We start from the raw sequence: 57,671 nt of genomic DNA, 5'->3' as shown, positions 1-57,671 counted from the left end.
AGGGACGGGTGGGTGGGGCGCCGGGCGCCCCCGCGTACGAGGGTGCCCGGCGCCGGCGCCTCACCGGGCGTAGCGCATCAGGGCTCGGACCATGTGGCACGTCGTGTCCGACGGGGGGTGGACACCGATCGTCTCCGCCGTGGTGCGTATCTTCTCGTTGCGGGCCTGGTTCGGCAGGTACACGCCCGAGTCGAGCAGGGCGATGGCGAGCCGCATCGCCTTGAGGCGGCGGTTGTGCGTGATGTACCACTCGCGTGGCTGGCCCGGCGGCAGCGGGCGCTTCTCCACGGGGGTGTACGGCAGGTCGAGCAGCACCGGGTGCTGGGCGGTCGACTGGGTGGGCAACGGCTTCAGAGCGGCAGCGGGCACAGGCATCCTCCTGTCGCGGTGAGGGTGTCGGAACGGGGGATTCGGCAGCCCCCCAACACCCTCGAACACGTCTTCTAGTGTACCGCCAGGCACTGACAAAAGGCCCTGGCCACAGGGGCTTTGAGGGGACCTCAGGGGTACCTTGGACCCCATGGAGATCTGGATCAACCCGGCCTGTTCCAAGTGCCGCAGCGCGCTCACCCTGCTGGACGCCGAGGGTGCCGACTACACCGTCCGCCGCTACCTGGAGGACGTACCGAGCGAGGACGAGATCAGGGCCGTACTCGACCGTCTGGGCCTCGAACCGTGGGACATCACCCGCACCCAGGAGGCCGTCGCGAAGGAGCTGGGGCTCAAGGAGTGGGCGCGGGACGAGAGTTCACGCGACCGATGGGTCAAGGCGCTCGCCGAGCACCCGAAGCTGATCCAGCGACCGATCATCACCGCGGACGACGGCACGGCCGTGGTCGGCCGCAGCGAGGAGGCCGTTCGGGACGCTCTGTCCCGTTAAGCAACTGGATGTCGGGCGACGGGAGTTCGGGGGCCACGCGCTGTTACCCTCCGCCGCCATGACCTTCGGTGATCAAGGAATGCCGTACGGGACCGTGGACCCGTACGCCCAGTGGGTGGCGGAGCAGGAGCGGATACGCAGGCGTCGGCGCACCCGGCGAGTGGTGGCCGCGGGGACGGGTGTGCTGCTCGTCGCGGCGATCACCGCGGGGGCCGTGCTCTACACGGACGGGGGCGACCGGGGCGCCGCCGCCGCGGCCTCGTCCCCGGCGGTCCCGTCCGTCTCCGTCACGCTCCCCTCCGACGCCCCGTCCGCCCTGCCCTCGCTGCTCTCCCGGCCGGTCGTCCGTCCGGAACAGGCCTTCCCGGCGCGGAGCGTGCGGCTGGACGACGGTTCCCGGTACGAGCGCGTCGACCTGGCCACCACCTCCGACTGCACCGAGGGCATGGCACCGGAGCTGGCCGCGCTGATCGCCCAGGGCCAGGGATGCGAGCGGCTGACCGCCGCGCTGTTCACGGACGCCGAGCGGCGCTCGCAGGTGACGGTGACCGTGCTGAGCTTCCGGCGCGTCGAGGACGCCTCGTCCGTGTTCGCCATGGCCTCCATGGACCCGGTGACGTATCAGGTCGTGTCGCTCGATCCGCCGCCCTCGGCCGGGCTGCCGACGGTGCCTCCCGGGTCGGCTGGAGTGTTCCGGCGGGTGATGACCGTGCGGTCCGTGGTGTTCGCCAACGGGCAGTGGGGCGACGGCTCGGAGACGGACGAGGACGCGATCACGGGTCAGACCGAGGGCCTCCTCCGGTATGTCAACGACAACGTCGTCGCCTACGAGGACCCGGACTCCGTGTGACGCACGTTACTTCAGCGGCTCCTGCGACCGCTGAGTAACCTCGTTCGGTATCTCGTACATAGCGGCGTACGCTCCCCTACCTCTTCAGGAGGCGCGCATGTCGCGTAGGAGAACTCTCAGCACAGGCAAGAAGATCGCCCTGTTCGTGGGCGCGGCGTCGGTGGCGGGCGGTGGTGCCTTCGTCATGGCGAGCACGTCGAACGCCTCCCCGTCGCAGCAGCCGCAGACCAAGGCGGCGGACTCGGGCGTCTGCCAGGGACTGGCCACCGCCCTCGGCAACAACCAGAAGTTCATCGACGGCCAACGGGCCGCTCCGGACGCGCAGTCCGCGGCCCGGATCGCCAACCGTGAAGCGGTCATCGAGCAGATCAAGGTGCAGCAGAAGGCGTCCGGGTGCGCCGTTGGGGAGTCGGCTCAGGGCTCCCAGGCGGCACAGCCGGCGACTCCGGCGGCACCGAGCACTCCGGCCGCCTCGGCGCCGGCCGCGCAGGCGAGTCAGCCCGCCGCCGCCTCCGGGCAGCAGGTATGCAACGGCTCCACCGTCACGCTCTCCGGCGAGGGCGGGGCACCCGCCGCGTCCAGCAACCAGTTCCCGGCGGGGACGAAGCTGAAGGTCACCAACCTGGACAACAACAAGTCCACGACGGTGGAGGTCACCTCCGTCTCGGGCAGCTGTGTGCTGCTGAACAACGCCGCCTTCGAACAGGTCCGCGAACCCGGCAAGTTCCTCATCCGCCGGGCCGTGATCGAGAAGGTGGGGTGAGGTTCAACGGCGCAGGAACTCCGTGAGGCGGCGGCCCAGTTCGGCGGGTGCCGAGTGCGGTAGCGCGTGATGTGAGACACCGGGGACCACCACCGTCTCGACGCGCGGCAGCAGTTCACCCGCCCTGGCCGTCACCTTGCCCGTGTCATGAGTCCTGCTGTTCGCGGCCACGAGCAGCAGGACCGGCACATCGAGCCCGCGCAGTGCGTCAGGGGACGGGCGCGGGCCGGTCACCGGCTTCGCTACGGAGGGGAAGCCGGCGGCCGCCTCCTGGAGGCGGAGCCAGTCGGGGTCGAGGGGTGCTCCCCCGGTCTCCCACTCCAGGAAGGTCCGGACGCGGTGGGGCGCGGGCCGCAGCAGCATCGGCAGGGCGTGCAGCAGATACGCCGGGCGGTATCCGTCGAAGCACTGGGTGGGGTCCAGCAGGAACAGGCTGCGTACGCGCCCGGTCACGCGCGCGTGCAGGGCGTGGTGCAGGGCGACGAAGGCCCCGTACGAGTGCCCGCCCAGGTCCGTCTCCTCGATGTCGAGGCCGTCGAGAACCGCGTCCAGCCATGCCGCCAGGTCGGCGACCGTACGGGGGTGACGGTCGGCGGCCGGGACACCGCGGCCCGCGTCGCCGATCAGGTCGACGGCGTGGACCCGGTGGGTGCGGGCCAGGTCGGCGACCTGGGCGTACCAGGACGCCGAGGTCGTGCCCCCGCCCGGCAGCAGGACGAGCGGGGGCGCGCCGGCCGGCCCGCACACGATGACGTGGGTCGCGCCGAAGGGCGTGGGGACATGGACCGCCTCCCGCTTCGCGGGCCACTTGGCCAGGACCCTGTCGTAGGCCGCCTGGAAAGCGTCGTCGTCGTACGTGCTCATCGAGCCCTCCCCTATTATCTCGTTGAGCGAGATGTTCGATGAGCGAGACAATAGCCGAGGAGCGACATGACACCCCAGGGTTCCGGCATGGAGATCGTCCATCTCCTGCGCGCGGTCACCGTCGAGCTCGGTCTGCACAGCGCCCGGTTCGCGCAGCGCAACGACATGCATCCGACGGATGTGCGCGCCCTGATCGCCCTCATGGACGCCGCACGCGCGCGTGAGGAGATGACGGCAGGGCGGCTCGGGGCCGCGCTCGGGCTGAACTCGGCGGGCACGACCGCGCTGGTCGATCGGCTGGAGCGGGCCGGGCATGTTCGGCGGGTGCGCGGGGAGCGGGACCGGCGCAAGGTCGTGATCGAGGTGAGCGAGGAGGCCGTCGAGCTCGGGCGGGCCTTCTTCGGGCCGCTGATCGACCGGACCATGGGGCTGCTGCGGGCGTACGACGAGCGCGAGACGGCCGCGATCCTCGGCTTTCTCACCGGAGTGCGGGACGCGGCGGCCGAGCGGGACTGAACCGCCAACCCCATCGCATACGAGCCGTCGCGCCGGCCCGTCCGCCGGCTCCGCGTGCCGCTCCCCCGGCGCCGCCGGCCCTCACAGCGTGAGACGCGCCACAGAACCACCAGGTAACACGGGGTTCACATTCGAGCAATGACCGGGAAATCGCCTGTTGACAGGCTCGCGCACATCAAGCGCGGCGTTTCAGTGCCGCAGCGCCGCAGCACCCAGCAGCACCCGCAAGTGCGCCTAGAGACCCACCCCCGAAGGATGTGGCCCGTGACCTTCAAGGCTGAGTACATCTGGATCGACGGCACCGAGCCGACGGCCAAGCTCCGTTCCAAGACGAAGATCCTGGCGGACGACGCCAAGGGTGCCGAGCTGCCGATCTGGGGCTTCGACGGGTCCTCCACCAACCAGGCCGAGGGGCACTCCTCGGACCGTGTGCTCAAGCCGGTCTTCACCTGCCCGGACCCGATCCGCGGCGGCGACGACATCCTGGTCCTGTGTGAGGTCCTGAACATCGACTTCACGCCCCACTCCTCCAACACCCGCGCCGCGCTGGCCGAGGTCGAGGAGAAGTTCGGCGCGCAGGAGCCGATCTTCGGCATCGAGCAGGAGTACACCTTCTTCAAGGACGGCTACCCGCTCGGCTTCCCCAAGGGCGGCTTCCCGGCCCCCCAGGGCGGCTACTACTGCGGTGTCGGCGCCGACGAGATCTTCGGCCGTGACGTCGTCGAGGCCCACCTGGACAACTGCCTGAAGGCGGGTCTGGCGATCTCCGGCATCAACGCCGAGGTCATGCCCGGCCAGTGGGAGTTCCAGGTCGGCCCGGTCTCCCCGCTCGAGGTCTCGGACCACATGTGGGTGGCCCGCTGGCTGCTCTACCGCACCGCCGAGGACTTCGGCATCTCCGCCACCCTGGACCCCAAGCCGGTCAAGGGCGACTGGAACGGCGCCGGCGCGCACACCAACTTCTCCACCAAGGCGATGCGCGAGGGCTACGACGCCATCATCACCGCGTGCGAGTCGCTCGGTGAGGGCTCCAAGCCGCTCGACCACGTCAAGAACTACGGCGCCGGCATCGACGACCGTCTGACCGGTCTGCACGAGACCGCCCCGTGGAACGAGTACTCCTACGGTGTCTCCAACCGCGGCGCCTCGGTCCGTATCCCGTGGCAGGTCGAGAAGGACGGCAAGGGCTACATCGAGGACCGCCGTCCCAACGCCAACGTCGACCCGTACGTCGTGACGCGGCTGATCGTCGACACCTGCTGCTCCGCGCTGGAGAAGGCCGGCCAGGTCTGAGCAGCACCCTTGTAGCTTCCTGAGGGGCGTCCACCGTCGCGGTGGGCGCCCCTCGGCGCGTTGTCAGTGGGGTCTGCCATGGTGGGGGCATGGAGATCGACAAGGGCCTGCTCGCCATCAGGGTCGAGACGGAGAACCGGCAGACGCACACCCGGATCTCGGCGCCGCGGCTGCGGGAGTTGGTGCGCCGGATCGGGGGCGCCGGCGACCACTTCCTGATCGTGCAGCGGATACCGGACCGGCCGGCGGTCTTCATCCAGGTCGCCCACGAGCCGGGTGGGGTCTACGAGTTCCAGCACCGCACCGGCCCCGTCCCGTACATGTGGGTCACCGAGGTGACGGACCCTGACCTGGTCGCGGACGTGATGGCGCGCTGGGCCCGCCAGGAGGACGGCTGGGACACCGGGATCGTCTGGCAGCGCGACGAGCTCGGGGCGCCGCGGGTGGTGCCCGCGCCGGACCCGGAGGTCGCCGCCGAGGCCGAGGGGCAGGTGCGCGTGATGCTCGCCGACGGCTACCTCGGCATCGAGGAGATCATCCGCGAAACCGCCTATCTGCTGGAGGACCGGCTGTCCGCCGCGCAGGCCCGGCCGATCGTGGAGCGGCTGTGGCTGGCGCGCGTCGAGGAGCAGGAGTCCTGGGCGGAACCGACCGACCCGGACCGGCTGGAGCGGGCGTTCGCGGCGCTGGAGCGGGCCGGCATCGTGGCCCGCGAGCACTTCACCTGCTGCCGCAACTGCGGAATGGGCGAGATCGGCGCCGAGATGGCGGACCGTGAGGGAGGCGCGCGGGGCTTCGTCTTCTTCCACCACCAGTGCACCCGTAGCGCGGCCGAGGGCCATGGACTGTCCGTCCACTACGGCGACTTCGACAACACTCCGCAGGGCAAGGCCGCCGTCGGACACGAGGTCGTCGCGGCGCTCGACGCCGCCGGGCTGTCCACCCAGTGGGACGGCAATCCGGACACCGCGATCGCCATCACGCCCCTGAACTGGCGCAAACGCCTGGTGGGGTGACGTACGCAACGTCAGTTTCCCGTCAAGGAAGCGTCCAAGCAGTGAGAGGAGGGTCCTGTTGCGGGCTTGTGTCTGCTTCAATGTGGGCATGGCCAGCTTCCAGAACCCCACCGCGACAGGTCGCCATGACCTCGAGCCGTTCTGGCCTTCCCGTCAGCACCACGACTTCGACCGGGTGTGTTGCCGCGCGATGAACGCGCGGGCCCTCTAAAGCCGACACACCCCGTCCGGCCTTCGGCCAGCGCGCAGTCGATCCACGTCTCCGGACGACCCGTCCCCGGGACGACCTTCTCGCGCGAAAGAGCTGACCCTCATGGCGACCACTCGTTCTCTGTCCCCCGCCCCTCTCGCCCCCGCCCCGGCCGAGCACGGCCCCCGGCACCGGCTCCGGGCCGTCGGCCCCGACGACGTGCTGGACGTGGCGGACTTCCTGCCGCCGGGCGCCACCTGGCTGCCCGCCCCGCAGCACGCGCTGCCGACGCTGCCGGGCCAGCCGCCGATGATCGGCTACCTGGTACTGGTCCCGGCCGACCAGCAGCCGCCCCTGCTGCCCACCGAGTCGGGCCCGGCCGGTGCCGGGAGCGGCGACGACCCGCTCGTCCGCATCGACACGGTGCAGCGCACCGCCGAGGTGAACGGCGTCGAACTCGACCTCACCTACCTGGAGTTCGAGCTCCTCGCCCACCTGGTCGCCAACCCGCACCGGGTGCACACCCGCGACCAGCTGGTCACCACCGTGTGGGGCTACGGCCACGTGGGCGACGGCCGCACCGTCGACGTCCACATCGCCCGCCTCCGCCGCAAGCTGGGCACCCAGCACCGGCAGGCGATCCAGACGATCCGCCGGGTGGGCTACAAGTACACGCCGCCGACGGGGCGTTGATGTCGCGCAAGCCCGTCCGCTGACGGCGGGGGCCCGTTCCGCGGGGCGAGTTCGTGGGGCGGGCCGTCGTCGGCACCTGGTCGGCGGCGCGAGACGCTGCGCGGCTGACGCGGGTCCCGCCGTGGTGGCGTCCGCCGGGTGCCGGACCGTCGTGGCCGTTCGCGCAGTTCCCCGTGCCCCTTGGGGCGTTGCGACGGCGGGGGTGTACCTGGCACCACCCCCTGCGCGGGTGGTCAGGCCCCGTGACCCGGTCGCGGCGGGCGGGACAGACTGCTGCCATGAGCATCGAGACACAGAGCGGCAGTGGGCGCACCTGGGCGCGGACCTCGGGTCGGGCGGCGGTGCGGGGGTTCGGACTCGCGCTGGTGGTGCTGCCGGGGGCGGTGCTGTGCCTCGTGCTGTCGCTGGTGTCGATCGCGCTCATCCCGATCGGCGTCGGGATCGTCACCACGCCGTGGGTGCTCACCGGGGTTCGGGCGTTCGCCGACTGGCGGCGGGTGCTCGGCGCCGAATGGGCCGGGGTGCGGATCCCGGCGGCGTACCGGCCGCTCCCCGCGAACGCCAACCCGTGGGGGCGCACCTTCGGCATGCTGGGCGACCCGGCGACCTGGCGGGACCTCAGGTGGCTGCCGGTCGACATGACGGCGGGGTTCCTCACCGCGCTGCTGCCGGCCGCGCTGGTGCTGTACCCGGTGGAGGGGCTGGCGCTGGCGGCCGGGCTGTGGCGGGCCTTCCCGGACGGGTACTGGTACGCCTTCGTGCCGGTCACCGGGCAGGCCTCCGCGTTCGGCGCCGGTGCGCTCGCGCTCGTCCTCCTGCTGCTGTTCCGGCTGCTCCCCGTGCCCGTGCTGCGCGCCCACTTCCGGCTCACCGGCGCCCTGCTCTCCCCCGGCCAGGCCGAACTCGCCGAGCGGGTCCGGGTGCTGACCGAGACGCGGCAGGACGCCGTCGACACCTCCGCCGCCGAACTGCGGCGCATCGAGCGGGACCTGCACGACGGGGCGCAGGCCCGGCTGGTCGCGATGGGCATGGACCTCGGCACCATCGAGCTGCTCCTCGACAAGGACCCGGAGAAGGCGAAGGAGTTGCTCGCGCAGGCCCGCAAGTCCTCCGTGGACGCCCTCGCCGAGCTGCGGGACCTGGTGCGCGGCATCCATCCGCCGGTGCTCGCCGAGCGCGGACTGGGCGACGCGGTGAGGGCGTTGGCGCTGCGGCTGCCGCTGCCCGCCGAGGTGACGGTGGAGCTGCCCGGGCGGGCCGACGCGCCGGTGGAGTCGGCAGCGTACTTCGCGGTGAGCGAGGTGCTCACCAACGCCGTGAAGCACGCGGACGCCGAGCGCCTCTGGATCGACCTGCACCACAAGGAGGGCAGGCTGCGGATCAGCGTCACCGACGACGGCAAGGGCGGCGCGGTGATCGGGGCGGGCTCGGGGCTGGCCGGGGTCGAGCGGCGGCTCGGTACATTCGACGGCGTCCTGGCCGTCAGCAGTCCCGCGGGCGGTCCCACCATGGTCACCATGGAGATCCCTTGCGTGTTGTCCTAGCCGAAGACCTGTTCCTCCTGCGGGACGGGCTGGTCCGGCTGCTGGAAGCCCATGACTTCGAGATCGCCGCGGCCGTCGAGTCCGGCCCCGAGCTCACCCGTGCGCTGGCCGAGCTGGAGCCGGACGTCGCCGTGGTCGACGTCCGGCTGCCGCCCACGCACACCGACGAGGGACTCCAGTGCGCGCTGGCGGCCCGGCGGGCGAGACCGGGGCTGCCCGTGCTGGTGCTCTCGCAGCACGTGGAGCAGCTGTACGCGCGCGAGCTGCTCGCCGACGGTACGGGCGGGGTCGGCTATCTGCTGAAGGACCGGGTGTTCGACGCGGCGCAGTTCGTGGACGCCGTGCACCGGGTGGCGGCGGGCGGTACGGCCATGGACCCGCAGGTGATCCAGCAGCTGCTGACCCGGCGGGCGGCCGCCGACCAGCCGCTGGGGCGGCTGACCCCACGGGAGCTGGAGGTGCTGGACCTGATGGCGCAGGGGCGGTCCAACGCGGCGATCGCGGGACAGCTCGTCGTCACGGAACGGGCCATTGCCAAGCACACCTCCAACATCTTCACCAAACTGGACCTGGAGGTGTCGGACGACGACAATCGACGCGTTCTGGCAGTCCTCGCCTATCTGGACCAGGGCCGGTGAGCGGCCGCTGATTTTCCGTAACTTCTGCTGCTCAAGCGAGTGTTGGGGCGGCACTGCCGAGTAATCCTCTGATTTTTATGAGAGACGCGTGAACACCCGTGGGACCGCGTCCGTATGGAACTGCGCCGCTTCACTCCTGTCGGGCGCCTCGATAGCCCCGCAAGGAAGTCAGAGGAGTTCCATGGGACGCAACAATCGCAAACGCCGTACGCCGCTGGCCAACAAGGCCATAGCCGCTTCGGCTGCCCTAGCGCTCGGTGGGGGCGGGCTTGTCTGGGCGAACTTCTACGCATCGGCTCATGAGTCGAACTCGGGACAGAACCAGACGAAGGCCGCCGCGGCGCAGATCGCCACGATCCAGTGCCCGGACGTCGGCCAGAAGCTGACGAACGTCCCGAACGGCGCCCGGAACGGCGTGAATACGGAGCTGGCGAACCTCGACAAGCAGGTCACCGAGGCCTACGCCCGGCTCGCGTCCACGCGCCAGGCGCAGGCGGGTGACTCCGGGTTCGTGCAGAACGCGATCCTCGGCCCGCTGAAGGAAAAGCGGTCCGCCGCTCTGGACCGCATCCGGATCAACATCCAGCGGGCCGGCGGACAGGTCGCGAATCTGTCGCAGCTCGCCGCCTGCACCGGGGTCCAGGCCCAGCAGCCGGCGACCAACGCCGGTCAGGGCGGTCAGCAGCAGAACGGCGGCCAACAGCAGAACGGCGGCCAACAGCAGAACGGCGGTCAGCAGAACGGCGGCCAGCAGCAGGGCGGTCAGCAGCAGAACGGCCAGGGCGGCAACGGCCCGACGGCCGCCGACTTCGTGGACATCACGAAGGTGCAGGCCAACGCCCAGCTCGGTGTGGGTCAGAACGGCCTGCCCGCGAACGGCCGTTCCGGCTCCCGGGGCACGTTCACCACGAAGTGCGGCACCAACGGGAACGACAACCACAACACGGACAACGTGATCGTCGCCCCCGGTGTCAGCAACGGCGCCCACCACCTGCACGACTACGTCGGCAACCAGAGCAACGACGCCTTCGCGAGCGACCAGGAGCTGGCGGGGGCCCAGACCACCTGCCAGAACCAGGGCGACAAGTCCTCGTACTTCTGGCCGGTGCTGCGCCTCCAGGACGGTACGCAGGACTTCGACCAGAACGCCGCCGGCGGTGGCACCGAGGGCAACGTCGGCAAGATCCTGCAGCCCGCCCAGGCCCAGCTGAAGTTCGTCGGCAACAAGAAGGGCAACGTCGTCGCGATGCCGACCGCCCTGCGCATCATCACCGGTGACGCCAAGGCCTTCGTCAACGGCAACGCCAACGCGAACGTCAACTGGAGCTGCACCGGCTTCGAGAACAAGGTGCAGCTGCACGACAAGTACCCGATCTGCCCGCAGGGCAGCCAGGTGGTGCGCACGACCAACTTCCAGAGCTGCTGGGACGGCAAGAACATCGACAGCGCCAACCACCGTACGCACGTGGCGTTCGTCCAGGCCGACGGCACCTGCGCCAACGGCTTCAAGGCGATCCCGCAGCTCCAGGTCCGGCTGGTCTACAACGTTCCCGCCCCGACCATCCAGAACGGTCAGGTCGTGAAGCCGTACGCGGTGGACACCTTCCCGGAGAACATTCACAAGCCGGTGACCGACCACAACGACTTCATCAACTTCTTCTCCACGAACACGATGAACAAGCTGGTCAAGTGCATCAACACCGGCCAGAAGTGCCAGTGAGCTAGCGCATGGGAGAGCCGGCGGTGGGAATTCCCACCGCCGGCTCTTTCGTGTGTTCAGTGGCTGCCGGAGTGCGCGGAGTGGTCCTGGCCCTCCTCGACGTCACCGCCGAGCGTGGCGCGCAGCGCGGACACGGTCTTCGTGGTCTCCCCGACGGCCACCCACTTGCGGCCGACCAGGTAGTGACCGCCGTAGTCCTTGGCCCCGTTGATCCACTCGCGCTGGCCGCGGTCGGTGGCGAAGGTGGCCAGGATGAACTTGCCGTCGGCCTTGCTCTTGCGGCACGAGGCCTGGCGGAGTTCGTCGGCGTCGATCTGGATGGTCGGCGTGCAGCCCACCTCGGCGGCGAGGTGTTCGAGGCTGCCGCTCGCGGTCTCCGGTACGGCGGCGGCCTTGTCGTCACCGCCGCCGGAACCGCAGCCGGCCAGCAGGAGAGCCGCCGCCGCGGCCGCGAGCATCGGTCGGGTCAACCTCATCTGTTCCTCCGGAACCTTCCCGTGGGCCTGGGTGCCCGTCCCCTTCCATACGGCCGGGGAGCACGCTGCGCTCAAATCAGGTACCCGGATGGGCACGCCCGTGCGAAAGTGTGCCGGTGAACGAGAACTGGGAACAGCGTGTGACGGCCGCCTGGGCCACCTTCGACGACTATCCCGAGGAGCGGGCCGCCGACTTCCGCGCGGTGATCGACGCCCTCGTCGCCGAACTCCCCGACGACAGTCCGCTCGGCCCCTTCGAGCAGGCCTGCGCCTGGGACTCGACCGGCCACTCGGACCGGGCCGCGCCGCTGTACCGGGAGGCGCTGGCCCGCGGACTGTCCGGCTACAAGGGCCGTCGTACGAAGATCCAGCTGTCCAGCTCGCTGCGGAACATCGGGCAGGCCGAGGAGGGCGTCAAGCTGCTGACTCCCGAACTGGACGCCCCCTCCGACGAGTTGGACGACGCCGTACGCGCCTGTCTCGCCCTGTGTCTGTCCAGCCTCGGCCGCGACCGCGAGGGCCTGTCCCTCGTCCTGGGCGCGCTGGCTCCCCATCTGCCGCGCTACCAGCGCTCGATGGCCAACTACGCCCGGGCATTGGTCCAGCCGGACACCGACGGCTGAGCAACGCCCCCAGGGGCGCGGGGAACTGCGCGACCAGCCACAACGGAGCCGCACACGAAGAACAACCCGTCGCGGCGCTTCCAGCGGAGCGTTCGGGTGGCGGTGACCAACGCACGATTCGCTCGTTCTGCTGAACGTGCAGTCACAGGATGTCGCCCCGCGCCCCGCACCGTCCGCCTCCGCCGAGCCGTTCGTCGACGTCGAACAGGCCGAGGCCGCGCTCGTCGAGCACTACCCACGCCTCGTCCGGCTGGCCTACCTGGTGCTGCCGCCGAGCCTCGGCCGCAACCGGCGCGTCCTGACCGCGCACGCCCTCGTCCAGCGTGCCCTGCCGCGCGGCCGTGCCTCGACACCGGCCATCCCGGCCCAGTCGACCGGCCGCGACGGCGACCCGGGGTACGCCTTCGTCCGCCTCCAGGTGCTGCGTACGGCGCTGGAGGCGGGCCTGCCGCTGACCCGCGGTGCATGGCCCAAGCGCTCCCAACTGCCGCCGCTGCTCCCTCAGGTGTGGGGCCTCAGGCTCTTCCCGCGGTCGGGCGGCGCCGATGAACTCGCCCTGGACCAGCGGCTGTCGGCCCTGTCCGGCGAGGCCCGCGCCGCCTATGTGCTGCGTGGCCTGGAGCGCCTCCCGGACGGCGATGTCCGCCGGGTGCTGACCGAGGCGGGCGCGACGGACGCGGAGGCGGCGCTGGAAGAGGCCGCCGAGGTGCCCGCGGAGTACGCCCTGCTCGACTCCCCCGAGTTCGACCCCTGCTCGCTCCAGGCCCGCCCCACCGATCTGATGCGCCGCAGGCAGCATCAGAGGGCCGCGCTCGCCGCCGCGGCGGCGGTCGCCGTGTGCGGGGCGCTGCTCGCCCTGCCGGGCGACGGCTGGGGTCCCGACGGTGCCGCGGCGCCCGTGTACGCACAGAACCCGTCGGCGCGGGCCGCGCTCGACCCCGCCCAGCTGACCCGGGTCCCGGCCACCGCCTGGGAGGCCGCCTCCCGCAACGACTTCTCCGTCTGGCCCGCCCGTGGCGGCCTCGCCCACGACACCGCGCTGCTGCGCCGCGCCCTGGCCGTCTGGGCCCGCCCCGGCGAGACCGTCCGCGTCTCCGCGACCCCCGGCACCCCGTCCGGCGGCCCCTCGGGACCGCCGCAGCTCCTGTACGCCGGGCTCGTCGACAACGCGCGCGTGGTGATCCTCTACGACGGTCTGCGCATCGCCCGCTACGCCGAGCCGAAGGACGGCACCGAGGGCGCCGCCCTCGACTTCGCGCGGGTCGACGGGGCGACCCCGGGTGAGGCGAGCGCGATCGTGCTGGGCCGGGCCGACGGCAACGTCCGCTATCTGCTGGCGCCCTGGGTGACGAAGGCGGCCGAGCGTGATCTCCTCAAGCCCGGCTCCGGCGCGATGGACCTCACGCTGACGAGCGGGGTCACCTCGCCGCTGGCCGGTTCGGCGCAGCAGAACGGCAGCTGCACGTCCTGGAACGTGCTGGAGCTGACGGACCGCTCCGGCATCCGGCTGCTGAGCGACCTCGGTGAACTGGTCCCGGCCCGCCTCACCACCGGCCGCCCCGGCGCGCCGCACGAGGCGTCCGGTGCGGAGGCGCTGCGTACCTGGGCGCCGTACGCCTGCTCGCTGGGCGTGATGCGCTCGGCCGGCGTACGGACCGTGAACGCGTGGGCGTACGCCGACCAGCGGCTGCCCGACGCGGGCGGGGCGGCGCAGTGGGTGTGCACGCGCGCGGAGACCTGGCGGGGCGGCGGGACGCGCGTGCTGGCGCAGTTCCGCACGCCGGGCGGGACGTACGGAGCGGTCGCGGCGCAGGCCGAGAACGTCCCGGCGTGCGGTCCGCGCGATCCGAACGTGCTGGCCGGTGTGCTGTGGAAGTCGGGGACGGGGTCCTGGTACCTGCTGGCGGCCGGCGGCAGGAACACCGCGTCGATCAGCGCGACCGGGGCCGTCAGCGGTTCGACCCAGGGGAACCTGCTGGCCGTGAAGGCGAAGGACGGCGCCCGGGCCGAGCTGAGGGGGACCTTGAACAGCGGGCGGGCGATCAACGGACTGCGCTAGCTGACAGTGGCGTCAACAAGTCACCGCACGAGACTTCCTCTCGGTCCTACTCGTCAGTACATTGACGCCATGTCTAACACGCAGGACCGGGTGCACCTCAAGGCCCGCAAGGTGTCCTTCTCCTGGGACGACACCCCGCTGCACTGGGTGCCCGGCGACCCCTTCACCACGCACACCATCAATGTGCTGCATCTGCTCCTGCCCGCCGGTGAGCGGTGGTTCGTGCACGTCTACCGGCAGGTGCTGCCGTACATCCGCGACGAGCGGCTGCGCGAGGACGTCATCGGGTTCATCGGGCAGGAGGCCATGCACTCCCAGGCCCATGACGAGGTGCTGCCGCACCTGCGGGAGCAGGGCCTCGATCCGACGCCGTACACCGCCCAGATCGACTGGTTCTTCGGGAAGCTGCTCGGCGACCGGACGCTGCCGCCGGGCCGGGCGCGCAAGTGGTGGCTCATGGAGCGGGTGGCCACCATCGCGGCCATCGAGCACTACACGGCCTTTCTCGGCAACTGGGTCCTGAACGCCGACGAGTTGGACCGGCGGGGCGCCGATCCGACCATGCTGGACCTGCTGCGCTGGCACGGCGCCGAGGAGGTCGAGCACCGGTCGGTCGCCTTCGAGCTCTTCCAGCACGTGGACGGCGGCTACCGGCGCCGGGTGCGGACCTGGGCGCTGGCCTTCGCGGCACTGGTGTTCCTGTGGCAGCGCGGGGCGCGGTTCTTCATGGCGAACGACCCGACGCTCATCGACGGCAGAGCGAGCTTCAAGGACTTCTACGTCCGGGGCCGGCGGGGCGTACTGCCGGGCACCGGCGACCTGCTCCGGTCGATACCGCGCTATCTGAGCCGCGACTACCACCCCTCCCAGGAGGGCTGCACCGAGCAGGCCGTCGCCTATCTCGACCGGTCCCCCGCGGCGCTGGCCGCCGAGAAGGCCGCCGAGAAGGGTGCCGAGAAGGGTGCCGCGTGATGCCGAAGCCGCTGACCGTGGCGGTCGTCGCGGGGGCCGCGCTGCTCGCCCGCCGGGCCATGCGCCGCCGTGTCCAGGCCTCTCCGCTGTGGCCGATGCCCGCCCTGGAGGAGCCGGTCTCCGGGCGGCCCCGGTCGCGGGCGCTCAGGCTGCTGGTGACCTCGCGCGAGACGGTCGCCGAGGGGGTCGTACAACTGCGCCTGGAAGGGCACGACCTGCCGCGCTGGGAGCCCGGCGCGCATCTCGACCTGGTGCTGCCGTCGGGCCTCGTACGGCAGTACTCGCTGTGCGGGGACCCGGCGGACACCTCCTCGTACACCGTGGCGACCCGACTGGTCGAGGACGGCCGGGGCGGTTCCCGCGAGGTGCACGAGCGGTTGGCCGAGGGCACGGAGGTCGAGGTGCGCGGGCCGCGCAACCGTTTCCCGCTGGTCGCGGCCGAGTCGTACGTCTTCGTCGCGGGCGGCATCGGGATCACTCCCGTCCTGTCGATGCTGCGGGCCCTGCCCGAGGGCGTCGAGTGGCGGCTGCTGTACTGCGGGCGGTCGCGGGAGTCGATGCCGTTCGTGGCCGAACTGGAGCGGCTCGACGGCCGGGTCACCGTCGTCACCGGGGTGCCCGATCTCGACGCGCTGGAGGTGCCCGAGGGTGCAGCCCTGTACTGCTGCGGGCCCGAGGGGCTGATGGCGGCGGTCGAAGAGCGGTATCCGCAGGTGCGCGTGGAGCGGTTCACGCCGCGCGCCTCGGCACCCGGCACCGCCTTCGAACTCGAACTCCGGCGCAGTGGGCGGACGTTGAAGGTCCCCGCCGACTCGACGGTCCTCGCGGCCGTGCGTGCGGAGCTACCGAACACCCTCTACTCCTGCGAGCAGGGTTTCTGCGGGACCTGCCAACAGCGGGTGCTGGAGGGCGAGGTGGACCACCGCGACGAGCTGCTGACGGACGGGGAGCGCGGCGACTCGATGCTCATCTGCGTTTCGCGGGCACGAAGTGAGCGACTTGTGCTGGACATGTGAACGCCGTTGGTCGGACCGGCCCGTTCCGGGCCGGATCCGATCGGTAAGGTGTTCGCATGACTACCGGGGTACGGCGAAGAATGGGAGTCGAGGAACGGCGGCAGCAGTTGATCGGCGTCGCCCTCGAACTGTTCAGCCAGCGCTCGCCCGATGATGTGTCCATCGACGAGATAGCGTCCGCGGCGGGCATCTCGCGTCCGCTGGTGTACCACTACTTCCCCGGCAAACTCAGCCTGTACGAGGCCGCGTTGAAGCGGGCGGCGGACGACCTGGCGGGCCGGTTCGTCGAACCGCGGGAAGGGCCGCTCGGGGTCCGGCTGCTGCGGGTGATGCGGCGCTTCTTCGACTTCGTGGACGAGCACGGGCCCGGTTTCGCGGCCCTGATGCGCGGCGGCCCGGCCGTCGGCTCCTCGGCCACCAACGCGCTCATCGACTCGGTACGGCAGGCCGCGTACGAACAGATCCTGTCGCATCTGGGCGTCACGAACCCACCCGCGCGGCTGGAACTGGTCGTCCGCTCCTGGATCTCGCTCGCCGAGTCGACGGCCCTGATCTGGCTGGACGGCCGGCGCGTCCCGCGCGGCGAGCTGGAGGCGCAGCTCGTGCACGACTTCGCGGCGCTCGCCGCGGTGAGCGCCGCCTACGACGAGGAGATGGGCGCGCTGATGCGTGTCGTGCTCCGCGACGAGCCGACCGACGGGCCGTTCGCCGACCTGGTGGGCCGGCTGATCGCGCTGGCGTCCTAGAACTTCCGGTAGGAGGCGTCCAGGTCGCGCACCTCCGCGGAGGCGTGCAGCACGACGCCCTGGTCCTCGATGTGCTTGCGCAGCAGCTCCAGGACCGCTTCCGTGAGCTTCGCCTTGGTCTCGTCGGTGCGCCCGGCGAGCAGACCGAGGGTGACATGGACCACGGCGTGGCCGTCCTCCTCGTATCCGAAGGCCGTGAACTCGCTCGCCCGGAACTGCGTCTTGCACGCCTCCGGCTTCGCCGCCGCGATCTCCACCGTCGCCTCGTGCAACGCCCGGGCGAAACCGGCCCGGTCGAAGGCGGGGGTGATCGTCTGGGAGTAGTCGACGGTGATCTGCGGCATGGGTACTCCTGTTCTAGGTCAACCAGGTCACCCTAACCGTCTCACTCCAGGCGCAGGGCCAGCATCGCGATGTCGTCCTCGCGGTCGTGGCCGAAGCAGCCGAGCAGGGTGTCGCACAGGGCGTGCAGGCCGGGCGGGGCGTCGGCGGCGGCCGTGCGGAGCTGGTCGAGGGAGACGGCGAGGTCGGTGCCGCGGGTCTCGATGAGACCGTCGGTGACCATGAGGAGGCGGTCGCCGGGCGTGAGGCGGAGCTCGCTGGGCTCGGGCCGGTCGAGGCCCAGGCCGAGCAGCGGGCCGCACACGCGGGCGTACTCGGCACCACCCGCGGCCCGCACCACGAGCGGCGGCAGATGGCCGGCGTTGGCGATCAGCGTGCGGCCGGTGGCCGGGTCGACGAGGGCCAGGCAGACCGTGGCGGTGGCGTCGGGGTGGAAGTGCTGGAGCATCCGGTCGAGCCGCTCGGCGAGCACGCCCGGGTCGCTCTCCTCGACGCTGTAGGCGCGCAACGCGTGCCGCATCTCGACCATGACGGTGGCCGCCTCCAGCGAGTGCCCGACGACGTCACCGACCGCGGTGAGCGCGCCCTCGGGGGTGCGCAGGGCGGCGTAGAAGTCCCCGCCGATCTCGGCCTGCCGGGAGGCCGGCACATAGCGGGCGACGAGGTCGAGGCCCGGCAGGCGGGGCAGCCGGTGCGGCCGGGGCAGAAAGCTGTGCTGGAGGGTGAGGGCGACATGGCGCTCGGCCTGGTACATGAGCAGCGGTTCGGCGGCGAGCGCGGTGGCCTCGGCGAGCCGGGCGACGAGGCCGTCGTCGGCGGGGACGCCGGTCGCGGTCCGGCGGGCGGGGGTGGCGACGCACACCGGTGTCCGTCCGTGCCGGGTCACGGCCACCGCGAGCCGGGCGTCCTCCTCGACGCCGGGCCGGAAGAACCCGGCGGGCCACAGCGGCGCCGGCACGACGAGGCTGTGCACTCCGGAGCGGCCCTCGCTGATCCGGGCGACGAGCCGCGCCACCGTGTCGTGCGCACCGGCGTCGGGCAGGGCGCGGGCGGGGCGGCCGTGGGAGGTGCCCCGGTGCAGTTCGCCCTCCGGTCCGATCACGAAGACGACGGCGGGCGCCCGGGTGAGCCGGGAGGCGCCCTCGCCGGCCGCGTCCGCCAGCTCCTCGGGGCAGCGCGCCGCCTGCACCGTGAGGATGGCCTCGGACAGCAGGGTCAGCCGCTGCACCAGCGTCTCCGCGCCGGACCTCCGCCGTGCCCCGCGCAGCGCGGCGCCCACGACGGCCTGGATCTCCTGCGGTTCGGCGGGCACGGTCAGATAGGCCTCGCCGCCCGCGTCCAGCCCCCGGCACCGGTCCCGGGGCGCGACCGCGGCGGCGGAGAAGTGGACGACGGGCAGGGTGGCCATGAGCGGCTGGGCCTTGACCCGGCGGCACAGCTCGAAGCCGTTCATGTCCGGCAGCCCGACGTCGACCAGCGCCACATCGGGCAGGGTGCCCGCCCGCAGCCGTACGTCGAGCTCGATCAGCGCCTCACCGGCACTGGCGACCGGCACCACCCGGTGCCCGGCGCGCCGCAGTACCGCGCCCATGGCGTAGCGGCTGGCCGCGACGTCGTCGACGACCAGCACGGTGGTGTCCGTCTGCTCGGCGAACCCGCTCATGACCGTCAGCCTCTCGGGACACGAAGGGGTGGGACGACCCCGAGAGCCGGGGCCGCCCCACCCAAGGTAGTGCGCCGTCAGGCGGTGCGGGAGAACACGGCGACAGTGCGACCCGGAACGGCGAACGTGCCCGATTCCGGCTCGTACGACGAGGACTTGACGGTAGAGTCCGCGCCCGTGGCCTGCACCTTGTGCAACGCGTAGTCCCGGCCCGCGAGAGAAACGATCCGCTGCTCCTGCTTCTCGGGCGTCGCGTTGAACACCACGACGAGGTCACCGAGTTCCATGGTGATCACGCCGGGCGTCTCCGCCTTCCCGGACAGCGGGAAGGACAGCTTCGACTGCACCTGCGCGGCGGAGCCGAGGGAGAAGACACCCTCCGACGACCGGATCCGCAACAGGTCCTGATAGGCCGCCGAGGCCCCGCCGATCTGTGTGCAGCCGACCTTGACCTGTGCCAACAGGGGCTTGGCGTAAGACCACTTGGACTCGTTGTCGGCCGCCATCGGCAGGCCCTGGCCGAAGCCGTTGCCGTCCGCGCAGTTCCAGTGGATGGCGTTGAACCAGTCGCCGCTGTCGTAGGAGTTGCGGTCCAGGGACTTGGAGCGCAGCAGGTCGGTACCCGCCTGGGAGAGGGACGGGCCCTGCGAGAGGGTGGCCGTCGCCATGGCGAGGACCTGCATCCGGGCGCGGTCGTCCGCGCTGGTCGTGGCGGGCAGCTTGTACGTCAGCGCGTCGAACAGCGACTCGTTGTCGTGCGCGTCGGCGTAGGCGAGGGCGTCGCCGGGGGCGTCCGCGTAGCCGGCGGGCTGGCCGTTGTAGTCGACCTCGGCGCCGGTGACCTCCTTGCCGTCGGTGTCGGTGAAGGTGAACTTCGCGAGGTTGCCGCTCAGTCCGACCTTGATGAGGTCCTGGTAGTGCAGCAGCCGGGCCTTCTGCTCGGCCGAGGTGCCGTTGTTCTTCGAGGAGTTGGGGTCGGTGTAGAGACCGGACGCGAAGCCCTGGACGCCCGGGTCCTCGTCGAAGGGCCCGCCACCGCGCACCGCGTCACGGGCACGGTCGGAGAAGGTGGCGATGCCGGTGCCGGCCATGTTCTTCTGGGTGGCCTGGACGAAGCGGGCGTCGTCGGCGACCTCGCCGAAGTTCCAGCCCTCGCCGTACAGGATGATCTTCTTGCCGTCGACGCCGTCCTTGGCGGGCGTCAGCTGGTCCAGGGCCTTCCTGACCGCCAGGATGTTGGCCTTCGGGTGGTGGCCCATGAGGTCGAAGCGGAAGCCGTCGACCTTGTACTCCTTGGCCCAGGTGACGATCGAGTCGACGACCAGCTTGCCCATCATCGCGTTCTCGGTCGCCGTGTTGGCACAGCAGGTGCTGTTGGCGACCGAGCCGTCGGCGAGCAGCCGCTGGTAGTAGCCCGGCACGATCCGGTCGAGGACGCTGGTGTCGGCCTGGCCGCCGGCCGCGGTGTGGTTGTAGACGACGTCCATGACGACCCGCAGACCGTCGTCGTTCAGTGCCTTGACCATCTTGCGGAACTCGACCGTGCGCCCGGTGCCGTCCGGGTCGGTGGCGTACGAGCCCTCGGGGACCGTGTAGTGGTACGGGTCGTAGCCCCAGTTGAAGGCGTCCTTCGCGGCGATCTTCGCGACGCACTCCTGCTGCTTGTCGGAGTCGGCCGCGTAGGAGGCGAGATCGCAGTCGGTCGTCGCCTGGTCGGACTTCTTCTCGGGGATGGTGGCGATGTCGAACGCGGGCAGCAGGTGCACGTACGAGGTGCCCGACTTCGCCAGCTCCTTCAGGTGCCGGGAGCCGTCGCTGCCCTTGTCGGTGAAGGCGAGGTAGGTGCCCTGGTCCTTCGCGGGGACCGTCTTGTCGGCCACCGAGAAGTCCCGGATGTGCAGCTCCTGGATCTGCGCGTCCTTGAGCGGGGTGGCCTTGGGCTTGGTGTACGACGTCCAGCCCGACGGGGCCAGCGACCTGTCGTCGAGGTCGACGACGAGGCTGCGCTCGGAGTCGGTGGTCAGGGCGACCGAGTAGGGGTCGGTGACCTTGTTGGTGACGACCTTCTGGACGCTGGGCGCCCAGACCCTGACGACGTACCGGTACTCCTTGCCCTTCCAGGACTTCGGGCCGGTGACGGACCAGACGCCGGTTCTGGCCTCGCGCTTCATCCTGACCGTGGAGCCGTCGAGCTCCAACGAGACGCTCTGCGCGGTCGGCGCCCACACGGACAGCGTGGGTCGGCCGCTCTTGTCGAAGGTCGGGCCGAGGTCGGCCTTGGTCGCACTCGCGTACACGTCGTCGAGGACGCCGGCGATCTGGACGCCGGTCGCCGCGAGGACGGCGCCGTTCGCGGCCCGCTGGGAGGCGACGACCTGGCCGCTGAGCGCCTCGCGGACCCGGTCGCGGTCCCGGGGGTCGACGGTCCAGGCGGTGTAAGCCTTCAGATGCGGGAACTTCTCCTTCTGGGCGTCGGTGAGCGCCGTTCTGGTCAGCCGCAGCCAGCGCTCGTCGTCACTGGTCAGCGCCCCGTCCTTGACGGCGATCGAGCCGTCGCGGCTGTAGAGGAGCTGGGTGGAGGCGGCGGCGTCGGAGCCGTTCCAGGCGACCGTGTTCCGGTCGATCCAGACCGCCTTGGCGGCGGTCAGGTCGAGGGCGGCCGCGGAGCCCGCGGGCTGCGGCAGCAGGTACTTCTCCTGGCCGTTCAACAGCCACACCTCATGGCCGTCGGCCGTGAGGTCCAGCGACTGGTCGGACGGCAGATCCTTGTCGTCGCCCTTGTGGATGATGTAACTGAGGCTGGTGGCACCCTCGGTGAGCGGTACCTCGTAGACCGCGCCATAGGCGTCAGTCTTCACCGGCTTCAGCGGGTTCGACCAGTCGGTGGGGTTCGCGGCGCCCGTCCAGACGTGCAGGCCCCAGCCGTCGTAGTTCCCGTCGGCGCGGTGGTAGTGGACGACGGCCTTAGTCTTGTCCTGCGCCGGGTAGTCCGGCTTCTCCGTCAGGACGTCCGCCTTGCCCTGCTCGATCCAGACCTCGCCGGTCTTGGTGACGTCGATCGAGCGGTCGGCGGAGACGTCCTTGTCGCCGTCCTTGTCGATGACGAGGAAGCCGACGTCGGAGGCGCCGGTCTTCAACTTGACGTAGGCGAAGGCGCCGTAGGCGTCCCGGCCGGTGAAGGGGTGGCTGTTCGGCCAGTCGGTGGCCTCACCGTCGGCGAGGTCGCCCCAGGCGTACAGGCCCCAGTCGTCGTAGTCGCCGTCCGCGCGCTTGTAGTGGACGATCGCGTAGTCGCGGGAGGTGGCGGTGGGCACCTCCTCGGCGGGCGGGGTGCCGGTGGTGGACGCGGCGAGGGCACTCGCGGTGCGGCCCTGGGAGTCGACGACAACCGCCTTGTAACGCAAGGCCGTTCCGGCCGGTACGTCCTCGCCGACGACCTGCGTGACCTTGTAGGGGGCGTGGTCGGCGGAGCCGAGCGTCCGCCACTTGCCGTTGCCGACCTGGGCGGCGAAGACGACCCGGTTGAGCTGACCGCCGTCGACGTCGGCCGACAGCGTGACCGTGCCGGTGGCGCCGGCGGCCGGGGCCTTGAGGGTGATCGTCGGCGCGGTGGCCGCCTTGGCGGGCTTGGCCGCCGCCTTGAGGACGATCGCCGAACCGGCCGGGACGGTGACGGTGAGCTTCTTGTCGGCGTCGGACCTCACCGAGTCGTCGGTGCCGTAGACGCCCTTGTACGCCGTGGCCGCCGAACCGGCCCCGAACGTCGCCGACTTGGCCTCGGCCGCGTTGTTGAACGCGACGACGTACTCCTGGCCGGTCCTCGCGTCGGTGCGGGAGAAGGCGTAGATCCCCGCGCCGTCGGCCGCGTAGCGCTCGGTCTGGATGCCGTCGGTGAGGGCCGGGTTGGCCTTGCGGAGCTTGGCGAGGGCGCTGATCTGCCGGTAGAGCGGCGCGCCGGTGTCGTAGGCGTCGCTCGCGTGCGTGCGGTCGGTGCCGATCTCGTCGTCGTCGAGATAGTCGGCGGTCTTCGACGCGAACATCGTCTGGCGGGCGTCCTTGTCGCCGCCGGAGCCGGTGAAGCCCTGCTCGTCGCCGTAGTAGACGACCGGGTTGCCACGGCTGAGGAACATCAGCTCGTTGGCGAGCTCGTCCTTGGCGAGCAACTCCGCGTCCGTGGCCTTCGGGTTGTCCTGGTTCAGGAAGTACCCGAAGCGGCCCATGTCGTGGTTGCCGAGGAAGGAGACCTGCTCGTACGCGTTGGCCTTGTCGGTCGTGTACTTGTAGTCGTCACCGAAGAGCGCCGCCAGCTTCTGCGCGCTGCCGCCCTGGGAGACGTACTGCCGTGCCGCCTCCTGGAAGGGAAAGTCGAGCGTGGCGTCGAGGCGGCCCTGGGTGACGTACGACGAGGTGATCGACGTGTCGGAGGAGTAGACCTCGCCGAACATGAAGAAGTCGTCGCGGCCGTGCCGGGCGGCGTAGGCGTCGAGGGCCGTGGCCCACTGGGTCCAGAACTCCATGTCGACGTGTTTCACGGTGTCGATCCGGAAGCCGTCGATGTCGAAGTCCCTGACCCACTTCTCGTAGATCTTCTCCATGCCGCTGACGACCTCGGGACGCTCGGTCCACAGGTCGTCGAGGCCGGAGAAGTCGCCGTAGGTGGTGGACTCGCCCGCGTAGGTGGAATCGCCCCGGTTGTGGTACATCGTCGGGTCGTTGAGCCACGAGGGGACCTTGGCGTCCTTCTGCGCGGCGCTCACGGTCGGAGTGCGCGGGAAGGAGTCCGCGTCGACGTCCGGGAAGTCCTCGGTGCCGTCCGCGTGGTCGGCGTCGTCGAAGGGCTCGCCGTCCTTCGTCAGATACGGGAAGGCGCCCTTGGAGAGGTAGTCGTAGGACTTCTCCTCGTAGTCGACGACGTCGGCCGTGTGGTTGGTGATGACGTCGAAGTAGACCTTCATGCCCTTGGCGTGCGCCTTGGCGATGAGGTTCTCCAGGTCCTGGTTGGTCCCGAAGTGCGGGTCGACCTGGGTGAAGTCCGTGATCCAGTAACCGTGATAGCCGGCCGAGGCGTTGGCGCCGGTGCCCTGCACGGGCCGGTTCTTGAAGATCGGCGCCATCCAGATGGAGGTGGTGCCGAGGCCCTTGATGTAGTCGAGCTTCTTGGTCAGACCCTTGAGGTCGCCGCCCTGGAAGAAGCCCTTGTCGGTGGGGTCGTAGCCGGTGGCGAGGCGCGAACCGGTGAGGCCGCCCTCGTCGTTGCCGGTGTCACCGTTGGCGAAACGGTCCGGGAGCACGAAGTAGAACTGCTCGCGGGTGGAGTCGTGCCGGGCGGGTTCGGCCGCGAGCTTCGCGTCCGAGGGCGGCGGGGGCGGTGTGTCCGCCCGCGCCGCGAGGGGTTGGACGAGCGCTGCGGCCAGCGCGGTGACGGTGACCGCGGCGACCCGTCCGACGTGGGCGGTGCGGCGCCCAGGGCCTGCCCTGAACGGCGTCAGCCATCTCGGTATCACAGATGGACTCCTTGCGATTACGGCTCTACGTGGGTCCGACCCCGCGCGACCGTATCGCCGCCGTAAGGCTTACAGCAAGAGTCTTGAAAGTAACGGAAAGACCTTTCAGGGGACTTGTTCCGGTCGCCCGCCCGCCGGACCCCGTCATCGCCTGATGGTGTAGGTGACGAGGGACCGGGCCGGCACCGTCGCGGTCAGCGCTCCCCCGCGCACGGGCACGGCCGTCTGCCGGCCCATGCTGCGGGAGCCGTCGGTGAGGTACGGGGTGGCGGTCCCGGTCGCGATCCCGGTGTTCCGCAGGCTGTACGAAACCTGCTGGTCGCTCGTGCCCGCGTTCAGGGCGACGACGGTGAGCGTGCCGTCGGTGTTGCGGAACGCCGACAGCCTGAGGTCGGCGTCAGCGGCCGTGGCGCCGATACGGACGGCACCCGGCCGGACGAACCGGCTGTACCCGGCGAGCGCCCACAGCCGCTTCGATGCGTGGAAGGTCTCGCCGTCCATCTGGATCAGCCCGCGCGTGGCCCCGACCGAGGCGCCGTACCAGTACACGTATCCACTGGCGTTGCCCTTGGTGAGCGCGTCATGGACGGCGGAGGCCACGGTGAAGCCGTCGTAGCCGCTGCCGTCGTCCCAGTTCTCGTTCCAGGTGGTGCCGTTGGGCGACCACTCCGACATCCAGGTCCGCTTCCGCGTGGGCAGCGGACCGTCGACGGGGCTGGCGTAGGTGTGCCCGGTGTGGGTGGAGACGTGGTTCCGGGCCGCCGGGTCGGCCTCGATGGCGCTCGTGTAAGCCTTCTGCTGGGTCCAGCCGAAGGAGTCGCAGCAGGCCACCTTGTACCCGGCCGCGTTCGCGACCGGCCCGAGCACTTTCACGAACTCCGTCGCCTGCGCGGGGGTGAGCCGCATGGAGTCGTACGTCGCCGTCCAGTCGGGTTCGTTGGTGAAGCCGAGGTCGGTGATCCGGACGCCCTCCTGGCCGTAGAACCGCGCCCACTGGACGAGGAAGTCCGCGTACGCCTTCCGCCAGTCCCCGCTCGCGCAGTCGGCGCCCGAAAGGCCGCACAGGGTGCCGCCGTTGGCGTCGGTGCCGTTGGTCTTCATATAGCCGGGGGCGGTCCAGGCATCGGCGTAGAAGCGGTTGACGCCGTACGCCTTGGCCTCCTTGGCGAGCCACACCTGGCCCTTGTCGACGCCGTCCCAGACGTACTGAGGAGTCGCGTTCGGCCCGCCGGGGTCGGTCGGCTGAATGCCGGAGTCGATGCCGAGGCGCAGGATGCTGAGCCCCGCGCCGGTGCTGCGGCTGAGGAGCAGGTCGAGGAGTTCGCGCTGTTTCGCGGCCGGTAAGCCCTGCGAGCCGTGCATGATCTCGGCCCGCCCGAAGTGCTCGGAGAAGCCGAACCCGTCGATGGGCTGATAGGTGGCCGAGCCGTCGACGGTGGCCGTGCCGGTGACGGTCGCCGCCCGCGGGTGAGCCGCGCCCGTGCTGCCGACCGCCAGTAGGGCCGCCAGCGACGTCACCGTCCAGGTGCTGAATCTGCCGCGCATCTCGCCATCCCTCCATGGGAGCGCTCCCATTGACACCGGAGAACGTAGGACGACACTCCATGAGCGTCAATCCCACGTTCCCCAGGGGAGGTTCAGCAGCTCGACTTGCCGCTGTAGATCGCGAGCGCGGTGTTGGCGCCCAGGGTGGCGGTGAACTGTCCGCTGGAGTTCACGGTCACCGTCGTGTTGTTCTGCACGTTGCAGTACGTACCCGCGGCCAGCGACGTCTGGTAGGTGCGGCTCAGGCTGCTCGACTCGTGGTTGATGGCCACATACCCCTTGCTGCCGCGCCCGAAGGCGATCGCGTCGCCCCCGTTGTCCCACCAGTTGGTGACGGACTCACCGCGCACGGCGTTGCGGAAGGCGACCATGCGGATGATCTCGGGCCAGGCGTGCTGGCACTTCCAGCCGTCCTGCCAACAGGCCGTCACCGAGCCGTTGTTGGGCGGTCCCGCGTCCGTGTCCGACCACTCGTAGCCGGAGTTGATGTCCGGGGCGCCGTACGGGTAGGCGAGCATGAAGACGTTGGCGAGGGTGTAGTTCGCCCCGTCCTTGTAGTTCAGCGTGGAGCCGTTGCGCTCGGTGTCGTGGTTGTCGACGAAGACGCCGGCGACCGAGCTGCTCATGTAGCCCCAGCCCTCGCCGTAGTTCTTCAGATAGGCGAGGTTCTCGTTGTTGAAGACGCGCTTGAGGTCGTAGGCGTAACGGAACTCCTGCACATCCCCGTTGCCCGTGTACTCGGTGGGCTGGACGGCCTCGCCGCTGCCGTAGATGACCTCCTGCTTCCAGTACACGGAGGTGCTGGACAGGCGCGACTTGATGTTGGCGAGGTCGGCCGCCGGGATGTGCTTGGCCGCGTCGATCCGGAAGCCGTCGACGCCGTAGCCGAGCAGGGTGTTCATATAGCCGGCGATGGTGGCGCGGACGTACTCCTCACCCGTGTCCAGGTCGGCGAGGCCGACGAGTTCGCAGTTCTGGACGTTGGTGCGGTTGGTGTAGTCGCTGATGGTCGACGTGCAGTCGTCCATGTCGGCGGACGAGTACAGGCCGGGGTAGTTGTACTTGGTGTACGACGACCCACCGGTGCCGGTGCCGCTGCCCGCCGACATGTGGTTGACGACCGTGTCGGCGACGACCTTCACGCCGGCCGCGTGACACGTGTCCACCATGCTCTTGAAGGCGGTGGCGTCGCCGAGGCGACCGGCGATCCGGTAGCTGACGGGCTGGTACGACGTCCACCACTGCGAGCCCTGGATGTGCTCGGCGGGCGGGGAGACCTGGACATAGCCGTAACCGGCGGGGCCGAGGGTGTTGGTGCACTCCTTGGCGACCGAGGCGAAGTTCCACTCGAACAGGACGGCGGTCACGTCCTTGGTGCCGGGCGGGGAGGCGGCGGCGGGGGTGGCGGGGGCGATGAGGGCCGCGGCTGCGGCGAGCGCGGTGACAGACGCGCCAGCTGACCATCTCGATATCACGTGGGGGCTCCTTGCGTGACGGCCGGGCTCCCTTGCCCGGCGCCGGCGTGAACGTACCGCTGACGAAAGCTTTACAGCAAGAGGCTTGAAACTCACAGCAAGAACTTTCACCAACTCTCTTGACGTGCCCTTCTCAACTGCCGCACTCTCACGACTTGTTGAATCCCCGACCTCTGATCGACTTCAGCCGCTTCCCCCTCTCCTCCCCCTCCCGGAGCCGCACATGACCTTCCGACCGGGTGCGCTGAGCCGCACCACGAGAGCCATGGCGGTCGGCGCCCTGGCCCTCGCCGGTGTGACCGCATTGCCCGCCGCGACCGCCCACGCCGACGCCACCACCAGCGGCGATGTCATCGCCAACCTGTGGGAGTGGAACTGGGACTCGGTCGCCGCCGAGTGCACCGACGTCCTCGGCCCGAACGGCTACGGAGCCGTCCAGGTGGCCCCGCCCGCCGAGTCCCTCAAGCAGTCCTCGTACTACTGGTGGGACGTCTACCAGCCGTACTCCTACAACCTCAACAGCCGCTTCGGTACGGCGGCCGAGTTCGCGTCGATGGTCTCCGCCTGCCACACCGCCGGCGTCAAGGTGTATACGGACGCGGTGATCAACCACACCGCCGCGCAGACCGGCACCGGCTACAACGGCACGACGATCACCAACAAGTACGACACCCCCGACTGGGACGCGGGTGACTACCACCAGTCGGACGACTGCTCCGACTCCGACCTCATCATCGACGACTGGTCGAACCTCACCGAGGTCCAGAACTGTGAACTCCTGGGCCTGCCCGACCTGGAGACCGAGAACGACAGCGTCCGCAGCGGGATCGCGAGCTTCCTCAACAAGCAGCTCGCCCTCGGCGTCGACGGCTTCCGCGTGGACGCGGCCAAGCACATCCCGACCGCCGACCTCCAGGCGATCGAGGCCAAGCTGACCGACACGACGTCGGGCACGGACCCGTACGTCTTCCAGGAGATCTACCCGGGTTCCACCCCGGCGGCCTCCGACTACTACTCCTCCGGTGACGTCCTCGACTTCACCTACGCGAGCAAGCTGAAGTCGGCGTTCCAGGGCAATATCAGCGACCTGGAGTCGCTGTCCTCCTCCGGCATCCTGACCCCCGCCAACTCGGTGTCCTTCGTGACGAACCACGACACCGAGCGCAACGGCCTGCACATGTCCTACAAGGACGGTGACAGCTACAAGCTGGCCAACATCTTCCAGCTCGCATACAAGTGGTCGACCCCGACCATCTACGCCGGCTGGGAGTTCACCCAGAGCGACCAGGCCCCGCCGAACTCCTCCGGTTTCGTCACCGACACCGACTGCTCCAACGGCTGGTACTGCCTCGACCGGGACACCGCCGTCACCGGCATGGTGAAGTGGCACAACGCGGTGGGCACGGAGTCGGTGTCCAACTGGTCGACCAAGTCGTCGAGCGTGATCGGCTTCAGCCGCGGCACGGCCGGCTACATCGCCATCAACAACGGCTCCTCGGCCGCGACCTACACCTTCACCACCGGCATGGCCGACGGCACGTACGCGAACGTCATCGACAACGGCGCGACGACGGTCACGGTCTCCGGCGGCAGCGCCTCCCTCACCATCCCGGCGAAGAGCGCGATCGCCTTCTACGACGGCGAGTTCACGCCGTGCACGACGTCCTGCGACGACAGCGGCGATGACGACGACTCGACGTCGACGGTGACGGCGACGTTCAACGAGTACGCGGCGACGACGTCCGGGCAGAACGTGTACGTGGTCGGTTCGATCTCGGCACTCGGCAGCTGGGACACCTCGAAGGCGATCCAGCTGTCGTCGACCGGGTACCCGATCTGGTCGGGCGCGGTGAGCGTGCCGATCAATACGTCGTTCGAGTTTAAATTTATCAAAAAGGACAGTTCGGGCAATGTGACCTGGGAGTCCAACGCCAACCGGACGGCAGCCACCACCACTTCCGCCCTCTCCATCAACAGCTCCTGGAACGTGGCCACCGCCAACTCCACCGACGTCACCTTCAACGTCACGGCCACGACCGACTGGGGCACCAACGTCTACGTCGTCGGCTCCATCGCCTCCCTCGGCTCCTGGGACACGAGCGCGGCGATCCCGCTGTCGTCGGCGTCGTACCCGACGTGGAGCAAGCTGGCGATCGTGCCGAAGAGCACGACGTTCACTTATAAATATGTCAAAAAGGATAGTTCCGGCAACGTGACTTGGGAGTCGGGCACGAACCGCTCCTACACGACCGGCAGTTCGTCCGGCTACACCAGCAGCGACACCTGGAAGTAGTTGAGCAGGCTCAGCTCCCTTGAGCGGGTTGCCGCCGAGTTCTCCTTGGCGGCAACCCGTTCTTTTGTGTGCAGCCCGAAACCGTGACCGATCGCCATGCAGGTCGTTGATCCGCTCGTATGAAAGCCGACATGGGACGCAAGTACCGCCTGTAATCGAGTGGCTCTTCGAACTGCCCGCGGCGGCTGGTCAGCAGGTTCTGCGCCACCTGGATCTGGCGTACGACAACTTCTTCAATCCCTCCCATCCTGCGGGATATCCGCAGTTCAAGAAGCGCGGGCAACGACTGCGGGTGTCCTTCCCAGGTCAGACGGTCGAGGTGCGCAAGCTCAATCGTCATTGGGCGGAGGTGCGGCTACCCAAGATTGGCTGGGTGCGTTTCCGTCTCTCTCGATCCTTGGGTGGGACTCTTCGTAACGCCACGATCAGCAGGAGCGGCACTGGTTGGCACGTTTCTTTCGGCGTGGCCACCGGGAGAAAACCTGGCCCGCGGCTCGACAAGCCCGGGTGCGGGGTGGATTTCGGAGTTGCCGCATCTGCCTTTGTCTCCACGGAAGATGGGCCCAGGAAGATGCCGGAGACGCTCACGAAGGCGGAGAGAGCCCGGCTCAAGTGTCTGGAGCAGAAGAAGGCTCGGCAACTGGCCTACGCCAAGAAGCATCAAGGGGGCCGCTACAGCAGCCGGCTGCGTCGCACCATCGCGCAGATCGCAAAGATCAAGGCCCGACAGGCCAATCGGCGAAGGGATTTCACGCACAAGCTGACCACCGACCTTGCCAAGAACCACGGCTATGTCGGTATTGAGGACTTGCGTGTGATCAACATGACCAAGAGCGCCAAGGGGACCGTTGAAAGTCCGGGCGCACGGGTCAAGGCCAAGGCTGCGCTGAATCGGTCGGTCCTGGATAACTGTCCTGGGGAACGGCGGCGGCAGCTTGATTACAAATGTCGCATGTACGGGTCTGAGCTGCGAGTGGTTCCGGCCTTTCACACCTCCAACACCTGCGGAAATCCGGCCTGCAGCAAGGTGGATCCGGCTTCGCGGCCGGGATGTGGCCGGCTCTTCGTCTGCGTGCAGTGCGGATTTGAGGACGACGCCGACCATAATGCCGCTGTCGAGATTGACGCCCGAGCCCGCCGGACGGGTGGCTCGGTCAACAACAGCACGCGCAGACGCCTTACGGCGTCGAGTCCCGGCAGTAGCCGGAGGCGGTTGCGTGAAACCCGGCCTGCCCTCGGGTAGTAAGGGGAATCGTGGCCTGCAGAAGGCCACGAGCATCGTCAAAAGTTCATTAAGAAGGACCCCATTGATATGGCAGAGGGCCCGCTGAAGCGGGCCCTCCACAGACACACGACCGTCAGGCCGTCGTCCACCACACCGTCGTGTCCGACGGGACCTTCGTCTCGCCGTCCGCCTCCGTGATCTCACCGCTGCTGAGCAGGACGCGGCCGTACGCCGGAGTCGTCACCGACTCGCCCGTGGTGTTGGCGACGCAGACGAACTCGCCGCGGCGGAAGGCGAGGACGCCCTCGGGGGCGCGGAGCCACTCGACCGACTCGCCGGCGCCCAGGTCGGGCTCGGTGCGGCGGGTGGCGAGGGCCGTGCGGTAGAGCTCCAGGGTGGAGCCCGCGACGCCCGTCTGGGACTCGACGCTCAGGTCCGCCCACTCCGCCGGCTGCGGGAGCCAGCTGCCGCCCGTGCCGAAGCCGTACGACGAACCCTCCCGGGTCCACGGGATGGGGACGCGGCAGCCGTCGCGGAAGCCGTCCTGGCCCGCGCCCCGGAAGTACGCCGGGTCCTGGCGGACCTCGTCGGGAAGGTCGACGACGTCGGGGAGGCCGAGTTCCTCGCCCTGGTAGATGTACGCCGAGCCGGGGAGGGCGAGCATGAGTAGGGTCGCCGCCCTTGCGCGGCGCAGGCCCAGATCGCGGTCGCCCGCCTCGCGGATCTGGGTGCCGAGGCCCGCCGGGTTCGCGAAGCGGGTGGCGTGGCGGGTGACGTCGTGGTTGGAGAGGACCCAGGTGGCGGGGGCGCCGACCGGGCGCATCGCCTCCAGGGTCCGGTCGATGACCTGGCGGAGCTCCTCGGCGTCCCAGTGGGTGCCCAGGTACTGGAAGTTGAAGGCCTGGTGCAGTTCGTCGGGGCGGACGTAGTTCGCGGTGCGCTCGACCGTCGGGGTCCAGGCCTCGGCGACGAAGATGCGCTCGCCCGCGTACTCGTCGAGGATGAGCCGCCACTGGCGGTACACCTCGTGCACGCCGTCCTGGTCGAAGAACGGCATGACATCGTTGCCCAGCAGCTTCAGCTGGTCGTGGTCCCCGAGGTCCGGCAGGCCCTCCGCCTTGACCAGGCCGTGGGCCACGTCGATGCGGAAGCCGTCGACGCCCATGTCCAGCCAGAAGCGCAGGATGGAGCGGAACTCGTCGCCGACCGCGGGGTGTTCCCAGTTGAAGTCGGGCTGCTCGGGGGCGAAGAGGTGGAGGTACCACTCGCCGAGGGAGCCGTCGGGCTCGGTGACCCGGGTCCACGCCGGGCCACCGAAGATGGACTCCCAGTCGTTGGGCGGGAGTTCACCGTTCTCGCCCTTGCCGGGGCGGAAGTGGTAGCGGTCGCGGAGGGAGGAGCCCGGGCCCTCGCGCAGGGCGCGCTTGAACCACTCGTGCTGGTCGGAGGAGTGGTTGGGGACCAGGTCGACGATGATCCTGAGGTCCAGCTCGTGCGCGTCACGGATCAGCGCGTCCGCGTCCAGCAGGTTGCCGAACATGGGGTCGACGGCACGGTAGTCGGCGACGTCATAGCCCGCGTCGGCCTGTGGGGAGGCGTAGAAGGGGCTGAGCCACACGGCGTCGATGCCGAGGTCGCGCAGGTACGGCAGTCGGGAGCGGATGCCCTCCAGGTCGCCCATGCCGTCGCCGTTGCTGTCGGCGAAGCTGCGCGGATAGACCTGGTAGATCACCGCGTCCCGCCACCAGTCGCGGCGCTGGGCGACGGTGGCGACGGCGGAGGTCGGGGCCGGGTCGGCGGCGGAGTGCTGCTGGCTCATGGCGTCCTTGATACGTAACGGAGTCATCTGGGCAGGAGGTTGCAGATGGGGGCAGAAGGGGGGCGCACGGGAGCGTGCTGGTGACGAGGCGGCCGCGGTGACAGCGGGGTCGGATGGACACCGCGACCGCCTCGGGTCGGTGGGGGTGAGGCCCCCGTCCGGCGGTCAGCCCTTCGTGCCACCGGCGGTGAGGCCGGTGACCAGGTTCTTCTGGACGAAGTAGAAGAACGCGGCGACCGGTATGGCGATGAGCACCGCGGTGGCGGCCATCAGGTTGCGCTGGGCGTCGTGTTCGCTGACGAAGGTCTGCAGGCCGACGGCGAAGGTGTACTTGTCGTCGGAGAGCATGAACGTGGAGGCGAACGCGACCTCGCCGAAGGCGGTGAGGAAGCTGTAGAAGGCGGCGACGGCCAGGCCCGGCTTGGCGAGCGGCAGGATCAGCCGCGCGAACGTGCCGAACGGGGTGAGCCCGTCGACGCGTCCCGCCTCGTCGATCTCGAACGGGATGGTGTCGAAGTAGCCCTTCATCAGCCAGGCGCAGTACGGCACGGTGGTGGTGCAGTAGACCAGGACGAGGCCGAGGTAGCTGTCGACGAGCTGGAGGTCCGAGAGGATCTGGTACATCGGCACCATGAGGACGGCCACCGGGAACATCTGGGTGACCAGGAGGACCCACATGAACTTCTTGTAGCCGGGAAAGCGCATCCGCGAGACGGCGTAGCCGGTGGTGGCGGACATGATCACACCGATGAACGTGGTGCCCAGGGTGACGATCAACGTGGTCTGAAGCCAGTCGAAGAACTTCGTGTGCTGGAGCACGAACGTGTAGTTGTCGAACGTCATCTTGGACCAGATGCCGCCGGGGTGGAGGTAGTCGTCGCTGTCCGGGCCGAGGGACAGATAGACCAGCCAGGCCACGGGGAACAGGGCGATGACGCTCGCGACGATCAGGATGCCGTGCGAGACGACGGAGGTGCCGAGGCCGCGTCGGCGCGGCTTGTGCGGGGTGCTGCCGGTGGCCTGGTCCTGCTCGGTCTTCTCGACGGAGGTCGGGGCGGTGGTCGTACTCATGGGAGCTCCTGCCTCAGATCGCGAGCTGCTGGTCATTGCGGTTCAGCCAGCGTCGGTAAAAGGAGGTGAAGACGATCAGGATGGCCAGCAGCAGGATGCCGTAGGCGGCCGACTGGGCGAAGTCACGCGGCTGTTGTCCGAAGCCGAGGTAGTAGGCCCAGGTCACGAGGATCTGGGCGTCGGGCGCGGTGTCGCCGAACAGCAGGAAGATGATCGCGAACTGGTTGAAGGTCCAGATGACGCCGAGCAGGACGACGGTGGAGCTGACGGACCTCAGGCCCGGCAGGGTGACGTACCGGAACTTCTGCCAGGCGGTGGCGCCGTCCATCTCGGCGGCCTCGTAGAGGGAGCTGTCGATGGACTGGAGGCCGCCGAGGAGCGACAGCATCATGAAGGGGACACCGCACCAGGTGTTGACCATGATCGCCGCGAACCGCTGCCAGAAGGTGTCCTCCAGCCACAGTGGGGCGGGCAGATGGAGGAAGTCCAGGAAGGAGTTGATGACGCCGCCGTCGGCGAGCATGAAGCGCCAGCCGAAGACGGTGACGAAGGTCGGCACGGCCCAGGGCAGGATCAGGATCATGCGGTACAGCGTCCGGCCGCGCAGCTTCTGGTTGAGCAGCAGCGCGAGGCCGAGGCCGAGGCAGTAGTGCAGGGTGACGCAGAGCGCGGTCCACACGACGGTCCAGATGAAGTGCGACCAGAAGCGGTCGTACGCCGTCGGGCCCCACAGGATGTCGGCGTAGTTGTCGAGGCCGATGAACTTGTAGGTGGCGTCGATGTGGTTGACGCCGATGGTGCGGGCCGTGTTGAGGCTGTTGGCGTCGGTGAGCGTGAGATAGAGGCCGTACACCAGGGGGTACAGCACGAGGACGCCGAGCACGACGACCACGGGGGCGATCATGGCGTAGGCGTACCAGTGCTTCTGGTAGCTGTGCTTGAGGCGCTGTCCCAGGCCGGGCCGGGGCGCGCGGTCACCGCGGCGCTTGCCGGTCGCGCGGTCGATGGCGACTGTCATGGTTCGACGACCTTCGTGAAGTCCTGTGGTTCCAGAGGGGGTACGGCTCTCAGGCCGATGGCCGCCGGATCCCTCCCCCCGTGGTCGGGAGATCCGGCGGCCTGTCGGGGCTTACTTGCTGAAGTCCGGCACCAGCTTGGCGATGGCGGTCTCAGCGCTGCTCAGGCCCTTGTCGAGGGACTCCTTGCCGCCGGCGATCTTCGGCAGTTCGGTGTCCAGCGGACCCCACAGGGAGCTGTACTCGGGCAGGGCGGGGCGCGGCTGGGCGGCGGCGAGGACCGTCTGGTAGCCGGCGATGCCCGGGTCGGCCTTGACCTCGGCGGTGTAGGCGTCGTCGCGGGTGGGCAGCGTGGAGTTCTTCAGCGCGATGGTCGCCTGGGACTTCGCGGAGGTCATGAAGTTGACGAACTTCAGCGCGGCCTTCTGGTGCGCGGCGTCGGAGCCGGCGTAGACCGAGAGGTTGTGACCGCCGGTCGGGGCGCCGGCCTTGCCGGTGGAGCCGGCCGGGACGGTGGCGATGCCGAGGTTGGTCTTGTCCTTGAACGCGGAGCCCTTGTAGAAGTTGGTGATCTCCCACGGGCCCTGGATGATCGCGGCGACCTTGCCGTTGACGAACGCGTCCTGGATGTGGGCGTAGGCGTCGGCGGTGGTGTCGGCCTTGTGCAGGCCCTTGCCGGAGAAGAGGTCGAGCCAGGTGCCGTACGCCTTCTGGGCGGCGGCGGAGTTGACCGTGATCTTCTTGGCGGAGGCGTCGACGGTGTCGGTGCCCTCGCCGTAGAGGAAGGACTGGGCGTAGTAGGCCTGGGTGGAGCCCCAGTAGCCGTCGACGCCGGTCTTGCTCTTGATGGTGGCGGCGGCGGCCTTCAGGTCGTCCCAGGTCTTGGGGGCCTCGACGCCGGCCTTCTCGAAGAGTTCTTTGTTGTAGACCAGGGCGAGGGTGTCGGTGACCAGCGGGACGCCGTAGGTCTTGCCCTCGTACTTGGCCTGCTCCAGCAGGTTGGACTTGAACTTGCTCTGGTCGGCGAGGGCCTCGGTGCCGTCGAGGGGCAGGAGGTAGCTCTTCTTGGCGAAGGCGGGGGTCCAGCCGACCTCGGCGCGGAGCACGTCGGGGGCGCCCTTGGAGCCGGCGGCGGTGTCGAACTTGTTCTGCGCCTGGTCGAAGGGGACGTTGACGTACTTGACCTTGACGTCCTTGTGGGACGCCTCGAACTCCTTGATCAGAGCCTTGTAGGTCGGCGCCTCATTGGTGGCGTTGGAGGTGTCCCACCAGGTGATGGTGACCGGACCGCTGGATTCGCTGTCGCCGTCGTCTCCGCCGCAGGCCGTCGCCGCGAGGGCGAGGGACGCCACCAGCGCGGTGGCCGCTATGCCACGCCGCATGAGTTCTCCTTGAGGGTGAAAGCCCGTGTGGTGCAGGAAGGCGGTCCCGCCCGCTTCCCTGCGTGGTGCAGGGGTCGGCCCCGTCTGCCGTCCCTGCTGTGGTGCCGACTGCGCCGTTGCGGCGGCCGGGCGACGTGAACGTAACAGCCGTGTAAGCGTTGCGAAAGACCTTGCAGCAAAAAAGTGCAAGACGTCTCGTAAGTTATCCGCGCGTGACCTCTCGGCTACCGCCGTGAGACGCTTGTTTCCAGGGGTGGAGCGGCGGAGAGCGCGCTGTGCAAGACTCTGCAAGCTCTTGCCATCACTTTCACGAGGGAGCGCGATGACCCAGCAGCTCGGACCGGGACGGTCAACAGGTCGCCCACGGCGTCCGATTGGTGTGCAAGGGGAGGGACGGCCGGTACAGTCCAATCCTGTGACCACACGGCTTGCCGACATCGCTGCTCAAGCGGGGGTCAGCGAAGCGACCGTCAGCCGCGTCCTCAACGGGAAGCCGGGCGTCGCCGCGACCACTCGCCAGTCCGTGCTGGCCGCACTGGACGTGCTCGGGTACGAGCGTCCGGTGCGGCTGCGTCAGCGCAGTGAGGGCCTGGTGGGCCTGATAACGCCGGAGCTGGAGAACCCGATATTCCCCGCGCTGGCGCAGGTGATCGGTCAGGCGCTGACCCGGCAGGGCTACACCCCGGTGCTGGCCACCCAGACCCCCGGCGGCTCGACCGAGGACGAGCTCACGGAGATGCTCGTCGACCGGGGCGTGGCCGGCATCATCTTCGTCTCCGGACTGCACGCGGACACCTCCGCCGACATGCAGCGCTACGAGCAGCTGCGCGGCCAGGGCGTGCCGTTCGTGCTCGTGGACGGTTTCTCGCCGAAGGTGCAGGCGCCGTTCATCTCCCCCGACGACCGTGCGGCGATGACGCTGGCGGTCACGCATCTCGCCTCGCTCGGACACACGCGGATCGGTCTCGCGGTCGGTCCGAAGCGGTTCGTGCCGGTGCAGCGCAAGATCGAGGGCTTCGTACGGGCGATGCAGGACCAGCTGGGGATGTCCGCGGAGTCCGCGGAGTCGGACCTGGTACAGCACTCGCTGTACACCCTGGAGGGCGGTCAGGCCGCCGCGACCGCGTTGATCGGCCGTGGCTGTACGGCGGTCGTGTGCGCGAGCGACATGATGGCGCTGGGTGCGATACGGGCGGCCCGGCAGCTCGGTCTCGAAGTGCCGCGGGACATCTCGGTGGTGGGCTTCGACGACTCCCCGCTGATCGCGTTCACCGATCCGCCGCTGACGACGGTCCGCAAGCCGGTTCCGGCGATGGGCCAGGCCGCGGTGCGGACACTGCTGGAGGAGATCGGCGGGACGCCCGCTCCGCACAGTGAGTTCGTGTTCATGCCGGAGCTGGTGGTGCGTGGTTCCACGGCTTCGGCGCCTGTCGCGTCCCGTACGGAGCGGGCTCGTTCCTGAGGCGGAGAAACCGGGCTTTCGGGACCTGCGCAGGGAGGAGACGAGGGCCTCGTTCCGCCGTAGAACATGCGTCCTGAACCCGACCGGGGGATGATCTGGGGGCAAGGGCTTTTCTGGCAGACTCTGTGTCCATGGGTGATTCGACCGTGACGACACTGGAAGGCCGCGAAGAGGCCGTTCCGCATCCTGTCGCGGACAGTTCGGACAGGGGCCTTCTTCGCCGCCTGCGCACCCCCCGCCGCCCCCGGCTGTGGTTCGAGATCCTGCTGATCGCGGTGAGTTACTGGACGTACTCACTGATCCGCAACGCGGTCCCGGAACAGCGAGCCGAGGCGCTGCGCAATGCCGACTGGATCTGGCGGGTCGAGCACGACCTGGGGATCGCGGTCGAGGAGTCGGTCAACCACGCCGTGAACTCGGTGACTTGGCTGATCGTGGGCATGAACTACTACTACGCGACGCTGCACTTCGTGGTGACACTGGGTGTCCTGGTGTGGCTCTTCCGCTACCACCCCGGCCGCTACGCGGCGACGCGCATGGTCCTCTTCGCCACGACCGGCGTCGCCCTCGTCGGTTACTACCTGTATCCGCTGGCCCCGCCCCGGCTGATGAACGGCGGCGACTTCGTCGACACCGTCATGGTCCACCAGACCTGGGGTTCGATGGCGTCCGGCGATCTGAAGAACATGTCGAACCAGTACGCCGCGATGCCGTCCATGCACATCGGCTGGTCCCTGTGGTGCGGCCTGACGATCTTCGCGCTGGCGTCGGTGCCGTGGGTGCGGGTCCTCGGCCTGCTCTACCCGGCGGCCACCCTGGTCGTCATCGTCGCGACGGCCAACCACTTCTGGCTGGACGCGGTGGGCGGCATCCTCTGCCTGGCCTTCGGCTTCACGGTGGCGAGGCTCTGGTACGGGGCCCTGCCGTACCGCCTCCCCCAGCTGGTGCCGCCGGTCAGCCGACCCCGGCCGCGGAGCGCATCGCCGCGATGAACGCCCGCAGCGCGGGCTGCGGCGGGGCGGTCTCGCGTACGGCCGCGTAGATCGACCGGGTCGGCTCGGGCGCCCGCAGCTCCCGTACGACCACGCCTTCGCTCACCCCGTTCCGCAGCCCGAGCCGCGGGATCAGGCTCACCCCGAGCCCCGCCGCCACGAAGCCCTGCGCGGTGACGTAGTCCTCGCTCTCGACGACGAACCGCGGCCGGAACCCGGCGGCCTCGCACGCGCTCAGCTGGGCGTCGAGACAGGGGCCGGGCCACTCACTGCCGACCCAGGGTTCCTCCGCGAGGTCGCGCAGCCCCGGTTCCGGGGCGTCCGCCAGCCGGTGTCCGTCCGGCAGCACCGCCAGATACGGATCGTCGAGGAGATGCAGGAGCCGCACTCCTTCGTGCCCCGTGGGCCCCACGACGAGCGCGAGATCCGCCCGCCCCTCCCGCACGTCCGGCAGGGGGTCCTCGGGGTCGATGAGCTTGAGCTCGATCTGCACGCCGGGATGTTCCGTCCGCAGCCTCGCGACCGCCGGGGCGACCAGTGCCGCCCCCGCCGTCGCGAAGTACCGCACCGCCAGCCGGCCCGTGCGCCCCGCGAGCAGATCCGCCAGGGCCGTCTCCGCCTCGGCGACCTGACGGCCGATGGCGTCCGCGTACCCGGTCAGCAGCAGCCCGGCGGCCGTCGGCCGCACCCCCCGCCCGACCCGCTCCAGCAGCTCGGTCCGCGCCTCCTTCTCCAGCGCGGCGATCTGCTGGCTCACCGCGGACGGCGTGTACCCGAGGACCGCCGCCGCCCCCGTCACCGACCCGCTGCTCACCACGGCCCGCAGCACCTGCATCCGACGCACATCCAGCATGTAGCGCAGCTTAACAACATATCCAGAACTCTTCACTTGTCCTCACGCGTCGTCTCCCGGACCGTAGAGCCATGTCTCCCGCCTCCACACTCCGCATGGCCGCCCTCGCCCTCCTGTGGGGCTCGGGCTTCCTGTGGATCAAGCTGGCCCTCAACCACGGCCTCTCCCCCGCCCAGATCACCATCGTCCGCTGCGCGCTCGGCACGGTGACCCTGTGGGTGCTGGCCCGCTCGGCCGGCCAGCGCCTTCCCCGCTCCCGGGCCACCTGGGGGCACCTGGTGATCGCCGCGCTGTTCTGCAACGCGATCCCGTTCGCCCTGTTCGCGGTGGGCGAGCAGCACCTCGACTCCGGCATCGCGGGAGTCCTGAACGCCACGACGCCGCTGTGGTCCCTGCTGATCGGCGTGCTCCTCGGCACCGACCGCGGCCTGCACCCCCTGCGCCTGACCGGCCTGCTCCTCGGCTTCGCCGGTACGGTCCTGATCTTCGCGCCCTGGCACCGCTCGGGCCTGCTGAGCTGGAGCGCGCTTGCGCTGCTGGGAGCCGCGGCGAGCTACGCGGTGGCGTTCGCGTACATGGCCCGCAAGCTGACCGACAAGCGGGCGCCGATGGCGATGTCGGCGGCACAGCTGCTGATGGCGACGGGGTGGACGACGCTGTCGGTCCCGGTGGCGGGCCCGGTGGAGGCGGACCTCGTGGGGCTGGCAGCCGTCACAGCCCTCGGAGTACTGGGCACAGGGGTGACCTTCTACCTCAACTACCGCTTGATAGCCGACGAGGGCCCGACAACGGCGGCGACGGTGGGCTACTTGCTGCCGGTGGTGTCGGTGGCGCTGGGAGCGGTGCTGTTGAACGAGCAGGTAGGGGTGAGGGTGCTGACAGGCATGGCGGTGGTGCTCATGGGCGTCGCCATGACACGGGTGCCAGGGGCGCGGGGCTGTGCTCGATTTGCGGCTACCGCCGCGCGGGCGCGAGCAACCACAACGCACCCGCACCCGACGAAGAAGGCCTACGCCCCGTAGAACAACGTCTCCACCACACTCCGCGCCCTGCGCGCCGTACGCCGATACGCATCCAGCATGTCCCCCGCGTGCCCGGGTCCGTACCCCAAGTACCGCCCCACAGCCGCCAGTTCACGCGCCTCCGTCGGGAACGTGTCCCCCGCCCGCCCCCGCACCAGCATCACGGCGTTACGCACCCTCGTCGCCAACACCCAAGCCTCATCAAGGATCTCGGCGTCCTCCGAGCCGATGAGCCCGGCGGCGCAAGCCGCCGCAAGCGCCTCCCGCGTCCGGGTCGTCCGCAGCCCCGGTTCGGCCCACCCGTGCTGCAACTGAAGCAACTGCACAGTCCACTCGACGTCCGACAGCCCGCCCGGCCCGAGCTTCGTATGCAGCTTCGGGTCCGCGCCACGAGGCAACCGCTCCGCCTCCATCCGCGCCTTCAGCCGCCTGATCTCGCGTACGGCGTCCTCGCCGAGCCCCTCCGCCGGGTACCGCAGCGGATCGATCAGCTCGATGAAGCGCTGCCCCAAGTCCTCGTCACCGGCGACGACTTCGGCCCGCAGCAGCGCCTGCGACTCCCAGACCAGGGACCAGCGGCGGTAATAGGCCTCGTACGACTTCAACGTCCGTACCAGCGGCCCGGACTTGCCCTCCGGGCGCAGGTCCGCGTCGATGAGCAGCGGCGGGTCGGCGCTCGGGATCTGGAGGAGCCGGCGCATCTCGGAGACGACCTTGTTGGCGGCTTCGGAGGCGGACTGCTCGGGGACGCCGTTACGCGGCTCGTGGACGAACAGGACGTCGGCGTCGGAGCCGTAGCCGAGTTCGTGGCCGCCGAAGCGGCCCATGCCGATGACGGTGAACCGGGTCGGCAGGGTGTCGCCCCAGGTGTCGCGCACGACCGCGCGCAGGGTGCCCGCGAGGGTGGCCGCGTTGAGGTCGGAGACGGCGCCGCCGACGCGGTCGACGAGGGCGCCCTGGTCGGCCTCGACGGGCTGGGTCTCGGTGCCGTAGGAGCCGATGATGTCGGCGGCGGCGGTGCGGAACAGCTCGCGGCGGCGTACGCCGCGGGCCGCGGTGACGGCCTTCTCGGCGGTGTCCGCGCGGCTGACCGCGGCAAGGACCTCCGGTTCCAGGGAGGCCCGGTCGCGGGGCGCGAGGCCTTCCTCGTCGCCGAGGAGCGCGACCGCCTCGGGGGCGCGCATGAGCAGGTCGGGGGCGAGACGGCCGGCGGACAGGACGCGGGCGAGGTTCTCGGCGGCGGCGCCCTCGTCGCGGAGCAGCCGCAGATACCAGGGGGTCTTGCCCAACGCGTCCGAGACCTTGCGGAAGTTGAGCAGGCCGGCGTCCGGGTCGGCGGAGTCGGCGAACCAACCCAGCAGGACGGGCAGGAGGGTGCGCTGGATCGCGGCCTTGCGGGTGACGCCGGAGGCGAGGGCCTCCAGGTGGCGCAGGGCGGAGGCGGGGTCGGCGTAGCCGAGGGCGACGAGCCGCTCGCGGGCCGCCTCCGGGCTCAACCTGGCCTCACCCGGCGCCAGTTGGGCGACGGCGTCGAGCAGCGGCCGGTAGAAGAGCTTCTCGTGCAGGCGCCGTACGACGCTGGTGTGCCGTTTCCACTCGCGGTTCAGTTCGGCGACCGGGTCGGTGCGCAGGCCGAGCGAGCGGCCGATGCGGCGCAGGTCTGTCTCGTCCTCGGGGACGAGGTGGGTGCGGCGCAGCCGGAACAGCTGGATGCGGTGTTCCATGGAGCGCAGGAAGCGGTAGGCGTCGTCGAGCTGGACGGTGTCGTCGCGGCCGACGTAGCCGCCGGCGGCGAGGGCCTGGAGGGCGTCGAGGGTGGTGCCGCTGCGCAGCGAGGCGTCAGCGCGGCCGTGCACCAACTGGAGCAGCTGCACGGCGAATTCGACGTCGCGGAGCCCGCCGGGCCCGAGCTTCAGTTCCCGCTCGACCTCGGCGACGGGGATGTTCTCGACGACGCGGCGGCGCATCTTCTGCACGTCGGCGACGAAGTTCTCGCGCTCGGCGGCCTTCCAGACGAGGGGTTCGAGGGCGGCGATGTACTCCTCGCCCAGCTCGATGTCCCCGGCGACCGGCCGGGCCTTGAGCAGCGCCTGGAACTCCCAGGTCTTGGCCCAGCGTTGGTAGTAGGCGAGGTGGGAGGCGAGCGTTCGCACGAGCGGGCCGTTGCGGCCCTCGGGGCGCAGGTTGGCGTCGACGGGCCAGATGGATCCCTCGACGGTGGTCTCGGAGCAGACCCGCATCATGTGCGAGGCGAGCTGGGTGGCGGCGCGCAGGGCCTTGCCCTCGTCGGCCCCGTCGACCGCCTCCCCCACGAAGATGACGTCCACGTCGGAGACGTAGTTGAGCTCGTGGCCACCGCACTTGCCCATCGCGACGACCGCGAGCCGGCACAGCGCCGCGTCCTCGGGGGCGGCGGCGCGCGCGATGGCGAGGGCGGCGCGCAGGGTGGCGGTGGCGAGGTCGGCGAGCTCGGCGGCGGTCTCGGCGACATCGGTGGTGCCGCAGACGTCGCGGGCGGCGATGGAGAGCAGGCAGCGGCGGTAGGCGACGCGCAGGGAGACGGGGTCGGTCGCCTCGGCGAGCCCGCGTTCGAATTCCTCCACCCCGGGGTGCAGGTCGCGCGGCTCGTACATCACGAGCGCCTGCCAGTCGCCGGCGTGCCGGGCGAGGTGCTCGCCGAGCGCGGCGGAGGCGCCGAGCACCCCGAGCAGCCGGTCGCGCAGCGGCTTGGCGGCTATGACCGTGTCGAGCAGCTCCCGGTCCGTCTGCGCCTCCAGGAGCCGGACCAGACCGTGCAGCGCGAGATCGGGGTCGGCGGTGGCCCCGAGGGCCTCCAGGAGCACCGGGTCATTGCGTACGCCGCTCAGCTCCGGTCCGTCGAGGAGCCGCTCGGCGGCGGAGGGATCGGTGAACCCGTGCCGCAGCAGCCGCGAAAAGGTACTGCTCCTGCGCCCCGGCGCCGTCATCCCCGGCCCTCCCGTCGGATCAAGGTCGTACGGCCTTGAGCCTAACCGCAGACCTGGAGGGAAGCGCCGATGAGTTCCGGGCCGCAACGGGGTCTGCCCTGTATGACTCACGACGAACCACAGACCCGACTGGACCGGCGCTACAGCGACCCGACCGCCACGGCGACCCCCTGGCCGCGGGCCGCCGCGCTGCTGGAGTCGGCCGAACTGTTCTGGATCTCGACGGTACGGCCGGACGGGCGCCCGCACGTGACCCCGCTGCCCGCGGTCTGGTCGGACGGCGCCCTGCATTTCTGCACGGGCCCCGAGGAGCGCAAGGCCCTGAACCTCGCGGCGAACCCGCAGGTCGTGCTGACGACCGGGACGAGCACCTGGAACGAGGGGTACGACCTGGTGGTGGAGGGCGAGGCGGTCCGGGTCACCGACGACGCCCGGCTGCGGGCGCTGGCGGCCGGGTGGGAGGCGAAGTACGGCGAGTTCTGGCACTTCGAGGTCCGGGAGGGGTGTTTCCACCACGGTGGAGGAAGCGCTCTGGTCTTCTCGGTAGCGCCGCGCACGGTTTTCGGCTTCGGTAAGGGGGAGCCGTTCAGCCAGACGCGTTGGCGTTTCACCTGAGGGAGCCTTGCCATGGACATGAGTCTCGAAGTCATCCTGATGCCGGTCACCGACGTGGACCGGGCCAAGGAGTTCTACCGGGACAAGGTCGGTTTCCACGTGGACCTGGACGGCGAGGTGATGCCGGGCGTCCGGATCGTCCAGCTGACCCCGCCGGGCTCGGGCTGTTCGATCGCGCTCGTCGACGGTCTCCAGGTCCCCACGGGCACCCCGCAGCCGGGCACGTACCACGGCATGCAGCTGTGCGTCACGGACGCGAAGGCGGCGTACGAGGAGCTGACGGCCCGCGGTCTGGACGTCACCGAGCCGCAGTCCTTCGGCCCTCAGGACGGCGCCACGTTCATGTACTTCAAGGACCCGGACGGAAACGGCTGGGCGATCCAGGAGTACCGCCGCAGGGCCACGGAACCCCTCCACCAGGTGCTGGCGCAACTGGCGGAGGGGTAGGCGACAGGCGCTTACAGCACCGGCAGGTTCTTCCGCAGCTCGAACGCGGTGACCTCGGAGCGGTACTCCTCCCACTCCTGGCGCTTGTTGCGCAGGAAGAAATCGAAGACGTGTTCGCCGAGGGTCTCGGCGACCAGGTCGCTGCGTTCCATCAGGGTCAGGGCCTCGCCGAGGTTCTGCGGGAGGGGCTCGATGCCCATCGCGCGGCGCTCGGCGTCGGAGAGGGCCCAGACGTCGTCCTCGGCGCCCGGCGGAAGCTCGTAGCCCTCCTCGATGCCCTTGAGGCCGGCCGCGAGGAGCACGGCGTAGGCCAGGTAGGGGTTGGCGCCGGAGTCGATCGAGCGGACCTCGATACGGGCCGAGCCGGTCTTGCCGGGCTTGTACATCGGGACGCGGACCAGGGCGCTGCGGTTGTTGTGGCCCCAGCAGATGTACGAGGGGGCCTCGCCGCCGGCGCCGGCCGTGCGCTCGGAGCCGCCCCAGATGCGCTTGTAGGAGTTGACCCACTGGTTGGTGACCGCGGAGATCTCCGCGGAGTGCTTCAGCAGGCCCGCGATGAAGGAGCGGCCGACCTTGGAGAGCTGGTACTCCGAGCCCGACTCGTAGAACGCGTTGCGGTCGCCCTCGAAGAGGGAGAGGTGCGTGTGCATGCCCGAGCCCGGGTGCTCCGAGAACGGCTTCGGCATGAACGTGGCCTGCACGCCCTGCTCCAGCGCGACCTGCTTCATGACCAGGCGGAAGGTCATGATGTTGTCCGCCGTGGAGAGCGCGTCGGCGTAGCGGAGGTCGATCTCCTGCTGGCCCGGCGCCCCCTCGTGGTGGGAGAACTCGACCGAGATGCCCATCGACTCCAGCATGGTGATCGCCTGGCGGCGGAAGTCCATGCCGATGTTCTGCGGCGTGTGGTCGAAGTATCCGGAGTTGTCGGCCGGGGTCGGGCGGGTGCCGTCCAGCGGCTTGTCCTTCAGGAGGAAGAACTCGATCTCCGGGTGGGTGTAGAAGGTGAAGCCCAGGTCGGAGGTGCGGGCCAGGGCGCGCTTGAGCACGTAGCGCGGGTCCGCGAAGGACGGGGAGCCGTCCGGCATCAGGATGTCGCAGAACATCCGGGCCGTACCGGGGGCCTCCGCGCGCCACGGGAGGATCTGGAACGTCGACGGGTCCGGCTTGGCGATCATGTCGGACTCGTAGACCCGGGCGAAGCCCTCGATCGCCGAGCCGTCGAAGCCGATGCCCTCGTCGAAGGCCTGTTCCAGCTCCGCCGGGGCCACGGCGACGGACTTGAGGAAGCCCAGCACGTCCGTGAACCACAGGCGTACGAACCGGATGTCGCGCTCCTCCAACGTCCGGAGCACGAACTCCTGCTGCTTGTCCATCTTCCGCTTCCCCATCCTTGCTGGTCAGGCCGCCTGCCTCCGGTCCCGCGAGAGACGGTCGGGCACCTGAGCATCCCACCACAACACCATTTCATCCGTGTTGCGGACCATGATCGGCAGGCCGACGCCCGGTTGAACGCCTCACGTCCGACAGGTGTACTGTTCTGCGCCCATCTTGCCTGCTCGGACGCGCGGAAGTAATGCCGGGCGGGCCGCAACCTGCGAGGCCCGGGGCGTGAGCGGAACCCGATCTTCGGCCATTCCTGTGCCCGCCCTACGAGAGACCCGGTCCTCCCTATTACGATCAGCGGACCCGATCGGCCCCCTTTCCCCAGAAGGACACAACCCCATGGGCTCCGCCAAGAAGAAGGAATCCGCCGCACGGCAGGCGCGTATAGCCGAGATGCGGCGGGCCGAGCAGGCTCGCGAGCGCCGCAACCGGCTCCTCACGATCGGGGCGAGCGTGGCGGTCGTGGCCGCTCTCGTCGTCGGCGCCGTCGTGCTCGTGCAGTCGCAGGACGACGACAGCAGCACCGCGTCCGACTCGAAGAACCCGGGGCACTGGACCACGGGCAAGGACGGCGTGAAGACGTGGTCGGCGAAGCTGAGCCAGACGCATGTCACCAAGACGGTGAAGTACCCGATGACGCCCCCGGCCGGCGGTGACCACAACGCGGTCTGGCAGAACTGCAACGGCGACGTCTACACCAAGGCGCTCGACAACATGAACGCGGTGCACTCGCTGGAGCACGGCGCGGTCTGGGTGACGTACACCAGCAAGGCCGAGAAGTCCGACGTGGAGGCGCTCGCGGCGAAGGTGAAGGCGACGCCGTACACGCTGATGAGCCCGTACGAGGACCAGGCGGACCCGATCATGCTGACGGCGTGGGGCCACCAGCGGACGGTGACGAGCGCGAGCGACCCGAACGTGGCGAAGTTCTTCGAGAAGTACGTCCAGGGCGAGCAGACGCCGGAGAAGGGCGCGGTGTGCACGGGCGGTAAGGCGCAGTGAGGCAGGTCGGCTGGATCGCGGGGACCGCGGCGGCAGTGCTCGTCGCGGCCGGCGCGGTCACCTACGCGGTCGCCGACGGCGACGACTCCACGGCCACGCCCACCGCCGACTCCGCGGACGCGGGCTTCGCGCGGGACATGGCGGTCCACCACCAGCAGGCGGTGGAGATGTCGTTCATCGTGCGCGACCGCACCAAGAACGAGGACGTGCGCAGGCTCGCGTTCGACATCGCGCAGACGCAGGCCAACCAGCGCGGCATGCTGCTGGGCTGGCTGGATCTGTGGGAGCTGCCGAAGGTGTCGTCCGACCCGCCGATGACCTGGATGGACATGGGCGGCATGGCCGACGGCAAGGACGGCGCGCTGATGCCGGGCATGGCGACGAACACCGAGTTGAAGGAACTCCAGAAGCTCAGCGGCAAGCAGGCCGAGATCCTCTATCTCCAGTTGATGACCGAGCACCACAAGGGCGGCATCCACATGGCCGAGGGCTGTGTCGCGCGCTGCACGGTGAAGGTGGAGAAGGACATCGCGCAGGGCATGGTGAACGCCCAGGAGTCCGAGATCGAGCTGATGACGGACATGCTCAAGGAGCGGGGCGCGAAACCGCGTTCATAGCGCGCGGCGGCTCGCCATAGAGGGTTTCCCCTCGGTCCTCATAGCGCGTTAACCCTCAAATGGCCTTGTCATTAGGTTAATTGGGCTCTTCTTGGGATTCGTATTCCCCTCGCATGAACGGTTCGCCGAAAGAGTGGCCCCCGGCGAGTGATCCACTCGCGACGAACCGCATACAGGGGGTTCCATGAGATCCAACCGCGCAAGAACGCGCGCCGGAGTGAGCATGGCAGCGACACTGCCGATGATCGCCGGCGCGCTCGCGCTCGGTATACCCGCGGCGCACGCCTCGGACTCCCCGGCCCGTGACACGCTGTCCGGAACGAAGCCCGCGTGGGCCACGACCAAGGCCGACAAGGGTGCCACCGCCGACAGTTCGCGGGTCTCGGCCCGGGTCTATCTGGCGGGCAAGGACGCGGCCGGCCTCGCCGCGTACGCGAAGTCGGTGTCCGACCCGTCCTCGGCGTCGTACGGCAGGTACCTGAGCGCCGGCCAGGCGCAGTCCCGCTTCGGCGCGACGAAGGCCCAGGTCGCCGCCGTGAAGTCCTGGCTGACGTCGGCCGGTCTGAAGGTCACCGGCGTCTCGCAGCACTACGTCTCCGTCACCGGCGACGTGGCCGCCGCCGAGAAGGCGTTCGGCACCCAGCTGCACAACTACGCCAAGGGCACGAAGACTTACCGCGCGCCCTCGAAATCGGCGTCCGCGCCGGAGAGCCTGAACGGTGCCGTCCTGACCGTCACCGGACTGGACAACGCCCCGCACAAGGCCGACCACGACGAGCAACTGCCGGGCCCCGGAGCCGTGTTCAAGAACTCCGGCCCGTTCTCGTCGTACTACGGCTCCACCATCGCGAGCACGCTGCCCGACGCGTACGGCACCAAGATCCCGTACGCCGTGCAGGGTTACACCGGCAAGCAGCTGCGTGCCGCCTACGGGGCGGGCAAGTACACGGGCAAGGGGGTGCGCGTCGCCATCACGGACGCGTTCGCCTCCCCGACCATCGCCTACGACGCGGCCACCTACGCGAAGAAGCACGGCGACGCGGCCTACACCACGGGCCAGTTGAAGCAGGTCCTGCCGAAGAACTACACGCACACCGGTGCCGACGAGTGCGACGCCTCCGGCTGGTACGGCGAGGAGACCCTCGACGTCGAGGCCGTGCACGCGGTCGCGCCGGACGCGCAGATCACCTACGTGGGCGCGGCGTCCTGCTACGACGACGATCTGCTGGACTCGCTCAGCAAGATCGTCGACGGCCACCTCGCCGACATCGTCTCCAACTCCTGGGGCGACATCGAGGCCAACCAGACGCCGGACCTCGCGGCCGCGTACGACCAGGTCTTCCAGTTCGGCGCGGTGGAGGGCATCGGCTTCTACTTCTCCTCCGGTGACAACGGCGACGAGGTCGCCAACACCGGTACGAAGCAGGTCGACACCCCGGCCAACTCGGCGTGGGTGACGGCGGTCGGCGGTACCTCCCTCGCCGTCGGCAAGGGCGACAAGTACCTGTGGGAGACCGGCTGGGGCACCGAGAAGGCCACGCTGTCCGCGGACGGCAAGAGCTGGACCAACTTCCCCGGCGCGTTCACCTCCGGTGCGGGCGGTGGCACCAGCAAGACCGTCGCCGAGCCCTTCTACCAGAAGGGTGTCGTCCCGGACGCGCTGGCGAAGGCCAACAACGCGGCCGGCAACCGGGTGGTCCCGGACATCTCCGCGATCGCCGACCCCAACACCGGCTTCAAGGTCGGCCAGACGCAGACCTTCCCGGACGGGTCCGAGAAGTACAGCGAGTACCGCATCGGCGGCACGTCGCTGGCCTCGCCGGTGATCGCGGCCGTGCAGGCGCTGGCGCAGGAGGCGCGGGGCGGTAAGGCGATCGGGTTCGCCAACCCGTCGATCTACGCCAAGTACGGGTCGAAGGTCTACCACGACGTCACCGACAACCCGACGGGCTCCGGCCTGGCGGTCGCGCGCGTGGACTTCGTGAACGGCTATGACGCGACGGACGGTCTCACCACCTCGGTGCGCTCGCTCGGCAAGGACAGCTCGCTGATCGCGGTCAAGGGGTACGACCCGGTCACCGGCGTGGGCACGCCCACGAACGGTTACGTGGAGTCGTACAAGCGCCGCTAGCGGCGACGGCAAGGCAGTCGACGGGGCGCGGGACGATCATGTCCCGCGCCCCATCGCGTCGCTCTGACGATTACACGGATTACACTGGACGTCGTGCCTCCGACTCCGTTGAACTTCCGGTCGATCTATCAGCACGGCTTCGCGCGGGTGGCCGCCTGTACGGGCCACACCGTCATCGCCGATCCGCCCGCCAACGCCGAAGCGGTCCTGCGGCACGCGCGCCGGTGCTCGGACGAAGGGGTCGCGGTCGCGGTCTTTCCCGAGATGGTGCTGTGCGGGTACTCCATCGAGGATCTGCTGCTCCAGGACGCGCTGCTCGACGAGGTCGAGGCGGCGCTCGCGACCGTGGTGGCCGGGTCCGCGGGTCTGCTGCCGGTGCTGGTGGTGGGCGCCCCGCTGCGGCATCGCAACCGGGTCTACAACTGCGCGGTGATCGTGCACCGCGGCCGGGTCCTCGGCGTCGTACCGAAGTCGTACCCGCCGAACTACCGCGAGTTCTACGAGCGCCGGCAGATCGGCGACGGCGCGGACGAGCGCGGCGGGTCGATCCGGGTCGGCGGTGCCGAGGTGCCGTTCGGCGTGGATCTCCTCTTCGAGGCGTCCGACGTGCCCGGACTCGTCCTCCACGCCGAGATCTGCGAGGACATGTGGGTGCCGGTGCCGCCGAGCGCGGAGGCGGCCCTCGCCGGGGCCACCGTGCTGGTCAACCTGTCCGGCAGCCCGATCACGGTCGGCCGGGCCGAGGACCGCAAGCTGCTGTGCCGTTCGGCGTCGTCGCGCTGTCTGGCCGCCTATGTCTACGCGGCGGCCGGGTCGGGCGAGTCGACGACCGATCTGTCCTGGGACGGCCAGACGATGGTCTACGAGAACGGCGTGCTGCTCGCGGAGACGGAGCGGTTCCCGCTCGGGGACGAGTACGCGGTGGCCGACGTGGACCTCGATCTGCTGCGGCAGGAGCGGCTGCGGATGGGCACCTTCGACGACAACCGCCGTACGCACGGGGCCCGGACGGGCGACTTCCGCACGATCGGCTTCGAGCTGGACCCGCCGCTCACCGACCTGGGGCTGCGACGCCGCCTGGAGCGCTTCCCGTTCGTGCCGGCCGACGCCGCCCGGCTCGCCCAGGACTGCTTCGAGGCGTACAACATCCAGGTCCAGGGCCTCCAGCAGCGGCTCGCCTCCATCGGTGGCTCCAAGGTCGTCATCGGTGTCTCCGGCGGTCTGGACTCCACCCACGCGCTGATCGTCGCCGCCCGCGCCATGGACCGCGCCGGACGCCCGCGCAGCGACATCCTGGCCTGGACACTGCCCGGCTTCGCCACCAGCGACCACACCAAGGACAACGCGCACAAGCTGATGAACTCCCTCGGCGTCACCGCGGCCGAGCTGGACATCACGCCGACCGCGCGGCTGATGCTGGCGGAGATGGGGCATCCGTTCGCGTCCGGCGAGCCGGTGTACGACGTCACCTTCGAGAACGTCCAGGCGGGCCTGCGCACCGACTATCTCTTCCGCCTCGCCAACCAGCGCGGCGGCATCGTGCTCGGCACCGGTGACCTCTCCGAGCTGGCGCTCGGCTGGTCGACGTACGGCGTGGGCGACCAGATGAGCCACTACAACGTCAACGGTGGCGTGCCGAAGACGCTGATCCAGCACCTCATCCGGTGGGTCATCAGCAGCGGCCAGTTCGGCGAGGAGACCGGCCGGACCCTCGCCGCGATCCTCGACACGGAGATCAGTCCGGAGCTGGTGCCGGGCGAGGAGATGCAGTCGACGGAGTCGAAGATCGGCCCGTACGCGCTGCACGACTTCACGCTCTTCCACGTCCTGCGCTACGGCTTCCGCCCGTCGAAGATCGCCTTCCTGGCGTGGCACGCCTGGAAGGACGCCGAGGCCGGCGCGTGGCCGCCGGGGTTCCCCGAGGCCAAGCGGGTGGCGTACGAGCTGCCGGAGATCGCCAAGTGGCTGGCGGTCTTCTGCCGCCGCTACTTCGGCTTCGCCCAGTTCAAGCGCTCGGCGATGCCCAACGGCCCGAAGGTCTCCGCGGGCGGCTCGCTGTCGCCCCGCGGCGACTGGCGTGCGCCGTCGGACAGTTCGGCGCGGGCGTGGCTGCGGGATCTGGAGCGGTTCGAGGAACTGGCAGCCGATCGCTGACGCTCAGAGCAGTTCCCGCGGGGCGCGCAGCGCGTGCCGGAGGCCGGCCGCCAGGGACAGGACGACCACCCCGAAGAACAGCCAGAACAAGAACTCGGCGCCGCTCGCGAGATCGTAGGTGGTGCCGTCCTCCCAACGGCAGTACGCCCGCGGTGGAAACACCGTGGAGACGCCCCTGACGGCCCCGTCGCCCAGGATGCCCTTGCTCATGGGCTCCCTGGGGCACGGGGCCGTGTCGGGGAAGAGGACGGCGTCGTCCGCCGCCACGACGGCCAGCCACGCCCCCGCCGCGAGCGGCGCCGCCCAGAAGACGGCGCTCCGCACGGCCCACGGCAGCCGGGGCAGCGCGAGCCAGCCGCGCAGGGCGACCTGGCAGACGACGAGGGTCACGAAGACCACGAGTAAGGTCACGTCGCCGTCCGCCCGGGGCGCGTTGATCGCTGCATCGGCTCACCCCATCAGCACCGGGACCGGGCGAGCTGTGGCGGAAGCCACTCCTCCGGCCACAGCCGTGTCACAGCGGACGGGGTGTCGGGGGTACGACGGCTCAGTGCCGCAGCAGCTCCGCGGCCTGCGGCAGATGCGCCGCCACGACCCGCTCGCGTACCGCCGCCGGCATCCGGCGCCGGTCCACCGCGTACGCCACGCCCGCCACCGCGAGTCCCAGCACCGCCAGCACCGCGCCCGCCAGCGCCGGCGAGGTGACCCCGAACCCGGCGGCCAGCGCGAGGCCGCCGATCCACGCACCGCCGGCGTTCGCCAGGTTGAAGGCGGCCTGGTTGGCGGAGGAGGCCAGCGAGGGGGCCGAGGCGGCCTTCTCCATGACCATCAGCTGGAGCGGCGAGCCGGTGACGAAGGCGGCCACGCCGAGCAGGACGACGCCCGCGGCGGCGCTCACCGGCGTGCTCATCAGCAGCGGGAAGGCGCCGAGGACGACGACCAGCGAGACCAGGCCGCCGAACAGGGTCGCCCGCATCGCGTGGTCGGCCAGCCGTCCGCCCAGCAGGTTGCCGGCCGTGGCGCCCACGCCGAACAGCGCGAGCAGCAGCGTCACGCTGGTGTCGGCGTAACCGGCGGAGTCGGTCAGCATCGGCGTGATGTAGCTGTACGCGGAGAAGAGCGCGCCGAAGCCCGCGACGGTCGTACCGAGGGCCAGCCAGACGGGGAGGGACTTCAGGGCCGCGAGCTCACCGCGCAGACCCCCGTGCGCGGGCGCCACCCGGTCGCGCGGGATCAGCGCCGCCAGGTCCGCGATCGCGGCGAGGCCGATGGCGCTCACCCCGAGGAAGGTGGCCCGCCAGCCGAGGTGCTGGCCCATGAGCGTGGCGACCGGCACGCCGGCGATGTTGGCGACGGTCAGCCCGAGGAACATCAGCGACACCGACCGGGCCTTGCGCTCGGGCGCGACCATGGTCGTGGCGACGACCGCGCCGACGCCGAAGAAGGCGCCGTGCGGCAGGCCGCTGGCGAAGCGGGCGAGCAGCAGCCAGCGGTAGTCGGGCGCGAAGGCGGAGGCCGCGTTGCCGGCGACGAACAGGGCCATCAGCGCGATGAGGACCGTACGGCGGGACATGCGCGCGGTGACCGCGGCGAGCAGCGGGGCTCCGATGACGACGCCGAGCGCGTACGCCGAGACCAGGTGGCCGGCGGTGGGGAGGGAGATGTTCAGGTCGTCGGCGACCTCGGGGAGCAGGCCCATCATGACGAACTCGGTGGTGCCGATCCCGAAGGCGCCCACGGCGAGGGCGAGCAGGGCGAGGGGCATGGAGGTGCCTGTGCCTTTCAAGGTCAAGTTCCGCGGCGCTTATGTTCAGCTACGGAACAAAGCCTTTCGGGCCCAGTATTCCATACGGTCAGGACGAGGTGTCGACCGTCACACGGGCCGCCACCGGGAGATGGTCACTGCCCGTCTCCGGCAGGGTCCACGAGGTCTCCGGCTCGACACCCTTGACCAGGATCTGGTCGATCCGCGCCATCGGGAACGAGGCCGGCCAGCTGAACCCGAACCCGCTGCCCGCCGCGCCCTGCGTGGAACGCAGCTGGGAGGTGACGGCGTTGAGGGCGCGGTCGTTCATCGTGCCGTTGAGGTCGCCCAGCAGCACGATGCGCTCCAGCGGCTCGTCCGCGATGGCCTCGCCCAGCGCGTCGGCGCTCTTGTCGCGCTGCCGGGCCGTGAACCCGGCCTCCATCTTCACCCGCACCGACGGCAGATGGGCGACGTAGACAGCGACCTGCCCGGCGGGCGTGGTCACCGTGGCCCGCATGGCCCGGGTCCAGCCCAGCTTGATGTCGACGGGCTTCACCCCGGTCAGCGGGTACTTGCTCCACAGTCCGACGGTGCCCTGCACCGAGTGGTACTTGTACGTCCCCGCCAGCGCCTTCTCGTACGTCGGGACCGCCGCGGAGGTCAGTTCCTCCAGGGCGAGGACGTCGGCGCCGGACGCGGCGACGTCGCGGGCGGTGTCGGCCGGGTCGGGGTTGTCGGCGTTGACGTTGTGCGTGGCCACCGTGAGGTCGCCGCCGGAGCCGGCCTTGTCGGTGAGCAGCCCGCCGAAGAGGTTCAGCCACACGACCGCCGGGAGCAGGATCGCGATCAGGGCGGTCGCCGACTTGCGGACGACGGCGAGGACCAGCAGGACGGGGACGGCGAGGCCCAGCCAGGGCAGGAAGGTCTCGGTGAGGCTGCCGAGGTTGCCGATCCGGTTGGGGATCCGTGAGTGCATCAGCATGACCAGGGCGAGGAGCAGCGCCAGCGCGGCGAGGACCAGTCCGCGCCGCCAGATCCGCGGGTCGCCCCGCCAGCCGCCGAGCAGCGCGTCCCGCAGGCGTCGGAGCCTGGATCCCCGGCGCTCGGGCCCCGAGCCACCGTTGTCCGTCTCCTCCATGTACGCCTGCTGCGCCATACCGCGTCGCCTCACTGCCTGCCGTGCATCCGTCCGTCCCCCCGGTAACTCAAGACCCTAGGGGATGATCGGTTCTGATCCCGCCGTCCCATGACGGCCGTACCCGCACGAGGACGTACAAGTCACCGTCCGAAGTTCCGAACACGGCCGGAGAAAGCGCGGTCTGTGACGAAACGCGCACATGAGGGTTACGGGGTCGGCGAACTGACGGGCGGTGAGCTGACGGGACGTAGTCCTTCGAGGATGGTGTCGACGATCTGCTCGGACAGCCCCTCGGGGAGGTCGGCGTCCGGGCGCATGAAGGTGCGCACCAGCATGGGGCCGACGAGCATGTCGTTGACGAGTTCCAGGTCGACGTCGGCGCGGAGTTCGCCGTTGTCCCGGCCCCGGCGCAGGACCTCGATGCCGACGCGGCGCCGGGGGGCGATGGCGGCGTCGTGGTAGGCGCACCAGATCTTCGGGCTGCTCTTCATCTGGGCGTGGACGTTGTGCAGGATCGCCGAGGTACGGCGGATGAGCCCGCGCTGCCGCAACGACTCCAGGAGCACGACGAGGTCGTCCCGCATGGAGGTGCCGGGCAGCACCGGGTCCGGCGGTTCGGCCGTCCGTACGACGTCGACGAAGAGCTCCTCCTTGCCGCTCCAACGCCGGTAGATCGCGGCCTTGCCGACCCCGGCGGTACGCGCGATCCGCTCGATGGAGAGCTCCGCGAGCGGCACCCCTTCCTCCAGCAGCTTCATCACGCCCTCGACGATGGCCCGCTCCACGGCCTCGCTGCGGGGCCTGCCGCGGGTGGGCGCGGCACGACGGGGGTCGGGGTCGCCGGTGAAGCCGGTCGTCCCGGTCGGCGAACCGGTGGGACCGGGCGTTGCGCCTGTGGGACGGGTGCTGCCGGTGGGCCCGGCCCCCGGGGCACCCGGCTGCCGAGAAGACGCCCCCACGCCGCCCGGCGGCCGAGCGGGCTCCGCCAGGTCGCTCTGCTGCCCGGGGGCCTCCGCCGGCTCTGCCGTCCGCCGGGGCGCTCCCGACCGGACCGGGGTGCCTTCCGCTTCGGCGAGGCTGGTCACGTGGGTGGGTCCCTTCTGTGGTGTGGGGTGATTTTCCCCCGTACGCACGCGCGCGTGCCCCGGTCACTCCGCCGCGGTGACCAACTCCCGCCCCTGCGCGTCCTTTTCGCCCGCGGGAGGCTTGCCCGGCAGGAACACGGCGACCACCACCGCGCCGATCACGGCGACACCCGCGCCCCACAGGGCGGTGATGTGCATGGCGTGGAGGAAGGCGTCGTGGGCCGGGCCCACCAGGGCGGCGCCCTTGGGGCCGAGCTTCTCGGCGACGCCGAGGGTCGCCTCGATGGACTCGCCCGCGGTGTGGCGGGCGCCGGCGGGGAGCAGGCCGAGCTTGTCCTCGATGCCGCTGCGGTACGCCGTGGAGAGGACCGAGCCGAGGACGGCGATACCGAGGGCACCGCCGAGCTGGCGGAAGGTGTTGCTCAGCGCGGACGCGGAACCGGCCTTCTCGCGCGGCAGGGCCTGCATGATGACGACACTGACCGGGGTCATGATGTGCGCCATGCCGGCACCCATGAGGAAGAAGACGACCTCCAGGACCCAGATCGGCGTGTCCGCCTCGAAGCCGGCGAACGCGGCCAGCATCGCCGCGATGACCAGCAGTCCGGCCGTGGTGGTGGCCTTGTTGCCGAACCGGTCGACGACCAGCCGGGCCCGCGGCGCGAAGATCATCTGCGCGGCGGCCAGCGGCAGCATCAGCAGGCCGGTCTGAAGGGGTGAGTAGCCGCGCACGCTCTGGGTGTAGAAGACGGAGAAGAACGTCACGCCCATCAGCGCGAAGAAGACCAGCGCGATGGCGGCGATCGCGGCCGAGAACACCTTGTTCTTGAAGTAGGTGACGTCGATGGACGGATGGTCACTGCGCTTCTCGAACACCACGAACGCGACGAGTACGGCGAGACCGGCGCCGATGGTCGACAGCACCGCCGGGTCCGTGAAGTCGGCGAGCTGGCCGCCCTTGATGATGCCGTAGACCAGAAGGACCAGTCCGACGACGGACAGCACGACGCCGATCGGGTCGATGCGGCCCGGGCTGGGGTCGCGGGAGTCCGGCACCAGCCACAGCATCAGGGCCAGCGCGAGCAGCACGATCGGCACGTTGATGAGGAAGACCGAGCCCCACCAGAAGTGGTCGAGGAGCACTCCGCCGGTGATCGGCCCTATGGCGATGGCGAGGCCGACGCCGCCGGCCCAGATGCCGATGGCCTTGGGCTGCTCCTCGCGCTCGAAGACGTTCATGAGGACGGCGAGGGTGGCCGGCATCACGAACGCGGCGCCGAGACCCATGACGGCGCGGAAGGCGATCAGCTCGCTCGGCGACCCCGCGGTGGCGGCGAGCGCCGAGCCGATGCCGAAGACGGCGAGCCCGCCGAGCAGGACCCGCTTGCGGCCGAGCCGGTCACCGAGGAGCCCGGCGCTGAACAGAAGGCCCGCGAAGACCAGGGTGTAGGCGTTGATCGCCCACTCCAGCTCGCTCTGCGTGGCGCCCAGGCCGGTCGGAGCGGGGGTCGAGATCGTCTTGATCGCGACGTTCAGGATCGAGTTGTCGAGCACCACGATCAGCAGGCTCAGCATCAGCACACCGAGAATCGCCCAGCGACGCCGGTGCACGGCCTCGGGAACGGTCGGGCCGGGCGCGGCGTGGTCGGCAGGAGAGGTCATGCCGTCGAGCCTAGGCGAATTCCGATACGGAACCGTCTCGTATCGAATTACTTTACGGAGACCTTACGCAGCCCTTAACAGCCTTTACCGGAGTCCTTGCCCCCGTACCTAGGTGTATTGATCACGAGCGTTGTTGACACTGGCGGGCCTTGAACATGGCGAAGACCTCCGATGTGGTGGAGCTGTCTAGGAACACACCGC

Annotated in this window: 46 protein-coding genes; 26 read left to right on the top strand and 20 right to left on the bottom strand. The window is 70.0% G+C overall.

Annotated elements, in window-relative coordinates; translation table 11 throughout:
• Window positions 1–60 precede the first annotated feature (60 nt).
• On the bottom strand, window positions 61–369 hold the full coding sequence (locus ACIHIX_RS40595; protein WP_399965511.1) for a hypothetical protein: 309 nt from the start codon (window positions 367–369) through the stop codon (window positions 61–63).
• Between the two features lie 151 nt (window positions 370–520).
• On the opposite strand from ACIHIX_RS40595, the gene ACIHIX_RS40590 reads away from it, so the two are divergent.
• From ACIHIX_RS40590 to ACIHIX_RS40580, 3 genes are all read left to right on the top strand, one after another.
• Complete coding sequence (locus ACIHIX_RS40590; protein WP_399965509.1) at window positions 521–880, top strand: arsenate reductase family protein; 360 nt, start codon at window positions 521–523, stop codon at window positions 878–880.
• A gap of 58 nt (window positions 881–938) precedes the next feature.
• A complete protein-coding gene (locus tag ACIHIX_RS40585; protein WP_399965507.1) occupies window positions 939–1,730 on the top strand; it encodes a hypothetical protein in 792 nt (263 codons plus the stop codon).
• A gap of 97 nt (window positions 1,731–1,827) precedes the next feature.
• The gene (locus ACIHIX_RS40580) at window positions 1,828–2,493 is read left to right on the top strand and encodes a hypothetical protein (RefSeq protein WP_399965505.1); all 666 of its coding nucleotides are present in this window, start codon (window positions 1,828–1,830) and stop codon (window positions 2,491–2,493) included.
• Window positions 2,494–2,496: 3 nt separating this feature from the next.
• On the opposite strand, the gene ACIHIX_RS40575 is transcribed toward ACIHIX_RS40580, so the two are convergent.
• Entirely contained in the window at window positions 2,497–3,357 is an 861-nt protein-coding gene (locus ACIHIX_RS40575; RefSeq protein ID WP_399965503.1) for an alpha/beta fold hydrolase, read from the bottom strand.
• Window positions 3,358–3,423: 66 nt separating this feature from the next.
• On the opposite strand from ACIHIX_RS40575, the gene ACIHIX_RS40570 reads away from it, so the two are divergent.
• From ACIHIX_RS40570 to ACIHIX_RS40540, 7 genes are all read left to right on the top strand, one after another.
• A complete protein-coding gene (locus ACIHIX_RS40570; protein ID WP_399965501.1) occupies window positions 3,424–3,873 on the top strand; it encodes a MarR family winged helix-turn-helix transcriptional regulator in 450 nt (149 codons plus the stop codon).
• Between the two features lie 264 nt (window positions 3,874–4,137).
• Window positions 4,138–5,166 carry a glutamine synthetase gene (gene glnII / locus ACIHIX_RS40565; protein ID WP_399965500.1) on the top strand — a complete coding sequence of 343 codons (1,029 nt, stop codon included), beginning with the start codon at window positions 4,138–4,140 and terminating at the stop codon, window positions 5,164–5,166.
• 89 nt (window positions 5,167–5,255) lie between these two features.
• Window positions 5,256–6,182: a DUF6891 domain-containing protein gene (locus ACIHIX_RS40560; RefSeq protein WP_399965498.1), complete on the top strand. Its 927-nt coding sequence runs from the start codon at window positions 5,256–5,258 to the stop codon at window positions 6,180–6,182.
• Between the two features lie 313 nt (window positions 6,183–6,495).
• Window positions 6,496–7,065 (top strand): winged helix-turn-helix domain-containing protein, encoded by a 570-nt coding sequence (locus tag ACIHIX_RS40555; RefSeq protein ID WP_399965496.1) that lies wholly within the window; start codon window positions 6,496–6,498, stop codon window positions 7,063–7,065.
• Window positions 7,066–7,343: 278 nt separating this feature from the next.
• The gene (locus tag ACIHIX_RS40550; RefSeq protein ID WP_399965494.1) at window positions 7,344–8,609 is read left to right on the top strand and encodes a sensor histidine kinase; all 1,266 of its coding nucleotides are present in this window, start codon (window positions 7,344–7,346) and stop codon (window positions 8,607–8,609) included.
• A complete protein-coding gene (locus ACIHIX_RS40545; RefSeq protein ID WP_329339917.1) occupies window positions 8,594–9,247 on the top strand; it encodes a response regulator transcription factor in 654 nt (217 codons plus the stop codon). The genes ACIHIX_RS40550 and ACIHIX_RS40545 overlap by 16 nt, the downstream gene beginning before the upstream one ends.
• Window positions 9,248–9,428: 181 nt before the next feature.
• The gene (locus ACIHIX_RS40540; protein ID WP_399965491.1) at window positions 9,429–10,967 is read left to right on the top strand and encodes a DUF1996 domain-containing protein; all 1,539 of its coding nucleotides are present in this window, start codon (window positions 9,429–9,431) and stop codon (window positions 10,965–10,967) included.
• Between the two features lie 56 nt (window positions 10,968–11,023).
• On the opposite strand, the gene ACIHIX_RS40535 is transcribed toward ACIHIX_RS40540, so the two are convergent.
• Window positions 11,024–11,443, bottom strand: coding sequence for a hypothetical protein (locus ACIHIX_RS40535; RefSeq protein WP_399965489.1), 420 nt, complete (start codon window positions 11,441–11,443; stop codon window positions 11,024–11,026).
• Between the two features lie 116 nt (window positions 11,444–11,559).
• On the opposite strand from ACIHIX_RS40535, the gene ACIHIX_RS40530 reads away from it, so the two are divergent.
• The 5 genes from ACIHIX_RS40530 to ACIHIX_RS40510 all read left to right on the top strand — a co-directional run bounded on the left by ACIHIX_RS40530 (window position 11,560) and on the right by ACIHIX_RS40510 (window position 16,859).
• Window positions 11,560–12,066 carry a tetratricopeptide repeat protein gene (locus tag ACIHIX_RS40530; RefSeq protein WP_399965487.1) on the top strand — a complete coding sequence of 169 codons (507 nt, stop codon included), beginning with the start codon at window positions 11,560–11,562 and terminating at the stop codon, window positions 12,064–12,066.
• 136 nt (window positions 12,067–12,202) lie between these two features.
• Complete coding sequence (locus ACIHIX_RS40525; protein WP_399965485.1) at window positions 12,203–14,125, top strand: hypothetical protein; 1,923 nt, start codon at window positions 12,203–12,205, stop codon at window positions 14,123–14,125.
• 69 nt (window positions 14,126–14,194) lie between these two features.
• Complete coding sequence (locus tag ACIHIX_RS40520) at window positions 14,195–15,097, top strand: metal-dependent hydrolase (RefSeq protein WP_399965483.1); 903 nt, start codon at window positions 14,195–14,197, stop codon at window positions 15,095–15,097.
• Window positions 15,097–16,113 (top strand): PDR/VanB family oxidoreductase, encoded by a 1,017-nt coding sequence (locus ACIHIX_RS40515; RefSeq protein WP_399965481.1) that lies wholly within the window; start codon window positions 15,097–15,099, stop codon window positions 16,111–16,113. Before ACIHIX_RS40520 ends, ACIHIX_RS40515 begins: the two co-directional genes overlap by 1 nt.
• 56 nt (window positions 16,114–16,169) lie before the next feature.
• Window positions 16,170–16,859 carry a TetR/AcrR family transcriptional regulator gene (locus tag ACIHIX_RS40510; RefSeq protein WP_399965479.1) on the top strand — a complete coding sequence of 230 codons (690 nt, stop codon included), beginning with the start codon at window positions 16,170–16,172 and terminating at the stop codon, window positions 16,857–16,859.
• On the opposite strand, the gene ACIHIX_RS40505 is transcribed toward ACIHIX_RS40510, so the two are convergent.
• The 5 genes from ACIHIX_RS40505 to ACIHIX_RS40485 form a co-directional block, all read right to left on the bottom strand.
• Window positions 16,856–17,203 (bottom strand): 5-carboxymethyl-2-hydroxymuconate Delta-isomerase, encoded by a 348-nt coding sequence (locus ACIHIX_RS40505; RefSeq protein ID WP_399965477.1) that lies wholly within the window; start codon window positions 17,201–17,203, stop codon window positions 16,856–16,858. The two genes, ACIHIX_RS40510 and ACIHIX_RS40505, sit on opposite strands and share 4 nt — an antisense overlap.
• 41 nt (window positions 17,204–17,244) lie before the next feature.
• Window positions 17,245–18,864, bottom strand: coding sequence for a SpoIIE family protein phosphatase (locus ACIHIX_RS40500; protein ID WP_399965475.1), 1,620 nt, complete (start codon window positions 18,862–18,864; stop codon window positions 17,245–17,247).
• 77 nt (window positions 18,865–18,941) lie between these two features.
• Window positions 18,942–24,368, bottom strand: coding sequence for a pullulanase-type alpha-1,6-glucosidase (pulA, locus tag ACIHIX_RS40495; protein ID WP_399965473.1), 5,427 nt, complete (start codon window positions 24,366–24,368; stop codon window positions 18,942–18,944).
• Between the two features lie 144 nt (window positions 24,369–24,512).
• A complete protein-coding gene (locus ACIHIX_RS40490; RefSeq protein ID WP_399965470.1) occupies window positions 24,513–25,913 on the bottom strand; it encodes a glycoside hydrolase family 30 beta sandwich domain-containing protein in 1,401 nt (466 codons plus the stop codon).
• A gap of 92 nt (window positions 25,914–26,005) precedes the next feature.
• Complete coding sequence (locus ACIHIX_RS40485; RefSeq protein ID WP_399965468.1) at window positions 26,006–27,388, bottom strand: alpha-amylase family protein; 1,383 nt, start codon at window positions 27,386–27,388, stop codon at window positions 26,006–26,008.
• Window positions 27,389–27,611: 223 nt separating this feature from the next.
• Here ACIHIX_RS40485 and ACIHIX_RS40480 point away from each other — a divergent pair, with 223 nt between their 5' ends.
• Window positions 27,612–29,681, top strand: coding sequence for a carbohydrate-binding module family 20 domain-containing protein (locus tag ACIHIX_RS40480; RefSeq protein ID WP_399965466.1), 2,070 nt, complete (start codon window positions 27,612–27,614; stop codon window positions 29,679–29,681).
• A 106-nt stretch (window positions 29,682–29,787) separates the two neighbouring features.
• On the top strand, window positions 29,788–30,924 hold the full coding sequence (locus tag ACIHIX_RS40475; RefSeq protein ID WP_399965464.1) for an RNA-guided endonuclease InsQ/TnpB family protein: 1,137 nt from the start codon (window positions 29,788–29,790) through the stop codon (window positions 30,922–30,924).
• Between the two features lie 115 nt (window positions 30,925–31,039).
• On the opposite strand, the gene ACIHIX_RS40470 is transcribed toward ACIHIX_RS40475, so the two are convergent.
• From ACIHIX_RS40470 to ACIHIX_RS40455, 4 genes are all read right to left on the bottom strand, one after another.
• Window positions 31,040–32,725: a glycoside hydrolase family 13 protein gene (locus ACIHIX_RS40470; protein ID WP_399965462.1), complete on the bottom strand. Its 1,686-nt coding sequence runs from the start codon at window positions 32,723–32,725 to the stop codon at window positions 31,040–31,042.
• 165 nt (window positions 32,726–32,890) lie between these two features.
• Window positions 32,891–33,796: a sugar ABC transporter permease gene (locus ACIHIX_RS40465; RefSeq protein ID WP_399965461.1), complete on the bottom strand. Its 906-nt coding sequence runs from the start codon at window positions 33,794–33,796 to the stop codon at window positions 32,891–32,893.
• Between the two features lie 13 nt (window positions 33,797–33,809).
• Window positions 33,810–34,814, bottom strand: coding sequence for a carbohydrate ABC transporter permease (locus ACIHIX_RS40460; RefSeq protein ID WP_399965459.1), 1,005 nt, complete (start codon window positions 34,812–34,814; stop codon window positions 33,810–33,812).
• A 111-nt stretch (window positions 34,815–34,925) separates the two neighbouring features.
• Window positions 34,926–36,194 carry an extracellular solute-binding protein gene (locus ACIHIX_RS40455; RefSeq protein ID WP_399965457.1) on the bottom strand — a complete coding sequence of 423 codons (1,269 nt, stop codon included), beginning with the start codon at window positions 36,192–36,194 and terminating at the stop codon, window positions 34,926–34,928.
• A gap of 415 nt (window positions 36,195–36,609) precedes the next feature.
• Here ACIHIX_RS40455 and ACIHIX_RS40450 point away from each other — a divergent pair, with 415 nt between their 5' ends.
• Entirely contained in the window at window positions 36,610–37,656 is a 1,047-nt protein-coding gene (locus tag ACIHIX_RS40450) for a LacI family DNA-binding transcriptional regulator (protein ID WP_399965455.1), read from the top strand.
• A gap of 131 nt (window positions 37,657–37,787) precedes the next feature.
• On the top strand, window positions 37,788–38,648 hold the full coding sequence (locus tag ACIHIX_RS40445; RefSeq protein ID WP_399965453.1) for a phosphatase PAP2 family protein: 861 nt from the start codon (window positions 37,788–37,790) through the stop codon (window positions 38,646–38,648).
• On the opposite strand, the gene ACIHIX_RS40440 is transcribed toward ACIHIX_RS40445, so the two are convergent.
• The gene (locus ACIHIX_RS40440; RefSeq protein WP_399965451.1) at window positions 38,611–39,501 is read right to left on the bottom strand and encodes a LysR family transcriptional regulator; all 891 of its coding nucleotides are present in this window, start codon (window positions 39,499–39,501) and stop codon (window positions 38,611–38,613) included. The two genes, ACIHIX_RS40445 and ACIHIX_RS40440, sit on opposite strands and share 38 nt — an antisense overlap.
• Window positions 39,502–39,572: 71 nt before the next feature.
• Here ACIHIX_RS40440 and ACIHIX_RS40435 point away from each other — a divergent pair, with 71 nt between their 5' ends.
• Window positions 39,573–40,523: a DMT family transporter gene (locus ACIHIX_RS40435; protein ID WP_399965449.1), complete on the top strand. Its 951-nt coding sequence runs from the start codon at window positions 39,573–39,575 to the stop codon at window positions 40,521–40,523.
• On the opposite strand, the gene ACIHIX_RS40430 is transcribed toward ACIHIX_RS40435, so the two are convergent.
• Window positions 40,511–43,489, bottom strand: a complete 2,979-nt coding sequence (locus ACIHIX_RS40430; RefSeq protein ID WP_399965447.1) for a bifunctional [glutamine synthetase] adenylyltransferase/[glutamine synthetase]-adenylyl-L-tyrosine phosphorylase — start codon at window positions 43,487–43,489, stop codon at window positions 40,511–40,513. The genes ACIHIX_RS40435 and ACIHIX_RS40430 overlap by 13 nt on opposite strands.
• Window positions 43,490–43,591: 102 nt before the next feature.
• On the opposite strand from ACIHIX_RS40430, the gene ACIHIX_RS40425 reads away from it, so the two are divergent.
• Both ACIHIX_RS40425 and ACIHIX_RS40420 read left to right on the top strand, forming a co-directional pair.
• Window positions 43,592–44,104 carry a pyridoxamine 5'-phosphate oxidase family protein gene (locus ACIHIX_RS40425; protein WP_399965445.1) on the top strand — a complete coding sequence of 171 codons (513 nt, stop codon included), beginning with the start codon at window positions 43,592–43,594 and terminating at the stop codon, window positions 44,102–44,104.
• A gap of 12 nt (window positions 44,105–44,116) precedes the next feature.
• Entirely contained in the window at window positions 44,117–44,551 is a 435-nt protein-coding gene (locus ACIHIX_RS40420; protein ID WP_399965443.1) for a VOC family protein, read from the top strand.
• Window positions 44,552–44,562: 11 nt separating this feature from the next.
• On the opposite strand, the gene ACIHIX_RS40415 is transcribed toward ACIHIX_RS40420, so the two are convergent.
• A complete protein-coding gene (locus tag ACIHIX_RS40415) occupies window positions 44,563–45,924 on the bottom strand; it encodes a glutamine synthetase family protein (RefSeq protein WP_266830106.1) in 1,362 nt (453 codons plus the stop codon).
• Between the two features lie 349 nt (window positions 45,925–46,273).
• Here ACIHIX_RS40415 and ACIHIX_RS40410 point away from each other — a divergent pair, with 349 nt between their 5' ends.
• From ACIHIX_RS40410 to ACIHIX_RS40395, 4 genes are all read left to right on the top strand, one after another.
• Window positions 46,274–46,936 (top strand): DUF3105 domain-containing protein, encoded by a 663-nt coding sequence (locus ACIHIX_RS40410; RefSeq protein ID WP_399965440.1) that lies wholly within the window; start codon window positions 46,274–46,276, stop codon window positions 46,934–46,936.
• Window positions 46,933–47,553: a DUF305 domain-containing protein gene (locus tag ACIHIX_RS40405; protein ID WP_399965438.1), complete on the top strand. Its 621-nt coding sequence runs from the start codon at window positions 46,933–46,935 to the stop codon at window positions 47,551–47,553. Before ACIHIX_RS40410 ends, ACIHIX_RS40405 begins: the two co-directional genes overlap by 4 nt.
• Before the next feature lie 223 nt (window positions 47,554–47,776).
• A complete protein-coding gene (locus ACIHIX_RS40400) occupies window positions 47,777–49,684 on the top strand; it encodes a protease pro-enzyme activation domain-containing protein (protein WP_399965436.1) in 1,908 nt (635 codons plus the stop codon).
• Between the two features lie 108 nt (window positions 49,685–49,792).
• Window positions 49,793–51,838, top strand: coding sequence for an NAD(+) synthase (locus ACIHIX_RS40395; protein WP_399965649.1), 2,046 nt, complete (start codon window positions 49,793–49,795; stop codon window positions 51,836–51,838).
• 3 nt (window positions 51,839–51,841) lie between these two features.
• On the opposite strand, the gene ACIHIX_RS40390 is transcribed toward ACIHIX_RS40395, so the two are convergent.
• From ACIHIX_RS40390 to ACIHIX_RS40370, 5 genes are all read right to left on the bottom strand, one after another.
• Window positions 51,842–52,249: a hypothetical protein gene (locus tag ACIHIX_RS40390; protein ID WP_399965434.1), complete on the bottom strand. Its 408-nt coding sequence runs from the start codon at window positions 52,247–52,249 to the stop codon at window positions 51,842–51,844.
• Between the two features lie 136 nt (window positions 52,250–52,385).
• A complete protein-coding gene (locus ACIHIX_RS40385; RefSeq protein WP_399965432.1) occupies window positions 52,386–53,603 on the bottom strand; it encodes an MFS transporter in 1,218 nt (405 codons plus the stop codon).
• A gap of 88 nt (window positions 53,604–53,691) precedes the next feature.
• The gene (locus ACIHIX_RS40380; RefSeq protein ID WP_399965430.1) at window positions 53,692–54,741 is read right to left on the bottom strand and encodes an endonuclease/exonuclease/phosphatase family protein; all 1,050 of its coding nucleotides are present in this window, start codon (window positions 54,739–54,741) and stop codon (window positions 53,692–53,694) included.
• Window positions 54,742–54,929: 188 nt separating this feature from the next.
• Window positions 54,930–55,682, bottom strand: coding sequence for a TetR/AcrR family transcriptional regulator (locus ACIHIX_RS40375; protein ID WP_399965647.1), 753 nt, complete (start codon window positions 55,680–55,682; stop codon window positions 54,930–54,932).
• 189 nt (window positions 55,683–55,871) lie between these two features.
• Window positions 55,872–57,470 carry an MFS transporter gene (locus ACIHIX_RS40370; RefSeq protein ID WP_399965428.1) on the bottom strand — a complete coding sequence of 533 codons (1,599 nt, stop codon included), beginning with the start codon at window positions 57,468–57,470 and terminating at the stop codon, window positions 55,872–55,874.
• Window positions 57,471–57,671: the final 201 nt, after the last annotated feature.

This window comes from Streptomyces sp. NPDC051913 (assembly GCF_044593635.1).
Taxonomy (GTDB): Bacteria; Actinomycetota; Actinomycetes; order Streptomycetales; family Streptomycetaceae; genus Streptomyces.
This window is presented reverse-complemented; position numbering and strand designations above follow the sequence as displayed.

Bases quoted from the DNA above. Each gene is read 5' to 3' on its own strand.
- ACIHIX_RS40590 (WP_399965509.1), top strand. From the start codon at position 521: ATGGAGATCTGGATCAACCCGGCCTGTTCCAAGTGCCGCAGCGCGCTC.
- ACIHIX_RS40585 (WP_399965507.1), top strand. From the start codon at position 939: ATGACCTTCGGTGATCAAGGAATGCCGTACGGGACCGTGGACCCGTAC.
- ACIHIX_RS40580 (WP_399965505.1), top strand. From the start codon at position 1,828: ATGTCGCGTAGGAGAACTCTCAGCACAGGCAAGAAGATCGCCCTGTTC.
- ACIHIX_RS40575 (WP_399965503.1), bottom strand. From the start codon at position 3,357: ATGAGCACGTACGACGACGACGCTTTCCAGGCGGCCTACGACAGGGTC.
- ACIHIX_RS40570 (WP_399965501.1), top strand. From the start codon at position 3,424: ATGACACCCCAGGGTTCCGGCATGGAGATCGTCCATCTCCTGCGCGCG.
- ACIHIX_RS40560 (WP_399965498.1), top strand. From the start codon at position 5,256: ATGGAGATCGACAAGGGCCTGCTCGCCATCAGGGTCGAGACGGAGAAC.
- ACIHIX_RS40555 (WP_399965496.1), top strand. From the start codon at position 6,496: ATGGCGACCACTCGTTCTCTGTCCCCCGCCCCTCTCGCCCCCGCCCCG.
- ACIHIX_RS40550 (WP_399965494.1), top strand. From the start codon at position 7,344: ATGAGCATCGAGACACAGAGCGGCAGTGGGCGCACCTGGGCGCGGACC.
- ACIHIX_RS40540 (WP_399965491.1), top strand. From the start codon at position 9,429: ATGGGACGCAACAATCGCAAACGCCGTACGCCGCTGGCCAACAAGGCC.
- ACIHIX_RS40535 (WP_399965489.1), bottom strand. From the start codon at position 11,443: ATGAGGTTGACCCGACCGATGCTCGCGGCCGCGGCGGCGGCTCTCCTG.
- ACIHIX_RS40520 (WP_399965483.1), top strand. From the start codon at position 14,195: ATGTCTAACACGCAGGACCGGGTGCACCTCAAGGCCCGCAAGGTGTCC.
- ACIHIX_RS40515 (WP_399965481.1), top strand. From the start codon at position 15,097: ATGCCGAAGCCGCTGACCGTGGCGGTCGTCGCGGGGGCCGCGCTGCTC.
- ACIHIX_RS40510 (WP_399965479.1), top strand. From the start codon at position 16,170: ATGACTACCGGGGTACGGCGAAGAATGGGAGTCGAGGAACGGCGGCAG.
- ACIHIX_RS40505 (WP_399965477.1), bottom strand. From the start codon at position 17,203: ATGCCGCAGATCACCGTCGACTACTCCCAGACGATCACCCCCGCCTTC.
- ACIHIX_RS40500 (WP_399965475.1), bottom strand. From the start codon at position 18,864: ATGAGCGGGTTCGCCGAGCAGACGGACACCACCGTGCTGGTCGTCGAC.
- ACIHIX_RS40490 (WP_399965470.1), bottom strand. From the start codon at position 25,913: ATGCGCGGCAGATTCAGCACCTGGACGGTGACGTCGCTGGCGGCCCTA.
- ACIHIX_RS40480 (WP_399965466.1), top strand. From the start codon at position 27,612: ATGACCTTCCGACCGGGTGCGCTGAGCCGCACCACGAGAGCCATGGCG.
- ACIHIX_RS40470 (WP_399965462.1), bottom strand. From the start codon at position 32,725: ATGAGCCAGCAGCACTCCGCCGCCGACCCGGCCCCGACCTCCGCCGTC.
- ACIHIX_RS40465 (WP_399965461.1), bottom strand. From the start codon at position 33,796: ATGAGTACGACCACCGCCCCGACCTCCGTCGAGAAGACCGAGCAGGAC.
- ACIHIX_RS40460 (WP_399965459.1), bottom strand. From the start codon at position 34,814: ATGACAGTCGCCATCGACCGCGCGACCGGCAAGCGCCGCGGTGACCGC.
- ACIHIX_RS40455 (WP_399965457.1), bottom strand. From the start codon at position 36,194: ATGCGGCGTGGCATAGCGGCCACCGCGCTGGTGGCGTCCCTCGCCCTC.
- ACIHIX_RS40445 (WP_399965453.1), top strand. From the start codon at position 37,788: ATGGGTGATTCGACCGTGACGACACTGGAAGGCCGCGAAGAGGCCGTT.
- ACIHIX_RS40440 (WP_399965451.1), bottom strand. From the start codon at position 39,501: ATGCTGGATGTGCGTCGGATGCAGGTGCTGCGGGCCGTGGTGAGCAGC.
- ACIHIX_RS40435 (WP_399965449.1), top strand. From the start codon at position 39,573: ATGTCTCCCGCCTCCACACTCCGCATGGCCGCCCTCGCCCTCCTGTGG.
- ACIHIX_RS40430 (WP_399965447.1), bottom strand. From the start codon at position 43,489: ATGACGGCGCCGGGGCGCAGGAGCAGTACCTTTTCGCGGCTGCTGCGG.
- ACIHIX_RS40425 (WP_399965445.1), top strand. From the start codon at position 43,592: ATGACTCACGACGAACCACAGACCCGACTGGACCGGCGCTACAGCGAC.
- ACIHIX_RS40420 (WP_399965443.1), top strand. From the start codon at position 44,117: ATGGACATGAGTCTCGAAGTCATCCTGATGCCGGTCACCGACGTGGAC.
- ACIHIX_RS40415 (WP_266830106.1), bottom strand. From the start codon at position 45,924: ATGGACAAGCAGCAGGAGTTCGTGCTCCGGACGTTGGAGGAGCGCGAC.
- ACIHIX_RS40410 (WP_399965440.1), top strand. From the start codon at position 46,274: ATGGGCTCCGCCAAGAAGAAGGAATCCGCCGCACGGCAGGCGCGTATA.
- ACIHIX_RS40400 (WP_399965436.1), top strand. From the start codon at position 47,777: ATGGCAGCGACACTGCCGATGATCGCCGGCGCGCTCGCGCTCGGTATA.
- ACIHIX_RS40385 (WP_399965432.1), bottom strand. From the start codon at position 53,603: ATGCCCCTCGCCCTGCTCGCCCTCGCCGTGGGCGCCTTCGGGATCGGC.
- ACIHIX_RS40380 (WP_399965430.1), bottom strand. From the start codon at position 54,741: ATGGCGCAGCAGGCGTACATGGAGGAGACGGACAACGGTGGCTCGGGG.
- ACIHIX_RS40370 (WP_399965428.1), bottom strand. From the start codon at position 57,470: ATGACCTCTCCTGCCGACCACGCCGCGCCCGGCCCGACCGTTCCCGAG.